The following is a 55,727-nucleotide window of genomic DNA, read 5'->3' on the forward strand; positions in this document are numbered from 1 at the left end:
ATCGTCGGCAGCGGCATCAATGCCCTGGTCTGCGCGGCGATGCTTGGCGGCAAGGGTGCGAAGGTGCTCGTGCTCGAACGCAACGACCGCATCGGCGGCTGCATGCGCACCGAGGAGATCACGGCGCCCGGCTTCATCCATGACGTGATGGCGACGACTTTCGTCCTGTTCATCACCTCGCCGGCCTTTGCCGCTCTGGGCAAGGATCTGGCGCGGCATGGGCTGGAGTTCTGCCATACCGCGACGCCCACCGGTGTGCTGCGGCCGGACGGCAACCATGCCGTGCTCAGCACCGACCGCGCCGCCAACATCGCCGCGATCAACGCGATTGCGGCAGGCGACGGCGATCGTCACGGCAGCGATGTCGGTGGCATCGAGCGCAATGCCGGCCTGTTGTTCGGCCTGCTTGGCGGCGCCCTGTGGTCCTATCCGACGGCCAAAATGCTGGCTGGCGACGCCTGGCGGCGCGGCCCGCGCGGTCTTGCCGCCTTTTTCGGCGAGGCGCTGGTGTCGGCGCGCGGCTGGCTGGAAAGCACCTATCAATCCGACACCATCCGCGCGCTCTGGGCGCCCTGGGTGCTGCACGCCGGCCTTGGTCCGGAGGATGCGTTTTCCGGCCAGATCGCCAAGGTCATCGCCTTCGCGCTGGAGGCGGCCGGCGCGCCGATCGTCAAGGGCGGGGCCAGGAACCTGCTTTCGGCCTTCGAGGCGCTGATCGCCGAGCAAGGCGGCGTGATCTCTACAGAATCCGACGTTGACTCGATCATCCTTGACAGAGGCCGCGCCACCGGCGTGCGGCTGGCTTCGGGAGAGACGGTCCACGCAAGGAAGAGCGTCATCTGCTCGGTCACGCCGACCCAGCTCTACGGGCGGCTGCTCGGCAAGGATGCGCCGGAGGCTGCCACTGAAGCCGTGCAGAACTATCGCTATGGCAAGGGCAACTTCCAGATCCACTATGCCCTGAACAAGCCGCCCGCCTGGCGCGGCGGCGGGCTGGACAAAGTCGCGCTGTTGCACCTGACGCCGGGGCTCGATGGCGTCTCCAAAGCCTGCAACGAGGCGGTGCGCGGCCTTTTGCCGGAGGTGCCGACCATCTGCGTCGGCCAGCCGCACGCGCTCGATTCTTCGCGCTGTCCGGACGGCAAGGCGATCCTGTGGCTGCAACTGCCCGAGGCGCCGCGCCACATCAAGGGCGATGCCGCTGGCAAGCTACAGGTCCGGGCCGACGGGCAATGGACCGAAGCGCTGCGCGAGGCCTATGCCGATCGCGCCGAGGCGATCCTTGCCAACCATATCGACGGGTTCAGGGAGAGCGTCATCGCGCGGCGCGCCTATTCGCCGGCCGACCTCGAAGGGATGAACATCAACCTGGTCGGCGGCGATCCCTATGGCGGCTCCTCGACCATCGACCAGTCGTTCCTGTGGCGGCCGTTCAAGGCCAGCCGCAACCACCACACCGGCATCAAAAACCTCTACCACATCGGCGCCTCGACCCATCCCGGTGCCGGCCTCAGCGGCGGGTCCGGCTACCTGCTGGCAGGGAGGCTGTGATGGAACAGAGCGTCTCCGAAAAACGCCAGCGCATCTCGACCCTCGGCGAGATCGGCCTGCAGCAATTCGCGCCCTATCTGATGAACCGCATCATGGGTCGCTATAACGCCACCTTGCGTGAGGATTTCCGCAAGCAGGGCCTGACCATTCCGCAGGTGCGCACGCTGGCCGTGCTGTCTGTCGCCGACGGCGTCACGGTCAACGACCTCTCGGTCTACACGGTGATCGAGCAGTCGACGCTCAGCCGCACGCTCGACACGCTGGAAGGGCAGGGCCTGGTGCGGCGCGAGCAGGGCGTCACCGACAGCCGCTTCCGCCATGTGTTCCTGACCGAAGATGGCCGCGCCCTGTTCGCGCGCGCCTGGCCGGCCATGCATGACGCCTTCGAAGCCATGTTCGACGGCGTCGACGATGCCGAATATGCCGCGCTCATCGCCACGCTTTTGAAGATGCTGAAGAACATCCGCAAGCACGACATCTAGACCTACGCGCCGCCAGCGCCGGGCGGCAACGGAAGGAGTAGAAAAAATGGCCGAACGGTCTTTTGCCAAGGAAGTCGAAAAGCTGAGGCTCGGCGATGGCGAGGAGTTTGCCGGCGAGGGCATCCTCGCCATCACCAAGGCGCTGCTGCAATGCGGCGTCGGCTATGTCGGCGGCTATCAGGGCGCGCCGATCAGCCATCTGATGGACGTGCTGGCCGATGCGCAGGACATTCTGGGTGAACTCGGCGTACATTTCGAGGCGAGCGCCTCGGAAGCCACCGCCACCGCCATGCTGGCGGCCTCGGTGCATTATCCGATCCGCGGTGCCGCCACTTTCAAGTCGACCGTCGGCACCAATGTCGCCTCGGATGCACTGGCCAACCTCGCGTCGGGCGGGGTCACCGGCGGCGCGCTAATCATCGTCGGCGAAGACTATGGCGAGGGCTCCTCGATCATGCAGGAGCGCAGCCACGCCTTCGCCATGAAGAGCCAGGTCTGGCTGCTCGATCCGCGCCCCGATTTGCCGTCGATCGTCAAGGCGGTGGAAGACGGCTTCGAACTGTCGGAGGCCTCCAACACGCCGGTCATGCTGCAGGTCCGTATCCGCTGCTGCCATGTGCATGGTCATTTCATCGCCAAGGACAACAAGCGGCCGCCAATGTCGGTGGCCGATGCGCTCGACGCGCCGCGCCGCGACACAGGCCGCATCGTGCTGCCGCCCGCCTCCTTCCTGCATGAGAAGGAGAAGGTGCAAAAACGCTGGCCGGCGGCGGTCGCTTTCATCCGCAAGAACAGGATCAACGAGATCTTTGGATCGGACCATGGCTCGGTCGGCATCGTCATGCAGGGTGGCATGTACAATGCGGTCATCCGTGCGCTGCAGCGCCTCAACCTCGCCGACACCTATGGCGATACCGACGTGCCGCTCTATGTGCTCAACGCCGTCTATCCGCTGATCGACGACGAATTCCTGTCCTTCTGCGAGGGCAAGCAGGCCGTGCTGGTCGTCGAGGAAGGCCAGCCCAACTACATCGAGCAGGCTTTTGCCGCCATGCTGCACAAGGCCGGGCGCGGCACCAGGCTGGTCGGCAAGGAACATCTGCCGATGGCCGGCGAATATACCGGCCAGGTCATGCTCGACGGCATCGGCTCGTTCCTGCGCGCCGAGGCGCCGCATCTGCTGCCTGGCGAAGTGCGCGCGCCGAACAAATCAGGCGAAGGCGTCGACACCGCCGATTTGATCAATGTCGTTCCAGGACGACCGCCCGGTTTCTGCATCGGCTGCCCGGAGCGGCCGATCTTTGCCGCGACAAAGCTGGTCGAGCAGGAACTCGGCAAGCACCACATCGCCTCCGACATCGGCTGCCATCTGTTCTCGATCATGCCGCCCTTCGAGCTCGGCGCCACCACCATGGGCTACGGGCTGGGGCCGGCCTCGGCTTCGGCCTTCAATTCGCCCGATGCCAAGCGCCGCTCGATCTCCTTCGTCGGCGACGGCGGCTTCTGGCACAACGGCCTGACCTCGTCGATCGGCAATGCGGTGTTCAACAAGAACGACGGCGTCATCGTCATCGTCGACAATTTCTACTCGGCCGCCACCGGAGGCCAGGACATTCTTTCGTCCCGCGCCGGCAACAAGACCAAATCGACCAAGCATCCGATCACCGAAGCAGTGAAGGGCATGGGCGTCAAATGGCTGCGCCACATCGACCGCACCTATGATGTCGGCAAGATGCAGGCCACGTTGCGCGAGGCGCTAACCACCGAGGAAAAGGGGCCGAAGGTCATCGTCGCCTCGTCGGAATGCATGCTCAACCGCCAGCGCCGCGAGAAGCCGTTGGTCGACAAGGCGATCAAGGGCGGCGAGCGGGTGGTGAAGCCGAAATTCGGCGTCGACGAGGACATCTGCACCGGCGACCATGCCTGCATGCGGCTTTCCGGCTGCCCGTCACTGTCGGTGAAGTCGCTCGACGATCCGCTGCGCGACGATCCGGTCGCGCATATCGACCAGAACTGCGTCGGCTGCGGCAATTGCGGCGAGGTGGCGGATGCGGCGGTGCTCTGCCCATCCTTTTACCGCGCCGATGTCGTGCACAACCCAAACCGCTGGGATCGCTTCCTCGAAAGCACGCGCCGCGCGGTGATCGGCCTCCTCCAGCGGCGCCGCGAAAGCCGCCGTTTGATGTTCGCCGATGCTTGACCACAATGCCCCATTGCGCCCGAAGGCGGGCGCCCATGACGACGATCGCGTCATCAAGCTCGCGGTGCTGGCGGTCGGCGGCCAGGGCGGCGGCGTGCTGGCCGACTGGATCACCGACGTCGCCGAGCGCAATGGCTACGTCGCGCAGTCGACCTCGGTCGCCGGCGTTGCCCAGCGCACCGGCGCGACGATCTACTATGTCGAGATGGCCCGCGACACCGGCCGCCTGCCGGTCTTTGCGCTGTCGCCGTCGCAGGGCGACGTCGACATACTGATCGCCGCCGAGCTGATGGAGGCAGGCCGGGCTATCATCAGGGGCTTCGTCACGCCCGAGCGCACGACGCTGATCACCTCGTCGCACCGCATCGCCGCTGTGTCGGAAAAGATCGAGCCCGGCGACGGCCGCGCCTCGTCTGAGAAGGTGCACGCGACGGCAGAGGCCGCCGCCAAACGCTTCATCGCCTTCGACATGGAAAAGATCGCCGCTGACAACGGCACGATGATCTCGGCCAGCCTGCTCGGCGCGCTGGCTGGCTCTGGCGCGCTGCCGTTCACCCGCGAAAGCTACGAGCAGGCGATCGGCGCCGGCGGCCGTGGCGCGAAAGCCAGCCTCGCCGCCTTCGCCGCCGCCTATGATCGCGCGCGCGGCATTACCGGCGCTGCGCCCTCGGGCGAAATGGCCGAGATGCCGGCCGCTCCAGAAGCCGGTTCCGGCTTGGCGGCGAAGGTGAGCGGGCCGGAAAGTCTCTTGCAGGGCTGGCAGCAGCTGGCTGCTCGCATCGATGCTTTGCCGACGCCTGTGCGCGACATGGCGCTGCGCGGCCTGAAGAAAATCGTCGACTTTCAGGACATCGCCTATGGCGGCGAATATCTCGACCGTCTGGACAGGGCCGTCGCGCTGGATGATGCCGGGCATGGCTATGCGCTGTCGATCGCTGCGGCAAAGCATCTCGCCAACGCGATGTGCTACGACGACATGATCCGCGTCGCCGATCTCAAGACCCGTTCGACCCGCGACAGCCGTGTGCGCCGTGAGATCGGCGTCAAGGACGGAACTGTCCTGCAGGTGACCGAATATTTCCATCCGCGCATCGAGGAGTTCTGCGGCACGCTGCCGGCGGGGCTGGGCAGCTACATCGAAAGCCGGCCAAGACTCGCCGCCTTCCTCGACCGCCGCATCAACCGCGGCCGCCACATCCGCACCGACAGCTTTGCCGGCTTTACAGCGCTCTGGTTCATCGGCGGCCTGCGCCGCTGGCGGCGCCGCCTGCTGCGCCACAAGGTGGAGGCCGAGCATCTGGAGCGCTGGTATGACCTGGCACTCGGCAATGTGTCCGCTGACTACGCGCTCGCCGTCGAGATCCTGAACTGCCGCCGGCTGATCAAGGGTTATAGCGACACCCACACCCGCGCCCAGTCGAAATTCGATCGCGTGCTGTCAGCACTCGATTTGGTTCGGGGCCGGCCAGATGCCGCCGACTGGATAAGACGGCTGCGCGAAGCGGCTCTGAAGGACGAGAAGGGCGACATGCTCGACGGCGCTCTGAAGACCGTGGCGTCCTTGTAGCAACGGATCCTGCTGCCTCAAACTGATCGGCGAAATAGCTGGTGCCGCAGCCGCACCTCCCTTGCCGCCTGTGGTTCGCCCGCCCGGCTCGTGCTATCGTATTTCTGGGAGACGGCGGACGCGCCGTGAGCGCCCGAACGATCCCCATTGTGGGAGGAACCAATGGCTTACTACGTATTGCTGTCGAATTTCACAGATCAAGGTATCAAGAGCATCAAGGACACCCAGAAGCGTGCCGAGGCTTTCAAGGCGATGGCCAGCAAGAGCGGCGTCAAGGTTCACACGCTGTTGTGGACGCTTGGTCAGTATGACGTCGTGACGATTGCAGAAGCCGACGACGAGATTGCTGCCACCGCACTCGCCTTATCAATCGCATCGGTGGGCAACATCAGAACACAGACATTGAGGGCTTTCGACGCGGCAGATATGGCCAAGATCCTGGCAAAGATGGCCTGACCGCCACTGAGCTACCTGCGCAGGCGATTGAAGCCGGCCGCCGAGCCGAACGGCGGCAGGCCTGTCTGTTTTCCCTCAAGCGAAAACCCCGGCGCGTGGCCGGGGTTTTGGCGACCTCGCGAAGGCGCAGGCATTGTAGCTAGTTGTGGAGCCTCAACAGGTTGTCCTCGGTAAGACCGAGTCGGCTGATGGGTGGTTTTGAGCCGATACTGCCATGCGGTCTATGCCAATTGTAGCGGTGAAGCCATCGTGGCAGTTCGGCGGTGCGTTCGTCTGAGGTGTTGTAGGCGCGCGCATAGGCCCATTCGCGCAAGTTTGTCTGAATGAAGCGCTCGGCTTTCCCGTTGGTTCTGGGAGTATAAGGCTTGGTGAAGATCTGGCGCAGGCCGAGACGTTTGCAGGCTGCCCGGAAAGTCTTTGACCGGTAGCAGGAACCGTTGTCGGTCATTACCCGCTGCACTCGGAAACCGAGGCTGGCGTAATAAGCAACGGCGGCCCGAGGAAGGCGACAGCGCTCTGCTTGCGTTGGTCGGGCATGACCTGGACGAAAGCGACACGCGAAGCATCGTCGATGCAGACATGGACGAACTCCCAGCCGATGCCAAGGTGACGATTAACCATGCCAGTTTGTCGTCCGGTGATGCGATGTCCGACAGAGCCGATCCGGCCGAGCTTCTTGATATCAAGATGGATGAGCTCGCCGGGATGCTCCCGCTCATAGCGGCGCACGGGTTCTGGCTCCAAGGTGCTCAGCTTGTTCAAGCCCAGTCGGCGCAGAACACGGCTGACAGTCGCTGGCGAGACGCCGGCCTCAGCGGCGATCTGTTTGCCCGTCCAGCGCTGGCGGCGCCGTCGTTCGATGGTCTCGATAATCGCTGCAGGCGTCGGCTGGCGCAGCCGATGCGGCCGGGATGAGCGATCCTGCAACCCTGTCAAGCCTTCGCGGCGATATCGGTCGACCCACTTCCGAACCGTCCGCGGGCAGACGCCTGCGGCTTCGGCGACGGCCTGCGGCGTCTGCCCGCTCTCGACCTGCCTTACAATTCGCTCTCGACCGCGTGGCGTCAGCCGGGCATTCTTATGGACGTTCATCCGGTCCTCCGAGAATCACTGAAGCTTCGACAACCTCAGCTTTCCCGGTCTGGATCGGATGGACAACCTACTGAAAGCTCACAGCTAGTCCTGTCTTCGCCTGCGAGAGCAGCGGCCCAAATGACGAATATGTGATGGTCTCGTTCACCCGGCATTCAGCCCGTCCGATGGTATTTTCGTCGCGGGGGTGAACCATGGAGACCACAGTCATGCTCACCAAACACATCCTGCCTCTCGCATTGGCGGCTGGCACTTTGATGCTATCCGCCGCCGGCTCGCAGGCCATGCCGATGGCCAAGCCCACCGCCGCCTCGCTCCCCATAGAATCTGTCGGCTGGAGATGCGGTCCCCGCTGGCACGTCAACAGGTGGGGCAATTGCGTGCCGAACCGGTATGTAAGGATCCGGCCCATCCGCCATTGGCATCCCGGTTTCCGGTACCACCACCGCTGGCATGCAGGCTATTGGGCCTGGTAGGCGCTGAGCGGATTTCCGGAGGACGCCCGCGTCGGAAACGGCGCGAGCGCTGCGCAGGCTGTTCTCGAAAATGGCCGGAAATCAAGCTCGGAAAGTGCCGACACTAAGGGAGCGCCCCCAAAGTCCGCCATCTCTGTGCTATAGTGCAATTTCAACACGCACAGGAAGTATGTGCCGAACACGGGCTGGAGCCCTAAGTACCGCCGCGTTTCCATTACTGGATGACCCGCGAGGAGGATCAAGGATGTCCGACCGCACCCACGTAGGCCCTCTACAACTGGGCGAAACGGCGCCCAATTTCGTGCTCGACGCGATTACCCGCGAGGGCACAATCGCTATCGACGATTTCCGTGGCGAGAAACCAGTGCTGGTTGGGCTGTATCGAGGTCTCCATTGTCCTTTTTGCAGGCGTCATATCGCGACGATTTCGCTGCTCACCCCAGCCCTCAACGAGAAGGGCATCGAAAGCCTGACAGTGGTCAACACGCCCATCGAGCGGGCGCGCCTCTATCTCCGGTACCATCCGATGCTCGGCCTGCTCGCGGCATCCGATCCGAAGCGGACTTCACACCGCGCCTTTGGATTGCCGAATATGCAGATCACCGAAGACGAGAGCGCATGGCCGCAAAAGGTCTCAATGAGCGATGTGAAGGCGATGCGGGTCAACGTGCCGGGCGAAATGCCTGAGCCGATGGATCCGTTTGCCACGCTCGAATATCTGAACAAAAAAGACAATTACGGTATCACTGAAGCGGACCAGCAAATGATGGCGACCGGCGTGGGCCAGCTCATGGGCCAGTTCCTGCTCGACCGCAACGGCGTCGTTCGCTGGACGTTCTCCGAGGTTTTCGATGGCGGCTTGGGCGCCCACCCGAACTCTGAGGCGATGATGTCGGTCGCGTCGCATATTGGTCAGTAGCGGCGCAGTGCGCTGAGCGGGTGCACGGATAGCAGGTGTTATGCAAACCGTTAGTTCGAGCCGGGGTCGACGCGCTTCGGCGCGAACTTGGCTTGCCACTCCTCGAGGCTCATCCGCGTGTCGGTCGTAGGCGACCGGGCCGGTTTTCTGATGACCGTGGCAACCTCGGTCTTGTCTACGACGAGGCCGAGAAGCCGCGCCTTGCCCATTATGGCCGCAACACCGGCAGCGGGCAGCTTTTCCATGCGCTGACTGTCGCAGCTTCGATGGATTGCCTTTCGCGTCCGAGAAGCGTGAGCGACGACGCCGGATGTAATGGCACCAGACCAAGCTCAGAACGGCGAGCATTCAGATCGCGAAAGCTCGCCGCCGTTGATCGATGAATGATGTGGCGCGGCTGGCCATCGTCGGGATCGAGGACGGATAGGCCGTGCGGCGCGCTCATGGTGCGACCTCCTGAAGAGGCCGGGCAGCTTGACGACGCATAAGGGCGGACATATTTTTCCGGGCCATCCAAAGCCCCGAATTGAAATCCCCGAACCCCGCTGTGGCGCCAAGCCCCGGCGGGTTTCGTTTTATGCGGCGGTGCGGTCAGCCAGCTCTGACGTCGAGCGCAGCGGTCGCGACAGCTTCTGCTCGACCCAGCGGTCCAGCCCTTCGGGCGTGTAAAAAACCTCGCCGCCGAACTTGTGAAACTCAGGGCCGCCGCCCTTCAGGCGCAGGTTGCGCAACGTGACCGGGGCGCGATCCACACCGTGCTTGTCCTTCAGGTGCTTGGAAGCCGCAGTGGGCTTCGGGTACAGTTCAGCGCGCTACGGCGCTAACGGCAGCGTGACACTCCTGAAGCAGGACACGCTCTTCTTCGCGCTGCCTGCTCCTTCGCCTACCCATCCGTTCATTGAGACGGTGGACGGCAAGATGCTTGCCAAAGCGCCAAGAGAGCTCGCTGAACTGTTCGTCACCGTGCAGCACGATCATGACGATGGCCATACAGAACATCTCGTGTTGCCGCGCTGGCAGTTCGCCCTGCTCGTTAAGCGTGATCGCGAGGGCAAGCCGCCCCTCGACTTCGATGCCATTGAACAGCGCATCGCCCGCCCGGAGGAAATCTGATGGTGCAAGTCGGCGACATCGTCCTGCTTGGGTCAGGACTGCGCTATTGCGTGCTGGATTTTGTCGGCAATGCCAGCGGCACGCGCGACGCGAAGCTGATCCGCAAAAACAGCAATGGCACATTCACTCACTCCAGAAGGGCGCGGAATTTCTAGTCGCGGCAGAGACCCCTGTCTTCGAGACAGGCGAGGAAGTGCGGGTCGATGGCTTGAAGGGCACGTACATGAGCCGCGAAGCTGACGGCGATATCGCTCGTGTCATGCTGGAGCCGCGCAGACGGCAATTGTCGGGCGGCGGGTTCATTCAAATCGAGGCCGGTGTTGCTCGCGCCAGCTTCGCCCTGCTCGTCCTCGAAAATCGCAAACTTTTTTGAAGGAGAACCCCATGGTAAAAGTTCCTCTCGACCTGAATGAAGCTTTCGTTGATCGGCACGCTGAGACCGACCCGCTGACCGGTGCGCCTATCGCTGACCCTGTGCTTTCCGGCATGTCGAACGCCGTGAAGCTCGCTCGCGAGCAAGCGACGGTACTCGCCAACTTCGAAGCGGCCGCGCTCGCCGACAGGACCCAGACGCCAGAAGCGAATCTGCTGCGAATTGCCAATGCGGCGGGCAAGACAGGCAAGCGCGTCGCAGTGCAGCTTGACGCCGCTCGGACGAGGGCCAAGACGGAGATCGCCAATATCCAAAAGCGCACCGGCTCCCCGCCACCGCCGAAGGATAGCTTGGCGCTTGCCATGGAGGCCGAAATCAGGGCGCGCCTCGCCAACATGCTGCCCAAGGACCGCGCCGCCGCCATTGCCAAGGCAAAGGCTGAGAACAACGAAACCATCATCGCTGCTGTGTTGCGCGGGCCAGCTATGCTCGTCGGGATGGGTGAGGCGGAGCAAAATGCGATTAAGCACCACTATCGGATGCGCTTCCACGCGGCGGACTACGCTCGACTTGAGCGTTTGAACAAGGCCGTGGATGCCATGGAAAGGCCGGGCCGCCTGTTTGTCAGCCTTGTGCGCTCGGCGGAGGACTCGCCATCAGCAAGACTGGCCGCAATCAACACACGCGCGGTTGAAGAAGCCGCCGCTGCCCATGCGAGGGAGGCATGATCATGGACAAGCGCGCCCTGTTCCATGAAGACGGCAGCTTTGCCGCTCCCCGAACCGTCAAGCGCATCGAGAGCGTGCCGGAAAGTAACCGCGACTGGTATCTGCCGGAAGCCGGCAAAACGGATGGCCGCCACATCCTCAATCATCAGATTTGGAAAGAGGTCCGCGAGCCATACGAACGCGAAGTCGAGCGGCTTGAAAAAGCAATGGCTGATCTAAAGGCCAAGCACGAAACGGATGTTGAGCGCGAGAGGCAGGCGCGGAAGCGGGAGAAGATCGACTCAGCCCTGCATAGCACCTGCAAGGACGCTGGCATCCCCGATGGACTGATGGAGGGCGCTATCGCGCTGCTTTCGGAAGAAGCTACGTTCGAGGTTGACGAGAGCTATGAGTTCGGCGGCGGCGTGGTTGTCGCAACTCGCAACGGCACGCGGAGCACGGTGGAGGCTCTGGTTGAGAACTTCCTCGACAGCGACGAGGGCGCAGCGTTCCGCGGGAAACGCCGCGCCGCTCCGTCTGACAACTACTTCAGCAGTATGATTGCGGGCATGAAGCAGCCCCGGTAACGACAGTAAAATTCTGTCGAACATTTAACCCTTGAAATAACCTTCGACTCAGTGAAACATTCGCACTCCTTTTTTGGGGGTGCGAATCCATGTCCGATAACGATCTCGATCTTTTGCTCGACAAGATGGAAGACATTGCGAAGGCAGTGAACTCATTCAATTCCGAGTCTGTTCAACAAGCAGCCTTCGACTCACTGATTTCGGCGTTCATTGGTACGCTTGGGTCGCGCGCCGCAAAGTATCCAATCGATGAAGAGCCAGTAGTTGAGAATGGCCAAGTCACCGAGCAGGGTGGCAAGAAGGCGAAGCGGCCACAGCGCAAGCCAAGAACATCAGGAGCCAAGACTGATCGCAGCGGCGGTTTTGATGAAGCCACCCTGTTGAACGCGATCAAAAACGATGTTCGCTTCCAGACCTTTAGGAACAAAATCGTCGTCGGTTCCGCCAACAGGATTTAGCAGGTAAAGTTTGTCTCGTGGTACGCCGGGGAAGTTCCTATGACTTCGGGCAACATGATGCGCATTTTGAATGGACTGGGCGTGAGAATGAGTCCGCCTCAGGCGTCTGACGCGGTCACAGCAGCGAAGTCGGATTTCATTGCAACTACACCAGCGACAAAGCCTCAAACGTTTCGCTTGTCTGCCCCTGCACACGCTGCATTTGAGAAGTGGTTACTGAATGACACAGCAGCTGGCTGATTTCGCGGCGTTTCTCTCTGAGCAGAAATTGACGGAGCTTGATGAGGCAATCGCAATTATATGGTTTCTGACGCGAGACCCTGAGCAAGCAGGGGGCGTTAGCGTTCCTCAAATCGTAGAGGTGCTGGGAGCCTATCGGCTCCGATCAAACATCAACGCTTCTCGGCTCAGCATGAAATTGAGGGGCAATACGAACGTTGTTGCCGGGTCGAAAGGCCGTGGGACTTTCCGGATAAGGGCGTCCAGCGACCGTGTCTATGCTGAAAAGTTCGCCGACTTCCTTGATCCACGAACTGCTAAAGTCAGCGACAATCTCATATCAAACGAAATCTCGTTAGGCGCGCGCCGTCACTTGGAGCAAATCCGACGCGAAGCGAATGGCTCCTATGATCGAGGCTTTTACAATGGCTCAGCGGTGATGTGTCGGCGCTTAGTTGAGCTTCTTCTCGTGGAAGCCATAGTCAAAGCAGGGCATCTTGCCCAAATCATCGACTCAAAAAACGAGATAAAGGGCTTTGGCGATATCATAGGAGTCGCAAAGTCCAATCAGTACATTCGTCTCTCGCGGACCACGCCAGCCACAATCGAGAAAGTGAAAACCATTGGAGATGCGGCTGCTCATCATCGGTACTATACGACCACGAAGAAAGACCTCGATGAATTGAATCCAGGTCTGCGGCACGTGATCACGGAACTAGCCGCCCTGCAGGCTTGTAGCGCGCCGCCCGCACACTTGGGGCGACGCGCAAGGCTCTGCCGCTACAGGCGGCGGCTTTGGCCGCCTTTGCATGAAGATCAGTGAACTGAAACGTTTAAGTTCACGTCTTCAACACCATGTCGGCGCTTCCATGCTCTGAACTCACGGTTCATACGCCGGAGACGACGCTCATGGTGTGATGGCTTCTCATCTTCATAAAGGTCTAATCCGGGGGCGAAAAGCACTACACCGTTGTCGAGATCAACCCGGGCGACACGACCCCCGCACCCTGGAAGTTGGTCCACCACTCTCATCTGGTGCTCTCTGCGCCAACCGGCGTCAGAATCGCTTGTTTCGATGATGGTGATCGACTCCTCGTTTAGTGCATCGGCCGGAATAACCAGTTCGAGTGTCTGTTCTTTCATGATGCCAGTTCTCCATATGGTGCGTCGGAAGGACGGGGACCACAGCACGACGCACTGCAGCGGACCTGCAGGCCTTTTGGCACCTGCGCTTCCGCCCCAGTGTGTCCGAGAACTGAAGAACTGGAGAACGAGCTGGAATGCTCACCGACCATAGAACCAATAGTAGGTCACCGAGTCAAGCGACTGGCGACTTTCCTTATTTGTGGGGTAAGCGCAAATAAGGTTCTGCGAACGAACACGACGCAAGCTATTCTATTTGTTGGGAATTTTTGGTGCCGCTTAGGTGACTCGAACACCTGACCCCATCATTACGAATGATGTGCTCTACCAACTGAGCTAAAGCGGCCCGGGAAGCCGAGGCCTCCAAGATGGGCTGCGTGATAGACTCAACCCGTCAGGAATTCAAGATGGACGGCCGCGAATTCAAGTCAGGACAGGCATTTCGTTTTCGCGCTCCAAGCCAAACCCAAACTCCAGCCGTACGGATCTGCCACCTGCTCGGACGGCGGCGCGCGGGCAAGTTGTGCTCGAAGGCGCCGGGCGATCAGGCGAAATCTGTTGATTCTCTTGCTGAAAACCACCGAAATCGGCCCTGGATGCCTGCCCAGGGCAGAATGCGGGCGCTCGCTTGTTGATTGATTGGTCGCCTGCGGCTAACGATCATGGCAATGTGAGCGAACGTGCAGAGGGAATTCGCTTGGACCCGATCGAAAAAGCGATCCGGAACGCCTTCGACAAGGGCAATGCCGAGGACCGTGCGTTTCGCGAGCGGGTCTACCGCTCGGCCTTTGCCGCGCTGGACCGCGTGCTCCAGGCCAATCCGAACGTGACGGTGGAAGTCGCCATCAAGCGCCGCAAGGCGGTGCAGGCCAAGATCGCCGAGATCGAATCGGAATTCCTGCCGGCGGTTCCCGATATTGCCCTGCAGACGGAAACCGACGCAGCAGCGCCCGCCGTGGAGGCGCCGACGGTGGCTGCGGCAGAAGCCACGCCGTCGCCTGCTGTCGTCGTTGACGGGCCGGTCCAGCCGCCTGCATCCGACGCGCCAAGATCGCGCGTCCTGCCTGTCGTTCCCGACATCATGCCGGATGAGGTTCTTCCCAGTGCGCCGGCGCTCGATTCCCCCGCCACCCTCTCGACGGAGAGCGGCGAGGCCGAGGTCGCGCCGGACCGCGATGAGCGGCGCATCAGAGGGCGGCGCCTGCCGCTGACCGCGATCTTCCTTGGCGTGACGCTGCTCGCAGCAGCCGGCATCGGCCTCTATTTCGCCCAGCAAACCGGCGTGTTCAAGACGCCGGCCCAACTCGATACGGCCCCGCCCGAGGCGCCGCCGACGGTCGAGGACGACGATTTCACGCCGCCTGCCGGCTCGCCGGAAAAGGCCGACGAGGCCGAACAGGAGCGTGACTGGATCAACGTGTTTTCGCCTGCCGACCCGACTCATGTCGCGGCACCCTCCGATGCCAAGGCCGAGGTGATGGAGGACGACACCGGCTCGTTCCTGCGCATCCGTTCCGGCGCCTCGGGCTCGGCCATCGCCTTCGATGTCGGTCAGGGCGTGCTGGAAAAGCTTGCCGGCAAGCACGCGGTGTTCGACATCGTCGCCCGTTCCGAAGAGGGCAAGGAGACGCAGATCTCGGTCGATTGCAATTTCGGCGAACTCGGCGATTGCGGCCGCAAGCGCTATGCCGTCGGCAACGAGCGCAACGAGTATCTGTTCGACGTGCAATTCCCGAACAAGGCCCCCGGCGCCGCCGGCACGATCGCTATCAATTCCGATTTCGACAAGCAGGGCAAGTCGGTCGACATCTACGAGATCCGCGTCTCGATTGCGCAGTAAATCTCACGCATCGAGCAGCGCCTGCAGCGTTTCGATACGGTCGGCTTCCGCCGCCGGCTTGTCCCAGCGCAGCCGCGAAATGCGCGGAAAGCGCATGGCGACGCCCGATTTGTGCCGTGTCGAGCGGTTGAGCCCTTCGAACGCGACTTCCAGCACCAGCCCGTTCTTGCGGTCGGCGCGCACCGAACGCACCGGACCGAAGCGCTCGACGGTGTTGTCTCGGACATATTTGTCGATCTGCTTCAATTCCTCGTCGGTGAAGCCGAAATAGGCCTTGCCGACCGGCACCAGCTCTTCCGCGCCTTCCGGACCCGACCAGACGCCGAACGTATAGTCGGAATAGAAGCTCGAACGCTTGCCGTGGCCGCGCTGGGCGTACATCAGCACCGCGTCGACCGTGTGCGGATCGCGCTTCCACTTGAACCAAGGCCCCTTCGGCCGGCCGGCGAGATAGAGCGAATCCCAGCGCTTCAGCATCACCCCTTCGATAATCGGATGCGGCGGCGCCTGGCGCAGCTGTTCCAGGGCCTGCCAGTCCTCGAATGCGACCAGCGGTGAAAGATCGAAACGGCTGGGGTCGAGCGCGCCGACGAAGGTCTCGAGCCGGAGCCGTCGCTCGCGGAAGGGCAGCGCGCGCAAATCCTCGCCGCCGATTTGCAGCGCGTCGTAGCAGCGCATGAAGGCCGGGTATTGCTGCTGCATTTTCGGGGTGACGGTCTTGCGGTTCAGCCGCTGCTGCAGGTCGGAAAACGTGCCCGTCGCCGAGGGCTCGCCGACCAGCAACTCGCCATCGAGCGCGGCCGAAAAATGCATGGCCTCGGCGAGGTCGGGAAAGGCGCCGGAGACGTCGTCGCCGGTGCGCGAATAGAGCCGGCGCACACCGTCTTCGCAGACCGCCTGGACGCGGATGCCGTCCCATTTCCACTCCGCGGCATAGTCGGCCGGATCGAGTTTCTCGAGATCGCCGTCACCGATCGGGTTGGACAGCATCACCGGCCGGAACAGGGCCGACGCAGTCCTTTGCGGCTTTTCCGCCTTGCCCTCCAGCCAGGCGAACAGCGTGGTGTAGGGCGGTGTCAGCCCGTGCCACAGCTCCTCGATCTCGGCGACGTCGACCTTGCCGAACTCTGCCAGCGCCTGCTTCGCCAGCCGCGCCGAGACGCCGATGCGCAGGCCGCCGGTGACCAGCTTGATGATGGCGAAGCGGGCCGAGATGCCGGCGCTGTCGAGCAATCTGGCCAGCACCTTCGGTCCGTCGGAGCGACTCGCCGCCTGCAGTTTCGCCACCACCTCGCCGAGCGTCGGCTCCCGGTTCGGGATATGTCCGGGCGATTGCGGCCATACCAGCGAGACCGTCTCGGCGAGGTCGCCGACATAGTCGTAGGAATAACCGAACAGCACCGGGTCCATGCGCTCGACGACAAGCGCGCGCAGCATCGCCGGCTTGACCGCGGCGATGGAGAGATCGCCGGTGATCGCCGCCAGCGCCAGCCCGCGATCCGGATCCTCGACGCTGCGGAAATAGTCGATCAGCAACGTCAGCTTGCCGTTGCGCGACGGCGTCAGCACGAGACGGTCAAGAAGTTCGGCGAAGCGGTTCATGGCTCGGCCAATAGGGGAAGCTTGCGATCCTTCGCGCCCCCCTCTGTCCTGCCGGACATCTCCCCCACGAGGGGGGAGATTGGCAGGTTCGTTCTTGCCGAGAGCGCGGCGTCAGCGAATGTTTGACCCATCAATCGCCCTCGTCCTCATAGCCGACCAAATGCAGCGGCCGGGCCGCGATGCCCTCCAGCTCGCACCAGCGCACCAACGCCTCCTCGCGGCCATGCGTCACCCAGATTTCCGCCGCACCCGTCTCCTTGATGGTGGCAGTCAACTCGTCCCAGTCGGCATGGTCGGAGATGATCAGCGGCAGCTCGACGCCGCCTTGCTTGGCGCGCTGGCGGATGCGCATCCAGCCTGAGGCGAAGCAGGAGATCGGATCGGGAAAGCGCCGCGCCCAGCGGTCGGCGAAGGCCGAGGGCGGGCCGACGACGATGGCGCCGGCGAAATCCTCCTTGCCGCCGCTGTCGACCGTGGCCGGATCGAGCTGCCCGAGGTCGATGCCCTGGCTCTGGTAGTATTCGCTGAGCTTGGCCAGCGCGCCGTGGATATAGATCGGCTTTTCGTAGCCGGCGTCGCGCAGCAGCCGCATGACGCGCTGCGCCTTGCCGAGCGCATAGGCGCCGACCAGATGCGAGCGTTCGGGAAACTGCGCCGCCGATTTGAGCAGCCGGGCGATCTCGTCGGTATCCGGCGGGTGGCGAAACACCGGCAGGCCGAATGTCGCCTCGGTGATGAACACGTCGCAGCGGACCGGTTCGAACGCCGCGCAGGTGGCGTCCTTCTGGCGCTTGTAGTCGCCGGAGGCAACGACGCGCATTCCGAGATGCTCGACCGCGATCTGCGCCGAACCCAGAACATGGCCGGACGGATGAAAGGTGATCGAGACGCCGTTGAGCGCCATCGTCTCGCCAAGCGTTGCCGCCTGCACGGTCTCGGCAAAGCCCTCGCCGTAGCGCAGCTCCATGATGTCGAGCGTCTGCCTTGTGGCGAGCACGGAGCGATGGCCAGAGCGGGCATGGTCGGAATGGCCATGCGTGATCAGCGCACGGTTGACCGGCCGCACCGGGTCGATGAAGAAATCGCCGGGCGGGCAGTAAAGGCCTTCTGGCCGGGGATGGAGCAGGTCACTGGCGCGCATCCCGCCAAGATAGGGACTAATTCCGGCACGGGAAGCCTGTTGCAAGAGACTGCTGACTCGTCCTACAGCCATCCGCCGGTTGCTTCCACCGGCAGGATCCTTTCGCCATGAAACCGTTCCAGGCCTCGTCCGGCGACTTGACCGCCGACCGTCGCGCAGACTTCGCCGAGATGCTTTACGCCTCCGGCGAGCCGGCAGCCGCGGCCGAACTGTTGCTTGGCGCGCTGGAACTGGCGCCGCAATGGTCGGCCGGGTGGTTCCGCCTCGGCGAGATGCAGGAGACGGCGACCGCCCTCGACGACGCGGCGCGCGCCTGGACCATGGCGCTGACGCTGGAGCCGGCGGATCGGCTGGGCGCCGCACTGAAGCTGCAGCTGATCGGCAAGGCGCCGGCCGCCACCGCACCGCCCAGCGCCTTCGTCGAGATGCTGTTCGACCACTATGCCGAGAGCTTCGAGGATTCGCTGGTCGACAAGCTCGGCTACCGGCTGCCTGACTTTCTCGACCAGGCCATCCGGAGCGCAAGGCCGGGGCGTTTCCGGCTGGTCCTCGATCTCGGTTGCGGCACCGGCCTGATGGGGCAGAGGCTGCGGGCGATCGCCGACCGTCTGGAGGGTTACGACATCTCCGCCGCAATGCTGAAGCAGGCACGCGCCAAGGGCGTCTACGACCTGCTGGCCAAGGCGGATTTGCAGGATTTTGTCCATACCGGCCCGAAAGCCGATCTGGTGGTGGCGGCCGACGTGTTCATCTATGTCGGCGCGCTCGAGCGCGTGGTGCGTTCGATCGCCGGCCTGCTTGCCGGTGACGGGCTGTTTGCCTTCTCCGTCGAGACGCTGATGGACGAAGGCGGTTTCGCGCTGCAGCCGTCACGCCGCTACGCGCATTCGCGCGCCTATGTCAGCCACATTCTGGCCGCCAACGGCTTTTCGGTCCTGTCGATGGACCCGACCGTGATCCGGCTGGATCGCAGCCAGCCTGTCGAAGGGCTCGCCGTGGTGGCGGCGCTGCCGGCCAACACCTGACGTCTTTTCCTGTTTGAAAATGTGATTATGTTTTTTCGGTCCGCGCCTGCATCACTCGTGCCGGCTAGAGCAATTCCAGGAAAAGCGCGTAGCGGTTTTCCGTCCGGAATTGCGTCAAAATATGCGTGAAAATAGAAGGATAGAGCGGTTCTGCGTTTCCGTGAAACGGTGAACCGCTCTGGCGAAACGGCCTGATTTGTGGGCGAAGGCCATACTCGATACGGAGCAGATCCCATGCGCTGGAACTTGGTGGTTTTGGCATCTTGCCTGGCTATGGCCGGTTGCGTCGGCGGCAATTCGATGGCGGAACGCCAGGACGAAAATGTCCAGTCCGCGCTGCAATATGACAACGTGCCTTGCGATCAGTTGCTGGCGCAACGCAACGGGCTTGCGCAGCAACACAACCTTCCGACGACTGCAAAGCCGACCTTCTCCAATCCGGCGATGGGCTTCGGCCCGTTCACGCCCGACATGCGCTCCAAGGCCAAGCGCGATAGCGACCAGGCCAGCGGCAAGATCGACGCCATGAACCGGTCGATCGAGCGCCGCGACTGCGGCAAGCCGAAGAAGAAGGAAACCTTCGCCTTGCCTGGCGCCAAGACCGGTTGAAGGCGAAGCCTCAGTAACCCGCCTTGCGATCCACCAGGTTCTCGAGCTTTTCGCCGCGCTCGTAAGCCGCCATCTGCCGCAGCATGATCGGCACCAGGTGAACGGGGTCGGACGTCGCCGCCGCATGCGGCGTCACGAACACTTTCGAATGCGCCCATAGCGGGCTGGTCTTGGGCAGCGGCTCGACCTCGAACACGTCGAGGCTGGCTTCCTTCAGCGTGCCGTCCTCCAGCGCGCGCAAGATGTCGGCGTCCTTCTGCAGCCGTCCGCGCCCGGCATTGATCAACACCGCGCCGCCGAGGCCGTTGCGCTTCCTGAGCTCCTTCAGGAGATTGTAGTTGACGATGCCCTGTGTCTGGGCGGTCAGCGGCAAAAGCACCACCAGCATGTCCGTGGCGTTCAGGAACGGGATCAGCCCGGCATCTCCCGAATAGGTGGAAACGCCCTTCATAGCGTGCTCGCTGCGCGACCAGCCATTGACGGCAAAGCCGAGCGACAGCAGCACCGACGCCGCCGCGCGGCCGAGATTGCCGAGCCCCATGATGCCGACGGAAATGTCGCCGGCCGGCCGCTGCGGCGGCTCATGCCAGGTCTTCTTCTGCTGCTGCGCGCGGTAGAGCATGCCCTGGCGGTGATGGTCGAGCACCCGCCAGACAACGTACTCGGTCATGTATTGGGTCAGGTTGTCGGCGACGACCTTGACGATCGGCACGTCGGGCAGACCTGGATCGGCGAAGATGTGGTCGACACCGGCGCCGATCGAGAAGATGGCGCGCAGATTGGGCAGTTTCGACAGAAGGTTCGGCTTCTGCTTCCATACCACGGCATAAGTGATCGAGGGATCACTGGCCCCGTCCGGCTCGAGCACCACCTCGCGCTCGGCCGACAAAAGCTCGCGCCAGCGCTGCGGATGAAAGCCGGTGACGGCAAGCAGGATACGGCCTTTTTCCATTCGCGGATCTATCTTCCCTGTTACTCGCTGACGATGCCGGCCGGCGCTGTCTCGATCTTGAACGCGGCCGATATCAGCGCCCGAGTATAGTCGGTTTGCGGGTTTCCAAAAATCTGTTCGGAAGGCCCGGCTTCGACGATTTGGCCATTGCGCATGACGATGACGTCGTTGGCAAGCGCGCGGATGACTTTCAGATCGTGGCTGATGAACAGATAGGCAAGATCATGCTTGGCCTGCAGGCTGCGCAGGAGGTCGACGACCTGCGCCTGAACGCTCATGTCGAGCGCCGAGGTCGGTTCGTCCAGCATGACGAAGCGCGGGTTGAGCACCATGGCGCGCGCGATGGCGACGCGCTGGCGCTGGCCGCCTGAAAACTCGTGCGGGTAGCGGTTGCGGGTGGCCGGATCGAGGCCGACCTCCTTCAGCACATCGATGACGCGTTCGTCACGCTGGTCCGGCGACAGTTTCGGCTCGTGGATCTTCAAGCCTTCCTCGATGATCTCCGACACCGACATGCGCGGGCTGAGCGAGCCGAACGGATCCTGGAAAACGATCTGCAGCTCGCGCCTGAGCGGCCGCATGGCATTGAAGGACAATTGGTTGATGTCGCGGCCGTTGAACTGGATGGTTCCGGTCGACGAGATCATCCTGGCCAGCGCCAGGCCGAGCGTCGTCTTGCCCGAGCCGGATTCGCCGACGACGCCGAGCGTCTGGCCGGCGCGCACGGTGACGTCGATGCCGTCGACCGCCTTCACATTGTCGACGGTGCGGCGGAAGAAGCCCTTCTTGATCGGAAACCAGACTTTTATGTCGCTGCCCGTCATCACCGGCTTGGCGGCCGCGTTGGCGGCGGGCGGCTTGCCCTTCGGCTCGGCCGCCAGCAGATGCCTGGTATAGGCATGCTGCGGGTTGGCGAAGATCTCTTTGGTCGGCCCGGTCTCAACGATCTTGCCCTTGGTCATGACGCAGACCCGGTCGGCGATCTTCCTGACGATACCGAGATCGTGGGTGATGAACAGCATCGACATGCCCTTGCGACTCTTCAGCCCCGCCAGCAGTTCGAGAATCTGCGCCTGCACGGTGACGTCGAGCGCCGTCGTCGGCTCGTCGGCTATCAAAAGCTCGGGCTCGTTGGCCAAAGCCATGGCGATCATGACGCGCTGGCGCTGGCCGCCGGACAACTGATGCGGATAGGCGTCGAGCCGCTTCTGCGGCTCGCGGATGCCGACCTCGTTGAGCAGTTCCAGCGTGCGGGCGCGGGCCTGCCGGTCGCCGAGGCCCTGGTGCAGTTTCAGTACTTCGACGATCTGTTGCTCGATCGTGTGCAGCGGATTGAGCGAGGTCATCGGCTCCTGGAAGATCATGGTGATCTTGTTGCCGCGCACCTGGCGAAGCTGCTTCTCGCTCATGGCAAGCAGGTCGGCACCATGGAACAGGATCCTTCCCGACGGATGGCTGGCGCTCGGATAGGGCAGCAGCTTCAGCACCGACAGCGCCGAGACCGACTTGCCGGAACCGGACTCGCCGACCAGCGCCACCGTCTCGCCCTTGGCGATGTCGAAGGAGATGTGGTCGACGGCCATCGACTGGCTGCCGCCTTGCGCGAAGGCGACGCTGAGGTCGCGGACGGAAAGCAGGGCGTCGCTCATTTGAACGTCTTGCGCGGGTCGAAAGCGTCGCGCGTCGCCTCACCGACGAAGACCAGCAGCGACAGCATCAGCGAAATGACGACGAAGCCGGAAATGCCGAGCCACGGTGCGTTGAGGTTGCGCTGCGCCTGCTTCAGCAATTCACCGAGCGAGGCGGAGCCGGGCGGCAGGCCGAAGCCGAGATAGTCGAGCGAGGTCAGGGTCGAGATCGAACCGCTGAGCAGGAACGGCAGGAAGGTCAGCGTCGCCACCATGGCGTTGGGCAAGAGGTGGCGGAACATGATGGTGAGGTTGCGCACGCCGAGCGCGCGCGCCGCGTTGACATATTCGAAGTTGCGGGCGCGCAGGAACTCGGCCCTGACCACGCCGACCAGCGCCACCCAGGAGAACAAGAGCATCAGTCCGAGCAGGATGAAGAAGCCGGGCGGCAGGATGGCGGCGACGATGAGCAGCAGATAGAGGACCGGGATCGCCGACCAGATTTCGATGAAGCGCTGGAACAGAAGGTCGGTCCAGCCGCCGAAATAGCCTTGCACCGCGCCGGCTGCGACGCCGATCAGCGCCGAACCGAAGGTCAGGATCAGGCCGAACAGCACCGAGACCCTGAAACCGTAGATCACGCGCGCCAGCACGTCGCGCGCCTGATCGTCGGTGCCCAGCCAGTTCCAGTTGCCGACGATGCAATTGGGGTCGGCGGCTCCTTGCGGGTACTGGCTGCAACGCGTCTTGACGTCATATTGCCAGGAAGGCTTGGCGGGTGCCGCCTCCGGGATGGCGTTGTTGACGGTCTGGTAGGAGTAGCGCACCGGCGGCCAGATCATCCAGCCATTGGCGTTGATCTCGTCCTGGATGACCGGATCGCGATAATCGGTGACCGCATAGAAGCCGCCGAACTTTTCTTCCGGATAGGCGACCAGAACCGGAAACAGGATCTCGCCCTTGTAGGAAGCGATGATCGGTCTGTCGTTGGCGATCAATTCGGAAAACAGCGACAGCACGAACAGGAACAGGAAAATCCACAGCGACCAGTAGCCCCGCCGGTTGGCCCTGAAATTCTGCAGGCGCCGCTTGTTGAGCGGCGATAACCAGGGCCGGGCAATCCGTTCCGGCGCCGTGCCGGCAGCGGCCTCTGCCATCAGACGTCTCTCCGCTCGAAATCGATGCGCGGATCGACCCAGGTGTAGATCAGGTCCGACAACAGGCCGACGAACAGGCCAAGCAGCGAGAAGATGTAGAGGTTGGCGAACACCACAGGATAGTCACGCTCGACCACCGACCTGAAACCGAGCAGGCCGAGGCCGTCGAGGGAGAAGATGTTCTCGATCAGCAGCGAGCCGGTGAAGAAGGCCGAGATGAAGGCGCCCGGGAAACCGGCGATGACGATCAGCATGGCGTTGCGGAAGACATGGCCGTAGAGCACTTTCCGCTCCGACAACCCTTTGGCCCGCGCCGTCACCACATACTGCTTGCGGATCTCCTCGAGGAAGGAGTTCTTGGTCAAAAGCGTCGTCGTCGCGAAGGCCGACAGCACCAGCGCCGTCAGAGGCAAGGTCATGTGCCAGAAATAGTCGACGATCTTGCCTGACCAGGACAGCTGATCCCAATTGTCGGAGGTGAGGCCGCGCAAGGGAAACCAGTCCCAGAAGGATCCGCCGGCAAACAGCACCATCAGCATGATGCCGAACAGGAAGCCGGGAATGGCATAGCCGACGATCACCACCCCGCTGGTCCAGACGTCAAAAGTCGAGCCGTCCTTGACTGCCTTGCGGATGCCGAGCGGGATCGAGATCAGATAGGACAAAAGCGTGATCCATAGCCCGATCGAGATCGACACCGGCATCTTTTCCAGGATCAGGTCGAGCACCGAGATGTCGCGGAAATAGCTGTCGCCGAAATCGAAGCGGGCATAGTTCCACAGCATCATGCCGAAACGTTCGAGCGGCGGCTTGTCGAAGCCGAACTGCTTTTCCAGCTTCTTGATGAATTCGGGGTCGAGCCCCTGCGCGCCTCGGTACTTCGAGCTGACGTCGCTGGCCACATCGACATTGCTGCCGCCGGCATCGCCACCGCCACCGCCGAGCCGGTCGCTGCCACCCTGATTGGTCAGCCTGGCGATGACCTGTTCGACCGGCCCGCCGGGCGCGAACTGGATGACGGCGAAGGATATCGCCATGATGCCGAACAGCGTCGGGATCATCAGAAGGATGCGGCGTAGAATATAGGCGCCCATCAGGCTGCCGGCCCTGCGCGAACTGGAATGTCAGGCTTTGCCAATTTTTGCCGCCTTGCCCTTGTCGAACCACCACAGCGCTTCGACCGGAAAGCCGAAATCGGGTTTCTGCTCGGGAAAGCCGAACATGTCCCAATAGGCGCTTCGGTGATTCGCCAGGAACCAACTAGGAATCCAATCGCGCCGCGCACGCAAGGCCCGATCGAGCGCCCGCATTGCAACGGTCAGGCTTTCGCGGTCCTTGGCGGCGCCGACCGCGTCGATCAGCGCGTCGACGGCCGGGCTCGATATGCCGGGAAGGTTGCGCGACCCGGACACTGTCGCCGTGCTGGAATGGAAGAAGATCTCGAGATCATCTCGGGTCGGTGTCGCCGAGAACGAGAAGGCGACCGAGATCAGGTCGAAATCGAAGGTCGACTGCCTGCGCTGGTATTGCGCTGGATCGACCAACCTTATCGTGGCGTCGATGCCGACTGCCCTCATATTGGCGATCCAGGGCGAATAGACCTTCACGAAGGTGTCGTCGTCGACGAGGAATTCAGCTGACAGCCGCCCGCCCTTGTCGTTGACGGCGAAATCGCCGGAACGTTTCCAGCCTGCCTCGGCGAGAAGTTTCGCAGCCTTCCCCAGCATCTTGCGGTCCCGCCCTGAACCGTCCGAGGCAGGCTGTGTCACCGCCTCGCCGAAGATCTCCGGCGGCAGCTTGTCACGCAGCGGCTCCAGCAGAGCGAGTTCTTGAGGCGAAGGCATGCCTTCGGCGCGATAATCCGACTTCTCGAAGCAGGATTGCGAGCGCTCGTAGGAACCGTAGAAGAAGTTGCGCCGCGTCCATTCGAAGTCGAAGCAGAGCGCGATCGCCTGCCGCACACGTGGGTCTCGAAACTGCTCGCGCCGCTGGTTGACGGCGGTGGCCTGCATGGAAGGGACTGTTTCAGCGGGAAATTCGTGCTTGACCACCTTGCCGGCGGTGAAGGCCGGAAAGTCATAGGCCGTCGCCCACACCCGCGAAGTGAACTCCTCCCGGTAGAGGATCTCACCCTTCTTGAAGGCCTCGAAACCGGCGGTGCGGTCCTGGTAGAACTCGATGCGAATGCGCTCGAAATTGTTCTGGCCGCGATTGACCGGGAGATCCTTGCCCCAATAGTCGGCGACGCGCTCATATTCGATCCACGACCCCGCCGACCACCGCCCGACCTTGTAGGCACCGCAGCCGAGCGGCGGGTTCAGTTGCGAGGAATCGAAGGGATTAGCGCTGTAGAAGGCCTTCGACAGGATCGGGAATTCGGCGACGTTCAGGATGGTGCGGGAGGAGTGCTTGCCGGAAAAGCTCAGCCTGAGCGTGCGCGGATCGACAGCGACCGCATCCTCGAGATGCGTAAGCGACAATGACAGGTCGGGATGACCCTTGTCCTTGAACAGCTTGAAGGTAAAGGCCGCGTCCTCGGCGGTCAGTGGCGTGCCATCATGGAAGCGCGCTTCGGGCCTAAACGAGAATTCGAAGCTCTTGCGGTCGTCCGAGATGGTCACGCCGTCGGCAATCAGGCCGTAGACGGCATCCGGTTCGTCCAGCGCCCTTGCCATCAGCGAATCGAAGCACATTCCCATGCGCGGTGGCGCGTCACCCTTCGGCGTAAAGGAATTCAGCGTGTTGAAGGTCTCCGTGTTCTGGTTGTAGCCCCAGTTGGGGGGCGAGAAGTTGAAGATGCCGCCTTGCGGCGCGTCGATGTTGACATAGTCGAAATGGGCGAAATCCGGTTTGTATTTGAGATCGCCGAAGGCCGACAGTCCGTGCACCTTGACGCCGGTCGGAATGGCGGCGAAGGAACGGCCGGGCAGCAATGCTGCCGCGCTGGCCGCGGCGCCGAGCGCCAGGACGTCGCGGCGGGAAAGCGTCGACATCAGTTGCTGCCCTTGTATTTCGCGGCCAGCGCCTTTTCCTTCTCAGGATCGATCCACCAAGAGTCGGTGTCCGCACCCCTGTAGCTCGGCTGCTTTGCCGGGATGCCGAACTTGTTCCAATAGGCGAGCCACACCACGGCCCGATAGTATTGCGGCACCACGTAGTAGTTCCACAACAGCACCCGATCGAGCGCGTGGGTGGCGGCGACGAGATCGTCGCGGTCGGTGGCGAAGATGATGCGGTCGACCAAGGCATCGACGACCGGATTCTTGATGCCGGAATAGTTGCGCGATCCCGGCGTATCGGCGGCTTTCGAGCTCCAGAAGTCGCGCTGCTCGTTCCCAGGTGATTCCGACTGCCCAAGCTGTCCGATGATGACGTCGTAATCGAAATTGTTGACGCGGTTGATGTACTGGGTCTGGTCGATCAGGCGCAGCGTGGCGTCGACGCCGATCTTGCGCAGATTGGCGATGTACGGGCTGGAGATGACTTGGTCCGTGTCGTTCGTGCCGAGGATCTCGAACTTGAACGGCTCGCCGGTCTTGGCGTTCATCATCTTGCCGCCCTTGATCACCCAACCGGCCTGCGCGAAAAGGTCGACCGCCTGCTTCAGATACTTCCGCTCGGCTTGCGGTGAATCATAGACCGGCAGCTTGAATTCCTGCGTGAAAAGTTCCGGCGGCAGCTTGTCGCGATACTTTTCCAGGATTTCCAGTTCCTTACCTTGCGGCAGGCCGCTCGAGGCCAACTCCGTACCCTGGAAATAGCTGCTGGTGCGGGTGTTGAAACCGTAGAACAGTGTGCGGTTCATCGTCTCGAAGTCGAAGGGGAAGGTCAGCGCGGCGCGCACCAGGCGATCCTGGAATAGCGGACGCCTCTGGTTGAGCATGAAAGCCTGCATCGGCTCGGGCGATGTGGTTTTGAATTCTTGTTTGATGACGTCGCCGGCCTTGACCGCCGGAAAATCATAGAATGTCTTCCAGCGCTTCGAACTGTTTTCCGGCTTGATGTCGTCGAATCCGCCCTTGGTGAAAGCCTGCCAGGCGGCGTTGTCGTCGAGGATATAGGTGAAGCGCTGGGTGTCGAAATTCTCGCGGCCGATCTTCACCGGCAGCTTGGCGCCCCAATAGTCGGGCACACGCTGCCAGACGATTTCCGAACCCGGCTTGAAGCTGGCGATCTTGTAGGCGGCGGAGCCGAGTGGCACTTCCAGCGTCGGTTTGGTGACGTCGCGCTTCTTGCCGTTGGCGTCGGTGCCTTCCCACCAGTGTTTGGGCAGCACGGCAAGATCGCCGAGGATTTTCGGCAGCTCGCGGTTGCCTTTCTGGTTGAAATGGAATTCGACCTCGCGGTCCGAGATCGCGACCGCATCGGTGACGTTCTCGAAATAGCGGCTGTATTGCGGGCTATTGGCCTTCAGCACCTGGAACGACCAGATCACGTCGTCGACGGTGATCGGCTGGCCGTCATGCCATTTTGCCCGCGGATCCAGCCGGTAGGTCGCCGAGGAATAATCGGCCGGGTATTTGTAGGCGTCGGCAATCAGCGGGTGGCTGACGCTGCCCTCGTCGGTCGCCTGATCCATCAGCGTGTCGTAGAGCAGGCCGCCTCCGAAGGGTACGAGGCCGGCGGCCGGCGACCCCTGCACGATATAGGGGTTGAAGCTGTCGAATGTGCCAAGCTGCACCGAATTGTAGGTGCCGCCCTTGGGCGCGTCGGGATTGACGTAGTCGTAGTGCTGGAAATTGTCGCCGTATTTGGACGGGCCGATCAGCGAGGAGGTGGTGCGCCATTCATCCGCATCGGCCGCCAGCATTCCGGCGGTCAGAACCATCGCCGCCAGCAACGACCTGAGAAGCGTTCGGCCAACCGTCATGCGTTCTCCTCTTCGCTATGCACGTCCACAGGCAATCTAGATCATTTGACGCCCGTGAAAACCGCAATGGGCGGCTTTGTCGCCGCATATGCGGTTTTCCTAACAGAAAAGCCGGGCTGAACCCGGCTTTTCTGTGAATGCCTGCATGACAAATTCGTTATTTGGCGGGCGCAGTACCTTCGGCCGGCTTGGCTGGCGCGGCCGGTGCCGCGCCTTCGGCTGGCTTAGCCGGCGCGGTCGCATCGGCGGCGCCTGGCGCCGGCAGCGGCTTCGGATTGTCGGACAGCGTGCGCAGATAGGCGATGACGTTGGCGCGGTCTTCATCCTTCGCCAGGCCGGCGAAACCCATTGCCGTGCCCTTCACGAACTTCTTCGGCGAAAGGAGGAAGTGGTTGAGGTTGTCGTAGGTCCACTTCTCGGCACCGCCCTTGGAGAAATCCTTCATGCCGGCCGAATAGGCAAAGCCCTCATGCTCGGCCACCGGGCGGTCGACAAGATCCCAAAGATCGGGGCCAACCTTGTTCGGACCGCCCTTTTCGCCGGTATGGCAAGCCTGGCATTTCTTGAACACGGCAGCGCCCGCTTCGGCATTGGCGGTGGCTAAAAGATCGGCGATCGGCTTGGCTTCCGCCGCCGGGCCAGCCGCTCCGCCTTCGGCGGACTCGGTCGCCTCGATCGCGAAGCCGGGCTTTTCGGGCGCGGGCGAAGCAAACAGCGCGTCGGAGACGATGCCGACGGAAAAGACGATGAAACAGGTGCCAAGGAATCCGGCGAGCAGCTTGTTGACTTCGTTGGAATCCATACGCCCCTTGCTCCCTTTTCCGGCGGACCGACCGTCCACTCCGTCCGTCGGTATCGTGGCCCGCCCTGCGGGGCGGTCAAATCGGGCGGAAACTAGGTCTTTTGCTCCGGCGTTGCAACACCTATAAGGGCGCTTCCAGTGAGACCTTTTGCCACTTTCCCATCCGCTTTTCCAACGCCCGCAACCTCGATGTCCACGCTCATCCTCATCCCGGCCCGCATGGCCTCGACCCGCCTGCCGGGCAAGCCGCTGGCCGACATTGCCGGCGCGCCGATGATCGTGCAGGTCGCCCGCCGCGCCGCCGAGGCCGGGCTTGGGCGGGTTGTGGTGGCGACGGATAGCGAAGCCGTGGCGGAAGCGGTGCATTCGCACGGTTTCGAGGCGGTGATGACCCGAGACGATCACCAATCCGGCTCCGACCGCATCTTCGAGGCGCTGACCGTCCTCGATCCCGACCGCAAGGTCGAAACCATCGTCAATGTCCAGGGCGATCTGCCGACGATCGAGCCTGAGATCATAGGCGCGGCGCTAAGGCCCTTCGAGGACCGATCGGTCGACATCGCCACGCTCGGCGTCGAGATCGTCCGCGACGAGGAAAAGACCAATCCGAACGTCGTCAAGATCGTCGGGTCGCCGCTGTCGGCGACGCGGCTCAGGGCGCTCTATTTCACCCGCGCTACCGCGCCCTGGGGCGAGGGGCCTCTGTATCATCACATCGGCCTTTACGCCTATCGGCGCTCGGCGCTTGAGCGCTTCGTTGCCCTGAAGCCGTCGCCGCTGGAGCGGCGCGAGCGGCTGGAGCAGTTGCGGGCGCTGGAGGACGGCATGCGCATCGACGCCGAGATCGTCCAGTCGCTGCCGCTCGGCGTCGACACGCCGGACGATCTCGAACGCGCCAGAGAAATCCTTTCAAACTGAGATTTGGGCATGCCTGAAAAGACCAACAGAATTTCCTTCCAGGGTGAACCGGGCGCCAATTCCGACACCGCCTCCCGCAACATGTTCCCGGCGATGGAGCCGTTGCCGTGCCCGACGTTCGAGGATGCCTTCAACGCGGTCGAGACCGGCAAGGCCGAACTCGCCATGATCCCGATCGAGAACACAATCGCCGGACGCGTCGCCGACATCCATCATCTCCTGCCGGAATCGAAGCTGCACATCGTCGGCGAATATTTCCTGCCGATCCACTTTCAGCTGATGGTGCTGCCGGGTGTGAAGCGCGAAGAGATCAAGACCGTGCACAGCCATATCCATGCGCTCGGTCAGTGCCGCAAATACATCCGCAAGAATGGCTGGAAGCCGGTGGTCGCCGGCGACACGGCGGGTTCGGCGAAGCTGATTTCCGAGGTCAAGAACCGCACCATGGCGTCGCTCGCCCCGGCACTGGCCGCGGAGCTCTACGGGCTCGACATCATCGAGAAGAATGTCGAGGACACCGACTCGAACGTGACCCGCTTCGTCGTGCTGACGAAGAACAAGCACTGGGCTGAGCGCCCGGCGCCGGACGTCAAGATGATGACGACCTTCATCTTCCGCGTCCGCAACGTGCCGGCCGCGCTCTACAAGGCCATGGGCGGCTTCGCCACCAACGGCATCAACATGACGAAGCTCGAGAGCTACCAGCTTGGCGCCTTCACCGCGACCCTGTTCTACGCCGATATCGAGGGCCATCCCGACGATCCGCTGGTCAAGCTGGCGCTCGACGAACTGCGCTTCTTCTCGCGCGAAATGCGCATCCTCGGCGTCTATCCGGCGAGCCAGTCGCGCGAGCAATGGAAGGTGGCCGACTAACTAACTCCTTCTTGAACGGGATCGCCCGCGGCCGGTGGATTGCGGACTCTCAACCCTTGCTGTCGAAGGCTCGATCCGAACCAATGAGCCGTGCGATCCTGTCGATCGTCGCACGCACCTCCGGTAATTTGCGATCATCGCCGTGCACCACCAGCCATTGTTCATGTGACAGTTGCTCGATCACATCATCGGTGCGAACCAGATCGTTGTGGGCGTCGCCAACAAAGCAGGGCAACACCACATGGCCGGCGCCGGCAAGCGCGAGGTCGAGGAGCGACCGCGGCTGAGTGACTTCGAAGCGTATTTGATCCCGTTTGTTGGCGCGCACCCAGATTGCCGATGGCGTGTTCACCGTCGCCGCGATCCAGTCAGCTTTTCGAACTGCAGTTGGATGCGCGTAGGGAGCAAATGCTACGGTCTTTGTCCTGCGAGCCGCGACTCCCGGCTCGGACGGCCTCCGGTTCCGAATCCCGATCAATGCCTCGCGCCTGCCTATGTTCTGCACCTCTTCAACGGCGCTGAAGACAATATTCCGGTCGCTCAACCCTAGTTTTTCAATGTTGCGTGCCAGGTACCAGGTCATCCAGGTGCCGGCGGACACACGGATGGGCGCCGACACGTTTCGTCGCGAGAACTCCCTGGCGATATCCAGGAACCGCTGCTCGATGGTCTCCGCCTGAGATGTCAGCGCCCGCCCTGCCGCCGTCAACGCATAGCCGGATGGCAGCCGGGAGAACAACTCGGCGCCCAGTGCTCGTTCAAGATCGACGATATGCCGGCTCAGCGTCGCCGCACTCTGATCAACGGTCTTCGCCGCGGACGAAAGGCTCCCATCGCGCGCGACCGCCAGAAAAATTCTCAAATCCGACCAGTCGATTTCCATTTCATTCATGCACTGCCCTCTCCATTTCTGCCGACTCCCATCTGAGGTCGATCTGGCGCCATATCAATACCGGGTGGCCTGCGGAGAACATGAATATGGCAACGAAAATTCACCTGGGATCGCGGATCGGCATGGGTTGCTGGGCAATCGGCGGCCACTTTTGGTCAGGAGAGACACCGGTCGGATATTCCGGCGCCGACGACAGCCAATCCGTGAAAACCATTCATGCGGCATGGGATGGTGGAATACGGCTCTTCGATACGTCGGCGGTGTATGGAGCCGGGCACTCGGAGGCGCTTTTGGGTGAGGCGCTCTCTGGCCGTTCGGAAGCAATCGTCGTGTCGAAATTCGGCCATTCCTTCGATCCGGTTTCCCGCCAGATGACGGGCGCAAGGTTCGACCCCGACTATGTGCGCTGGTCGGTTGCCGAGAGCCTCCGCCGACTGGGCCGAGATTGCATCGACGTGATGCTGCTTCACCTGAACGATCTTGCGATCGAAGATGCGGCACCCGCGTTCGAGGTCCTGGAGCAACTTGTCCAGGCTGGCGATATTCGAAGCTATGGCTGGAGCACCGACTTTCCGCCAAGCGTCGAGGTATTCGCCGATCGGAGCGGCTTTTCAACGGTCCAGCATGCGATGAATGTCTTCTTCGATGCACCGTCCATGTGCAAAACCGCATGTGACAACGGCTTGGCGCAGCTGATCCGCTCGCCGCTCGCCATGGGCGTGTTGACGGGGAAATTCTCAGACGGACGGACGGTTCCAGCAGACGATGTCAGGTCGGTTCCTGCGGATTGGCAGGTATATTTTGAAGCATCACGCGCCCGTTCCGACCTGACCAGGCAGATCGATGCGATCCGCGATCTGCTCACCGCTGGTGGGCGGACGCTCGGTCAGGGGGCCTTGTGCTGGCTGCTGTCGAAAGGTGGCGACATTCACCCCATCCCTGGCGCAAAGACACCCAGGCAGGCTGTCGAGAACGCCGCGGCCATGGAGTTTGGGCCGTTGCCGGAGAGCGTGATGGCCGAAATCGAAACCATTCTCCAAAGACCACCGGAAGGTGAGTTCCGCGCTCGATAGCTGCCGCCTCGTTGGGCTTTGCGATGACCGCTTTTGGGTCGAGCGCGGCCGTTCGCAGTGACTGGATCCTAGCTCCAGCCGAGCGGCACGTAGTCGATCTCCATGAAGGCTTCGACCTCCGGCACCCAACGGTCGCGGACGAAGGCGACATGATCAGGATGGTCGTTGTAGCGCGTATAGGCGGCCTGATCGGCGAACTCCATCGAAAAGCCGAAGCGGTGGTCGTTCTTGGGACTGACCTGCCGCAACTGCTCGAAATGGGTGACGCCCTTGATCGCGGTGAGGATCCTCTTGGCGTCGGCGAGGAACCTTTTTTCCTCCAGCGAATGCGGCGCATGCTTCAGCGTGAACACGACGGTATGACGGATCATTTTTCTGCTCCTACTGGCTATCGACCCAGGCGCGGATGAGGTGGTGGGCGATTGCCCCTTTCGGCGGCGTAACCAGGCCGCCCGCATGCTCGCGGGTCAGCATCAGACGCACCTCGTCACGATAGAACCAGCGGCAGTCTTCGAGCTCGTTGAGGTCGGCCTGGATATCGTCGTTGAGCGGTTCGCCGAAGCAGCCGATCATAAGCGAGTAGGGGAACGGCCAGGGCTGGCTGGCGTGGTAAACGACACGGCCAAGCCGGATGCCGGCCTCCTCCAGCGTTTCGCGGCGCACCGCCGCCTCGATCGTTTCGCCCGGCTCGATAAAGCCGGCGAGCGCCGAATACATGCCCGGCCCAAAATGCCGGCCGCGGCCGAGCAGGCATTTTTCCGGCGTCACCGTCAACATGATCGCCACCGGGTCGGTGCGCGGAAAATGCTCGGTCCCGCAGGCCGGGCAGTGCCGCTTGTAGCCGCCCGCCCGCATTTCGGATTCATGGCCGCATTTGCTGCAGAAGCGATGGCTGGCATGCCAGGCCAGCAAGGCCGCCCCTTGCGCCAGCGCGCCCGCCGCCGCCTCGTCGATCAGCCCCTGCATGTAGACCGAGCGGTAGTCGATGGCCTTGATCGTTTCGGGAAGCTGCTCGGGTTCGATCCCGACCGGAACGGCAAGCACCGGTCCGCTTTCGGAAAAACCGAGCAGGACACCTTGTGCAAGTAACGGCTGCAGCGGCCCGCTTTCGGCCACGTTGAACCATGGGTCGAAGGTACCGTCGTTCAGCTTCAGGTAAAGCCGGCCGCCATGCATCGGCAAAAGCCTTGCCGAAGGGTCGGCGAGCGCCTTTTCGACGGAATCGTCGGCGCGGTTCTCGGACTGCCGGTCGATCGTGTTGCCGGCAAAGCCGACGAACTGGCTCGGCTCGCGCAAGGGCGCGTCAAACAGGCGGAAGCTCATGCAGACTCAGAATTGCTCAGAATGGACTCGGGGGTCCGCTTTATAACGCCGCCTTGATCGTTTGGGCAAACCGGCGGATGTCGGACTTTTGGTAGGGCTCGCGCATGCCGTGCCCCCAGACCGGCCCCGGCCAGCCGGGATCGCCCTCCGAGCGCGCGATGACATGGACGTGCAGCTGACGCACGATATTGCCGAGCGCGCCGGTGTTGATCTTGGTGCAGCCAGTGGTTCTTTTCAGCGCCTGCGCCACCATGTTGGTTTCGAAAGTCAGCATCGCCTGGTCGAGCGGCGTCATGTCGTGGATTTCCTCCACGCCCGGCCGCTGCGGCACCAGGATCAGCCATGGCCAGCGCCGGTCGTTCATGACCCTGAGTTCGCACAGGCCAAGCCACATCAACTGCTCGCTGTCCGCCTCCAGCCTGGCGTCGAGCGTGAATCCGGCCTTGAGGCCCGGCAGCATTGGCGTTTTCCTCACTTTTTTTGGGCTTTGCAGCTTTTTTGACTGATGGACGCTAGAGCGGCTGCAAAGGGGCTGCAAGCGATTCATTGGCCGGTATTGCGGATTTGAAGGCTTGTCGGGCGAAGAACCTTCCGGGCCTCGTGGCGCCGATTCTCATGCGCCCTTGCATTTCATCGCCGAATTGCCGATATGGAACGCGGGAGGTTGGTGGTGGACGATCCACTCGCCAACCGGGTCAGGTCCGGAAGGAAGCAGCCCTAACGAGCCCGGAACGGGTCATTGTTCCAGCCTCCCGCCTCTTCGCCTTTTTTGTCGCACATTGACGGCGCCAAGCCGTGCGGGCGAAACTATGCGCAGGAATCGGCCGCCTTCCGTCGCGGTCCTGGGAGCTTTGACGGCAAATGAGCGAAGCCGGAAATTTGGGGACGGACAAGGCCGGCGCCTATCGCGTTTTGGCGCGCAAATACCGGCCTTCGAATTTCTCCGAGCTGATCGGCCAGGAGCCGATGGTCCGCACACTGACCAATGCCTTTGCCTGCGGCCGCATTGCCCAGGCCTGGATGCTGACCGGCGTGCGCGGTGTCGGCAAGACGACGACGGCGCGCATCCTGGCGCGTGCGCTCAACTACAAGACCGCCACCATTGACCAGCCATCGGTCGACCTTGCCGTTTTGGGCGAACATTGCCAGGCGATCATGGAAGGCCGCCATGTCGACGTCATCGAAATGGACGCCGCCTCGCACACGGGCATCGACGATATCAGGGACATCATCGAACGCGTCCGCTATGCGCCGGTCTCAGCCCGCTACAAGGTCTACATCATCGACGAAGTGCACATGCTCTCCACCCAGGCCTTCAACGGCCTGTTGAAGACGCTGGAAGAGCCGCCGCCGCACGTCAAATTCATCTTCGCCACCACCGAAATCCGCAAGGTGCCGATCACGGTGCTGTCGCGCTGTCAGCGCTTCGACCTCAGGCGCATCGACGCCGGTGCGCTGGTCGCGCATCTCTCGTCCATCGCCGGCAAGGAAGGCATTGCGGTCGACGACGACGCGCTGGCGATGATCGCTCGCGCCGCCGAAGGCTCGGCCCGCGATTCGCTTTCCATTCTCGACCAGGCGATCGCCCATGGCAGCGGCGCGGTCAGCGCCGAAGCGGTGCGGGCGATGCTTGGGCTGGCCGACCGCGCCCGCATCGTCGATTTGTTCGAGCTTGTCATGAAGGGCGACGTCGCGGCGGCACTGGCCGAATTCCGCAACCAATACGACACCGGCGCCGATCCGGCCGCGGTGCTGACCGATCTGGCTGAGTTCAACCATTTGGTCACCCGGCTGCGCTTCGTGCCGACCGCCCTCGATGACGCCTCGCTGTCCGAAGACGAGCGCCGGCGCGGCGCCGATTTCGCCGGGACGCTTTCGGTCCGGGTGCTGTCCAGGACATGGCAGATGCTGTTGAAAGGCATCCCCGAGGTGCAGTCGTCCAACCGGCCGGTGAGTGCCGCCGAGATGGTGCTGATCCGTCTCGCGCATGCCGCCGACCTGCCGACGCTGGACGAAGCGCTGAAGTCGCTGGAGGGTGCGGCACCGATTGCCAATGGGGCGCCGCGTTCGAATGGTGCCCCCGCAAATCCCGGCAGTGGCGGCGGTGCCAGCGCGGTGGCGCAGACACGCATGCCGACGACCGGCGGCGGTGCGCAGACCATGCGCCTGGTCGAGGCCGAGCCGATGCCCGCCGCTTTCGTGCCGGCGCCGGAACCGGTCGCCGAAGTGCCCGTGGTTCCGGTGAAATCGCTGGCCGATATCGCCGGCCTGGCCGACACGCATCGCGACATCGCCTTCAAGGTGCTGATCAAGCGTTGCGTGCGCCCGGTGCGCATCGAGCCCGGCCGCATCGACGTCAGCCTGACCGACGACGCGCCGAAGATGCTGCTCAACGACCTGACAACCAAGCTGCGCGCCTGGACCGGCCGCAACTGGCTGGTGTCGCTGTCGAAGGAAGCCGGCGGGCAGACAATGGCTGAAATGGAATCGACGAAGCGCGAAAACGCCTTTCTCGATGCCAAAAGCGATCCGTCCGTCGCCGCCATCCTGGCGCGCTTTCCCGGCGCCAAGATCATCGATGTGCGTATTCCCGACGCGCCGGAAGCCGACGACGCCGAGGCCGATCTGCCAGTCGATCCGGCGGCGGACGACGAAGAAAACTGAAAACAGAGGACCAAGCGATGAAAGATCTTCTCGGCCTGATGGGCAAGGCGAAGGAAATGCAGGCCAAGTTCCAGGCCATGCAGGACGAGATCGCCACGCTGGAAGCCACCGGCCAGGCCGGCGGCGGCCTTGTCGTCGTGACGCTGACCGGCAAGTTCGAGATGAAGTCGCTGAAAATCGATCCGTCGCTGTTCAAGGAGGACGAAGTCGAGATCCTCGAGGACCTGCTTCTCGCCGCCCACAATGACGCCAAAAATAAGGTCGAGCAGGTCATGCAGGAGAAGACCAAGGCGCTGACGGCAGGCTTGCCGATCCCGCCCGGAATGAAATTGCCGTTCTAAGCCGGCTCCGACCAGTTAATTGATTATGAACGGAAATTGGACGCCGGGGCTGTTGTTAGGACTTTCCCCGGCTTTGTTCACGCGGTCATTTCCGGCCATTCATAAAGTTTTACCTAAGCTGCACGAATGCTAATCCTTTAGCCATCTTTTTGCCGTTAAGAGTCTCATTCTTGCCACATCTCGGGGCGGGCTGGCAGCTGGAAATGAGGCATTTTTGTTGATCGCGACGCGATGGAAGACGCCGCTGCTGCTCAGCATCGTCACTTCTCCCCTGTTTCTGGCCGGTTGCAGCCAGACCACCACGCACGGCATGTCGGTCGCCAGCTTGACCAATGCCATCACGCCAAGCTTCCTCAGCACACGCGCCTACGGCCACACGCCGAAGGAGAAGGAGTGCCTGGAGCGGGCGATGTTCTTCGAGTCCAACCGGTCGAGCCGCGACGGCATGATCGCCGTCGGCACGGTGGTGATGAACCGGCTGCGCTCGGGCCAGCATGGCAACACCATCTGCGAAGTCGTCGGTGAAAAAGGCCAGTTCGCACCCGGCGTGATGACGCGGCCGATGAACTCCAAGGCGATGCCCGATGTCGAGCAAGCCGCCGAAGCCGTGCTCAAGGGCGAACGCAAGGCCAAGCTGAAGAACACGATGTTCTTCCACACCGCCGGCCTGCGCTTCCCCTACAAGAACATGCACTACACGATGGTCGCTGGCGGCAACGCCTTCTATGAGAAGCGCGGCCGCAACTGGAAGCCGCTGCCGGACGAGCCCCAGACGATGGTTGCCTCTGCGACGCCTCGGTCATCGGAGCCCGCCGCGCCGGTGCTTGTGGCTTCCGCGGAACCTTTGCCCGGTGTCAAAGCGACCACCGTCAAGCCGACGACTGCCAGGGCGACGGCCGACAAGACAGTTCCCGCCCAGGCAACTTATGTCACTGCAGCAGCGGTGGCGCAGCCGGCGAAATCCTCGCGCGTCGCTGCGGCGGCGAAATCCGCGCAGCCCAAGCAGACCGTTGTGGCGATGCAGGAGCCCATGCAGGAACCGGACGCTTCCCGTTTCGGCGGACCGGCACCCCAGCAGGTCATCACCTCGTTCCCGGCGCCGCAAGAGGCGGCGATGGGGTTCCAGTCGACGCCTGAGAACACCGATGCCGTCGGCGCGTTGATCGTCAGCCAGAGCCGACCACTCGAAGCCTACTGAGGACGGTCGGCGCTCAGGTCCTGGCTTGACCGCTTATGGCAGGATAGCCTGCGGGCGCGCGGCGCTGCGCTGTTCCAAAGCACGCGAAAAAACCCTAGATCAGTGCGATGTCCAAGCGAATCGCCGGTCCCGAGATCGAACGCCTGATCCAGCTCCTGGCCAAGGTGCCGGGGCTCGGCCCCCGTTCGGCAAGGCGCGCTGCCCTTCATCTCATCAAGAAGAAGGAGCAGCTTTTGTCGCCGCTCGCCGCCGCTATGGGCGAGGCCGCCGACAAGGTGCGCATCTGCACCACCTGCGGCAATGTCGACACCTCCGATCCCTGTATGATCTGCACCGATCCGCGCCGCGATGCTGCCACGCTGATCGTCGTCGAGGACGTCTCCGATCTCTGGGCGCTGGAGCGGGCAGCCGCCATGAACGTGCGCTACCACGTGCTCGGCGGCACGCTGTCGCCGCTCGACGGCATCGGCCCCGAACAGCTTAACATCCGCTCGCTGGTCGACCGCATCGCCGGCGGCGAGGTGAAGGAGGTCATCCTCGCCGTCAACGCCACCGTCGAGGGCCAGACGACAGCGCATTACCTGACCGACCAGCTGTCCGGCTTCGAGATCAAGGTGACGAGGCTGGCGCATGGCGTGCCGGTCGGCGGCGAGCTCGACTATCTCGACGAAGGCACGCTCGCGGCAGCACTACGCTCGCGGACGGCGTTTTGACGCAATTGGCGGGGAGGATCTGTGATGAGTGGTTTTCCTGAAACGATTGCACTCCGTCCCACTCCCCTCGGCAGGACAGAGCGGGGTGTGAAGCAACGCCAATCTCTAAAATTGGCACTGCTTTACGTCTTCGCAGCGCTGCTCGCGCTCCTCGCCACCTTCCCCGCCTCTGCCGCAAAAATCGACGACCAGTTCTATGCATGGCTGCAAAACGACCTCTGGCCCGAAGCCAAAGCCAAAGGCATCTCCAAGAAAACCTTCGACGAGGCCTTCATCGGCGTGAAACCGAACCTCAAGCTGCCCGACCTTGTCATGCCCGGCGAGAAGCCGACGACGCCGCAGAAGCAGCATCAGGCCGAGTTCGGTTCGCCCGGCGCCTATTTCGCCGAGAAGACCGTTCGCGCCGTCAGCGCAGGCGGGCGGACGCGCGAGGGCGCCAACGCAAGGGTGCTCGGATTGCTCGAGAAGCGCTACGGCGTGCCGGGCGAGGTGCTGCTGGCGATCTGGGGCCGCGAGAGCGGCTTCGGCGCGGCCAAGATGCCTTACGACGCCTTCGAGGTGCTCGGCACCAAGGCGTTCATGTCGACCAGGAAGGATTTCTTCCGCACCGAAGTGCTGGCGGCGCTTGAGATCGTCGAGCGTGGGCTCGCCCCCGTCAATGCCATGAAATCGTCCTGGGCGGGCGCGCTCGGCCAACCGCAATTCATGCCGACATCCTTCCTGAAACACGCCGTCGACTTCGACGGCGACGGCCGGCCCGACATCTGGAACTCGGCGCCTGACGTGCTGGCCTCGATCGCCAACTACCTCGTCCACTATGGCTGGGTGAGGAACCGCGGCTGGGGGTTCGAGGTGACGGTGCCGCAAAAAGTCTCCTGCTCGCTCGAAGGACCCGACCAGGGCAAGAAGATCTCAGAATGGGTGGCGATGGGCATCAGGCGCGTCGGCACGAAAGCCTTCCCGGCAAGCGAATTGAAGGCCGAGGGCTTTCTCCTTATGCCGGCCGGGCGCAGCGGCCCGGCCTTCATCGTCACGCCCAATTTCTACGTGCTGAAGGAATACAACACCAGCGACCTCTACGCCCTGTTCATCGGCCATGGCGCCGACCGCATCGCCCATGGCGACTCGAATTTTACCGGCAGTTGGGGGCCGGTCGGCGGCCTGCACAGATCCGACATCGCAGCCCTGCAGCGGGCACTTGAGGCCGAGGGCTACGATGTCGGCAGCGCCGACGGCCTGCCCGGCTTCAAGACACGCCGCTCGATCGGCAGCTGGCAGGCAAAGAACAACCGTGCCGCCACCTGCTTTCCGGACGCCGATCTGGTCGCCGTGCTGAAGTAGCCGAGACATTAGCAGTTTTTTCCTGATTGACGGCGTCAATTAGCCGGCTTTTACCTCGGCTCGCCGCAGCCCCGTCGTGGTCCAATACGTGTCTTGCAAATGCTCGTTGCCGGCTTGGGAGCCGCCGGATATGGTGTTGACCAATTGGACAAAAGCCACGACGCTAAAGGGTCATGGGGCTGTCGCTCGACCCCGAAAGAATTCTGCAATCCTGAGCCGGGAACTCAGGTCAACAAACCAACAAAACAGGGAACGACCACCATGATGATGGAAAAGTTTGCTCTCCGCTCACGCGCATTGCTTGCAGGTGCCGCACTGTCCGCGCTGCTCGTAGCGCCCGCTTTCGCCGTGACGCCTGCCGACACGCTGGTCGAAGGCTTCGCCATCGACGACATCATCTCCATGGATCCGGGCGAGGCGTTCGAACTGTCGACCGCGGAGGTCACCGGCAACACCTACGATCTCCTGGTCCGCCTCGACCTCAGCGACACCTCTAAGGTCAAAGGCGATCTCGCCGAAAGCTGGACCGTCTCCGACGACGGCCTGACCTACACCTTCAAGCTCAAGCCCGGCCTGAAATTCGCCTCCGGCAATCCGATCACGGCGGCCGATGTCGCCTATTCCTTCGAGCGTGCCGTCAAGCTGGACAAGAGCCCGGCCTTCATCATCAGCCAGTTCGGCATCAGCGGCGACAATGTCGCCGAGAAGGCCAAGGCCGTCGACGACACGACCTTCCAGTTCACCGTCGACAAGGCCTATGCGCCGAGCTTCGTGCTGAATTGCCTGTCGGCCACCGTTGCCTCGGTTGTCGATGCCAAGCTGGTCAAGGAACATGTCGCGGCGGTCACGCCGAGCGCCGATTACAAATGGGACAATGATTTCGGCAATGCCTGGCTGAAGACCGGCTACGCCGGGTCCGGCCAGTTCAAGCTGCGCGAATGGCGTGCCAACGAAGCCGTCGTCATGGAGCGCAATGACAATTACTTCGGCGAAAAGGCCAAGCTCGCCCGCGTCATCTATCGCAACATGAAGGAGAGCTCGGCGCAGCGCCTGGCGCTTGAGGCAGGCGACATCGACGTTGCCCGCAACCTCGAGCCCAACGATCTCGACGCCATCGCCAAGAATGCCGATCTGACCACCACCAGCGCGCCCAAGGGCACGGTCTATTACATCAGCCTCAACCAGAAAAACCCCAACCTCGCCAAGCCTGAGGTTCGCCAGGCGTTCAAATATCTGGTCGACTACGATGCTCTCGGCTCCACCATCCTCAAGGGCATTGGCGAGATCCACCAATCCTTCCTGCCCAAGGGCGTGCTCGGCGAACTGGACGAGAATCCGTTCAAGCTCGACGTCGCCAAGGCCAAGGAACTTCTGGCCAAGGCCGGCTTGCCCGACGGCTTCAGCGTAACGATGGACGTGCGCAGCAAACAGCCGGAGACAGGCATGGCCGAATCGATCCAGCAGACGCTGGGTCAGGTCGGCATCAAGCTGGAGATCATCCCCGGCGACGGCAAGCAGACGCTGACCAAATACCGCGCCCGCAACCACGACATCTATATCGGCCAGTGGGGCCAGGATTACTTCGATCCGAACTCCAACGCCCAGACCTTCGCCTCGAACCCCGACAACTCGGATGCAGGCAAGACCAAGACGCTCGCGTGGCGCAATGCCTGGGACATTCCGGACCTGACAAAGCAAACCGAAGCCGCCCTGCTCGAGAAGGATTCGGCCAAGCGCGCCGCGATGTACCAGGATCTGCAGAAGAAGATCCTCGACACCAGCCCCTTCGTTATCATCCACCAGCAGCTGGAAGTGGCTGGCCTGCGCAAGAACCTCAAGGGCTTTGCGCTCGGTCCGAGCTTCGACTCGAATTTCGTCGGACCGGTCTCCAAGGAGTGATCGCGGGCGGACGCGCTCAATGAGCGCAGCTGAAAACCAGGCGGCGGCAGGGCGCGGCAGCGCCCGTGCTGCCGCTGTCGCGTCATCGATCGGCCGCTTCCTGGTGATCGCGATAACGACCTATCTCGGTCTTCTCGCGGTGACCTTCTTCATCGGCCGCGTCATCCCGATCGATCCGGTGCTGGCGGTGCTCGGCGATCGGGCGCCGGCCAATGTGATCGAGCGCACGCGCCGCGAGATGGGGCTCGACCTGCCGCTGATCGAGCAGTTCTATATCTACGTGAAAAATGCCCTGAACGGCGATTTCGGCACCTCGGTGCTGACCACCAACCCGGTGATGACCGACATCCGTCGCGCCTTCCCGGCGACGATCGAACTGGCGACGCTCGGCACGCTGATCGGTTCCGTCATCGGCGTGCCATTAGGCGTTCTGGCGGCAGTACGGCGCGGCAGCCTCATCGACCAGATCGTGCGCATCATCGGCCTGATCGGTTATTCCGTGCCGATCTTCTGGCTGGGCCTGCTTTGCCTTGTCCTGTTTTACGCCAAGCTGCAGTGGGTGGCTTTCCCGGCACGGCTCGACGTCGTCTACGAATACACCTTCACACCGATCACCGGCTTCTATCTCCTCGACGCGGCGATGCAGGGGCAGTGGGATGTCTTTTACGACGCCTTTCGCCACATCATCCTGCCGGCCTCGCTGCTTGGCTATTTCTCGCTTGCCTATATCAGCCGCATGACGCGCTCCTTCATGCTGAACGAGCTTTCGCAGGAATACATCGTCGCCGCGCGCGCCAAGGGCCTGTCGGAACAGCGCATCATCTGGGCCCACGCACTGCGCAATGCCGCGGTGCCGATGGTCACGGTGATCGCGCTCTCCTATGCCGGGTTGCTCGAAGGCTCGGTGCTGACCGAGACGGTGTTCTCGTGGCCGGGCATCGGCCTCTACATCACCAATTCGCTGCAAAACGCCGACATGAATGCCGTGCTCGGCGGCACGATCGTCATCGGCTCGGTCTTCATCGCCATCAATCTTTTCTCCGACCTGCTCTACCGGGTGCTCGATCCAAGGACCAAGGCAGGATGAGCGCGGAAGCAATCCAGAGCCGGCGTGACTGGCTGCTCAGCGATCGGCCGGCCTCACGCATGCAGGCAAGGCTCGGCCGCGCCTATGTGGCCTGGCGGCGCTTTTCCGCCAACCGGCTGGCATTTGTCGGGCTGCTCATCATCATCGGGCTGCTGGTGGTCGCGGCTTTCGCCGACGTGCTGGCCCCCTATTCGCCGACCATTGGCGACCTCAAGGGCTCGCGGCTCTTGGCGCCAAGTGCCGCGCACTGGTTCGGCACCGACGATCTCGGCCGCGATATCTATTCGCGCATAATCTATGGCTCGCGCTGGACGCTCTACGTCGTCATTCTCGTCGCCATCATCGCGGCGCCCATCGGCCTCTTGGTCGGCACGGTCGCAGGCTATGCCGGCGGCTGGACCGATGCGATCCTGATGCGCATCACCGACATCTTCCTGGCATTCCCCAAGCTGATCCTGGCGCTTGCCTTCGTCGCCGCCCTTGGCCCCGGCATCGAGAACGCGGTGCTGGCCATCGCCATCACCTCGTGGCCACCCTATGCGCGCATAGCGCGCGCCGAAACGCTGACGGTGCGCAATTCCGATTACATCAAGGCAGTGCAATTGATGGGCGCCTCGCCGTTCCGCATCGTGCTGCGCCACATCATGCCGCTTTGCATCTCCTCGCTGATCATCCGGGTGACGCTCGACATGGCCGGCATCATCCTTACCGCCGCCGGCCTCGGCTTCCTCGGCCTCGGCGCGCAGCCGCCGCTGCCCGAGTGGGGCACGATGATCGCGTCCGGCCGCCGCTTCGTGCTCGACCAGTGGTGGGTAGCCGGTGCACCGGGCTTCGCCATCCTCATCGTCAGCCTCGGCTTCAACCTGCTCGGCGACGGCCTGCGCGATGCGCTCGATCCCCGGAGTGGTGAACAATGAGTGGTGACCAATGAGCACGCTTCTCGAGGTCGACGACCTGCGCGTCAACTTCCCGACCCGGACCGGCCTGGTCCAGGCGGTGCGCGGCGTTTCCTTCTCGCTTGGCCGCGAGCGGCTCGGCATCGTCGGCGAGAGCGGCTCCGGCAAGTCGCAGACCGGCCGTGCCATCATGGGCTTGACCCCACCGCAGGCCGAGGTGAAGGCGAAAAAGCTCGCCTTCGACGGCATCGATCTGCTGGCGGCGCCGGCCCGCCAGCGCCGGGCGCTGCGCGGCAAACGCATCGCCATGATCCTGCAAGATCCGAAATATTCGCTCGACCCGGTGATGAGCATCGGCCGCCAGATCGTCGAGACGCTGCGCACGCATGAGAAGGTCGGCAAGGCCGAGGCGCGTGACCGCGCGCTCGCCATGCTGGAGGCGGTGCAGATCCGCGACCCCGCCCGCGTCTTCGACCTGCATCCGCACGAGGTCTCGGGCGGCATGGGCCAGCGCGCCATGATCGCCATGATGCTGATCGCCGGACCCGAGATGATGATCGCCGACGAGCCGACCTCGGCGCTCGACGTCACCGTGCAGCTCGACGTGCTCGGCATCCTCGACAAGCTGGTCAGCGAACGCGGCATGGGACTGATCTTCATCTCGCATGATCTGCGCCTGGTCTCCTCCTTCTGCGACCGTGTCATCGTCATGTATGCCGGCAAGGTGGTCGAGCAGCTCAAGGCGTCGGAGCTCCGCGACGCCCAGCATCCCTATACGCGCGGCCTGCTCAATTGCATGCCCAGGATCGGCTTCGAACGCCACCCGCTGCCGGTTCTCGACCGCAAGCCGGAGTGGGCGGCATGAATGCCGCACTTTCCATCGACGGACTGGAGGTGGTGTTCGACCGCTTTCGCGCGCTGAAGGGCGTCAGCCTCGAAGTCAAATCAGGCGACTCCTTCGGACTGGTCGGCGAGAGCGGTTCCGGCAAGTCGACGCTGCTGAAAGCCATCGCTGGTCTGGTGCCGGCCGCTTCGGGCAGCATCGCCGTCAACGGCAAGACGCTCGGCACGCGCCGTGACAAGGCCTTCTATCGCGAGGTCCAGATGGTCTTTCAGGATCCCTATGGCTCGCTGCATCCGCGCCAGACGGTCGACCGCCTGCTGCAGGAGCCGCTCGCCATCCACGGCTTTGCCGACGGCGAGAAGCGCATTCAGCGCGCGCTGGACGAGGTGGGCCTCGGAACCGGTTTCCGCTTCCGCTATGCGCATCAACTCTCCGGCGGCCAGCGCCAGCGCGTGGCGATCGCGCGGGCGCTCATCCTCGAACCCTCGATCCTGCTGCTCGACGAACCGACCTCGGCACTCGATGCCTCGGTGCAGGCGGAAGTGCTCAACCTGCTGGAGGAGATCCGGCGGCGGCGCAAGCTGACCTTCCTGATGGTCAGCCACGACCTCGCCATTGTCACCCATATGTGCGAGCGGCTGATGGTGATGCAGAACGGCGAAGCGGTGGAGAACCTCACGGCGAGCCAACTTATAGGGCATCGCGTGACCAAGGACTACACGCGCAACCTGCTCAGGGCGAGCGAAGGGTTCGTGAGAACGGCTTGAATTCGTTCTTCCTGCGCATCACCAACGGTATTCGGGGAGGTCCTATGGAGGAATGGAAGTTCGAAGACCCACCTAACGTCGCCGTGTTTTTGGATTAAGAGAATAGTTACCCGCGGCGACTGGATCGCATATGTGTCGCATGACGATGACGACGGCAGTTGGCAATTCCACAACGACGAAACTGGAACCGTCGATGAACGCGACATAATGATCGTCGGCTTGCAAAATGTGGTGCAGCGGGATGAAAGCATCCTGGCATTGGCCGACTTGCCAGAAGGCTGGCATGCCTGGCGCAGCTCAAAATCATCGCCTTGCCAGCGTGCCAAGTCGCGCCCTTCCTCTGCGACGGGAACGAATGACCCAGCAGAGCCTTAAGCGGGATCTTGCACCAATTCTCCGCTCTCCGAGACGGGAGGTTCTTCCCTGCCTTTCGGCTCCTTGATCCTGAACCACGTCACATAAAGCGCGGGCAGGAACAGAAGTGTGATTGCCGTGCCGGCGATGTGCGCGCCGCGATCACCCCGGTGAGCGAGGTTCTCGGCGCATAATCGGCCATCGCTACGGTCTCGGTGCGCACCATGACCGGCAGTTTCTTCTCGGCCGCCTCCTGCTTCTGGTAGCCGGCCAGCGGCATCGTTGCAAAGGCGAAAATGGCGCGACAGGTCGGGAATGACAAGGGCGAGGGAAAGGCGGCTGCGGGGCGGACGGTGTCGCGTTCCTGCACATGGGTCCCTCACCAGCCCGGACGCTCTTAAGACGAGCCGTCAAAGGCGATTGCGAAGATAGTCGATCCCTCGAAAATGGGAACCTTTTCGTACGCGTATCGGCGGATTGGTTATGAGCTGGCTGGCGCAGCCTTCGGGCACGCGGCGGCAGGCCCAATCGCCTGGCAATGCTGCCGACTTGAGGAAAACGTGAAATAAGGTCAGAAGAGGTCTGGAACAGCCAGCAACGAGAACGGGCGCCGGCCCGATGAGGGATGAAATGAAGAATTCAGCCATTTCCGAGCGCAAGAACCAGTCGATTTCGCGCGGCGTCGGCATGACCACGCAGATCTACGCCGACCGCGCCGAGAATTCGGAGATCTGGGACGTCGAGGGCCGCCGCTACATCGACTTCTCGTCGGGCATCGCCGTCGTCAACACTGGCCACCGCCACCCCAAGGTCATCGAGGCGGTCAAGGCGCAACTCGACCGCTTCACCCACACCTGCCACCAGGTTGTGCCCTATGAGAGTTATGTGCGCCTGGCCGAGCGGCTGAACGGCCTGCTGCCCGGCAAGTTCGACAAGAAGACGATTTTCGTCACCACCGGTGCCGAGGCGGTCGAGAACGCCATCAAGATCGCCCGCAACGCCACCGGGCGTCCGGCGGTCATCGCCTTTTCCGGCGGCTTCCATGGCCGCACCTTCATGGGCATGGCGCTGACCGGCAAGGTCGTGCCCTACAAGGTCGGCTTCGGCGCCATGCCGGCTGACGTCTTCCACGCGCCGTTCCCGGTGCCGCTACATGGCGTGTCCGTCGCCGATTCGCTGGCAGCGCTCGACCGGCTGTTCAAGGCCGATGTCGACCCGGCCCGCGTCGCCGCGATCATCCTCGAGCCCGTGCAGGGCGAGGGCGGTTTCTACGAAGCGCCACGCGATTTCATGGCGGCGCTGCGCAAGATCTGCGACCAGCACGGCATGCTGCTGATCGCCGACGAGGTGCAGACCGGCTTTGCCCGCACCGGCAAAATGTTCGCCATGGACCATCACGAGGTCGCCGCCGACATCACCACCATGGCCAAAAGCCTGGCCGGCGGCTTCCCGCTGGCGGCGGTCACTGGCCGCGCCGAACTCATGGATGCGCCGGGCCCCGGCGGTCTCGGCGGCACCTATGGCGGCAGCCCGATCGGCGTCGCCGCCGCGCTTGCCGTGCTCGACGTGATCGAGGAGGAAAAGCTCTGCGACCGCGCCAATGCGCTCGGCGCCCGGCTGAAGCAGCGGCTGCAGTCGTTCCGAGACGATGTGCCGGAGATCGTCGATATCAGAGGTCCGGGCTTCATGAACGCGGTCGAGTTCAACGATGTGAAGAAGGGCCTGCCGTCGGCCGAGATCGCCAATGCGGTCAGGCTGAAGGCACTGGACAAGGGCCTGATCCTGCTCACCTGCGGCGTCTACGGCAATGTCATCCGCTTCCTGTCGCCGATCACCATCCAGGACGGCGTCATGAACGAAGCGCTCGACATTCTGGAAAGCTCGATCCGCGAAGCGCGCGCCGCCTAACCAGCCGCTCGTGCAGGCTCATCCTGCTGGAAGGCGGCGAGCGCCGCCTTCAGTCCCTCGGGACCTGCCGCGACCGTCTGCGGCGTCGGCGAGAAGCCGGCGCCGAGCATCTTGCGGCCGAGCATGTGGTCGCCCGGTCGGTTGACCGATTCGATGCCGAGCAGCCGGTTGGCCGCATAATGGTAGATCGAGAACTTGTTCTCGTTGATATCACCCAGCACGACATGGCTGTCGCCGCCCGATGTCAGGCCGACCATCTGCAGCTTCATGTCGCCGATGTCCGACCAGAACCAGGGCACGGCGGAATAGGCGTCCGCATGGCCAAGCACGGTGCGCGCGGCAAGCCGCGCCTGGTCGGTGGCGTTCTGCACCGATTCCAGCCGCAAATCGGCGCCGGTGAACCAGTGCCGATAGGACGCAGCGTCGCCGATGGCGAGAATCTCGGGCATCGAGCTGCGCATCTGCTGGTCGACGCGGATGCCATTGGCGGTCGCGATGCCGGCCGCCTCGGCCAGTTCGACATTGGGCACCACGCCGATGCCGATGATGACCATCTGCGCCGGCAGTTGCTCGCCGCTGGAGGTCACGGCGCCCGACACATGGCCGTCTTCACCTTCGAGCCGATCTATGGTGGTGCTGGTGAGGATGCGCACGCCCATCGCTTCCAGCCGCTGCCGGACATGGCTGGCGATGACCGGCGCCACCGCCCGGCCAAGCAGCCGGTCGACGGCTTCGACCACCGTCACATTGCGGCCGGCAGCCCTCAGCGTCGCCGCGATCTCCAGCCCGATGAAGCCGCCGCCGAGGATGACGACATCCTCGCTTTGAGCACTGAGCGCGCGGATCAGCCGGGCGTCGGCGATCGAGCGCAGCGACAGCACGCCGGACAGATCCGAACCGGGCAGCTTGAGAATGCGCGGTCGCGAGCCGGTCGCCAGGATCAGCCGGTCGAAGCCGAGCGCGCCGCCGCCCGATATCTCCAGCCTGCGGGCACCGGCATCGATAGCGTCGATCCGGATGCCCGGCCGGTAGTCGATGGCGCTGCCCGAATAGAAGGCCTCGCCGCGCAACGGCTGCGGCTTTGCCTCCTGGTCCTTGATGAAGGTCTTCGACAGTGGCGGCTTGTGGTAGGGCAGCTCGTTTTCGTCGCCGATCAGGATAACCGGTCCATCAAAGCCCTCTTCGCGCAGGCTTGCGGCCGCCTGCACGCCCGCATGCCCCGCACCGACAATGACCACACCGTTCTTCATCGCAATCCTGCTTTTTCACTTCAATTCTAGGCTGTTACGCCAGGTGGCGATTGTCCGCCGCCGCCGCAAGAGCCGCGATCCGGGTCGCACCCGGAATGGTCGCCTGTCAATCGCTGTGTTTCTACCGGCATAAGAGCTTAAAGTTGACAGTGGTAGTTTAGAATAATTCTAAACTGTTGTTTCAATTGAATTTTCTTGGACCCGCCAGTTGACTTCCGACCCCTTCGCCGCTTTATGGAGGCTCGCGCGTCAGCGCATCCCTTTGATGTTTGGGCCTTGAACCCTTTCGATTGGAGGCATTTCGGTGTCTTTCTTCCGCGAACCGCGCAGTGGCGCGGCGTCTCTTGTGTCCTGCGGCATAGCTATGCCCTGGCACCGGTTGGCACGCACGCCTTTTCCTGAATTCCCAATGAACTGGAGAACGATGATGACAGCACGATATGGCGGCAGGCTGGCTGCGATCGGCGCTACGGCTCTATTGACGGCGGCGGTGTTCGTGCTGCCGGCCAAGGCGGAAACCGATGCCAAGGCGGTCATCAAGACCTATGCCGACATCGCGCTCGCCAAATATGAGGATTCGCTGACCACCGCGCAGGCCCTCGACAAGGCTGTCGACGCACTGCTCGCCAAGCCGTCCACCGATACGCTGAACGCCGCCCGCGAAGCCTGGAAGGCATCGCGCGTTCCCTACCAGCAGACCGAGGTCTACCGCTTCGGCAACAAGCTCGTCGACGACTGGGAGGGCAAGGTGAATTCCTGGCCGCTGGACGAAGGCCTGATCGACTATGTCGCCAAGAGCTACGGCACCGAGTCCGACACCAATTCGCTCTACACCGCCAATGTGATCGCCAACAAGGAGATCGAAATCAACGGCAAGAAGGTCGACGCTTCGAAGCTGTCGCCGGAATTCCTCTCCGGCACGCTGCAGGAGGCCGGCGGGGTCGAGGCCAATGTCGCGACCGGCTATCACGCCATTGAATTCCTGCTCTGGGGCCAGGACCTGCACGGCACCGGTCCGGGTGCCGGCGAGCGGCCTTACACCGACTATGACCTCGCCAACTGCACCGGCGGCAATTGCGACCGCCGCGCCGAATACCTGAAGTCGGCGAGCGACCTTCTGGTTTCCGACCTGCAGGATATGGTCAACGACTGGAAGGAAGACGGCGCCGCCCGCAAGAGCCTCGTCGACGGCGAGCCGAACACCGCAATCACAACGATCTTCACCGGCATGGGCTCGCTGTCCTATGGCGAACTGGCCGGCGAGCGCATGAAGCTCGGCCTGCTGCTGCACGATCCGGAAGAGGAGCACGACTGCTTCTCCGACAACACCTATAACTCGCATCTCTACGACGCCATCGGCATCCGCGCCGCCTATCTCGCCAGCTACACGCGCCTCGACGGCACCGTCGTTCAGGGGCCTTCGGTGCACGACATGGTCAAGGCGGCCGATCCGGCGATCGACAAGGAACTGTCGGACAAGCTCGACGTCTCCGTCGCCAAGATGGAGGCCATCAAGGCGCGTGCGCTGGCCGGCGAGGCGTATGACCAGCAGATCGCCGAAGGCAACACCGAAGGCAACGCCACGGTGCAGGCGGCGATCGACGCGCTGATCGACCAGACCAAGTCGATCGAACGCGCCGTCGGCTCGCTGAAGCTAAACACCATCGCCTTCGAGGGTTCCGACAGCCTCGACGCGCCGGACAAGGTGTTCAAGTAGGATCTAAAAAGTACCAGCCAAACGGCGCGGAAGCGCCGTCAGCCAGAGCAAACTATGCTGATCTGCCATTGCAACATTATCACTGAGAGGGAGATCGAGCAGTCGATCGTCGAGCTGCTGGACCAGGATCCCTGGCAGCTTATCGTGCCGGCAAAAGTCTATCATGCCATGCACAAGCGCGGCCGCTGTTGCGGCTGCTTCCCAAATGTGGTGGAAACGATCATTCGGGTAACCGAGAACTACCACGCCCGCTCGGAGGCGAGCGGCGTGGACATCGTTTCACACCTGGATCGCGTCAGAGGCCTGCGCGTCCAATACGGGAGCAGAACCCATGAAAGGCGAAAAGCAGATCATCGAGCGGCTTAACGAGGCTCTGTTTCTGGAGCTTGGGGCCGTCAATCAATATTGGGTGCATTTCCGGCTGCTCGAAGACTGGGGATACGCCAAGCTGGCAAAGAAGGAACGCGCCGAATCGATCGAGGAGATGCACCATGCCGACAAGCTCGTGGCCCGCATCATCTTCCTGGAAGGGCATCCGAACCTGCAGTCGGTGGCGCCGCTGCGCATCGGGCAGAACGTCAAGGAAGTGCTCGAATCCGATCTGGCCGGCGAATATGACGCGCGCACCGCCTACAAGCGCTCGCGCGAGATTTGCGAAGAAGCAGGCGACTACGTGTCGATGAAACTGTTCGAGGAATTGCTGTCCGACGAGGAAGGTCACATCGACTTCCTCGAGACGCAGCTCGACCTGCTTGCCTCGATCGGCGAGGAAAAATACGGCCAGCTCAACGCCGCATCGGCCGACGCGGCGGACTAAGGACATGCGGGAATGCGGCGCCCCGTAGAACTCTTGCGCCGCTTGCGGCGGGCCCAAGATCATGGCCCGCCGCCCCAGAAGCCCCCGCGATACCAGGTGTTTCGCGGGGCTTCGCTTGCAGTCGTGCTGACACTTTCGGCTTCGGCGCTGGCCGGCGCGCCGGAACCGGCCGGCCTCGCCACCAGCCGCACCGATCTGACGCCAAAGGATCAGGCCCGCGTCCTTGCCGTCACCCGGCCAACCACGGATTTTTCCAAGCCCGAGCCGTTCGAGCTGATGCAGGGCGGCGCCGGTACGTCGCGCAAGGACGCCAACCGCGACGCCTTCTCGCAATTTTCCGCCAATATCACCTTCGAGGAAGAAGGCACCTTCAAGCTCGGCAATGCCCTTTTCCGCAAGAACTGGGTGTCGTCGCCATCCTCGACCCAGGCTTCGGACGGGCTTGGACCGCTGTTCAATGAGCGCGCCTGCCAGAATTGCCATCTGAAGGACGGCCGCGGCCGTCCGCCGGAAGGCGACGTCGGCTCCACCTCGATGTTCCTGCGGCTGGCGCGCGATGCCAGCACCGCGGAAGAAAAGGCGGAGATCGCCGACCACAAGGTGCTCAATTTTCCTGACCCGGTCTACGGTGCGCAACTGCAGGACCTCGCCGTTCCCGGTCTGCGCGGCGAAGGCAGGATGCATGTCGCCTATCAGGAACAGACGGTGACGCTCGGCGACGGCAGCGTCGTTTTGCTGCGCAAGCCCAGCTATTCGGTCGATGGCCTGGCTTACGGGCCGCTCGACCCGCACACCACACTGTCGCCGCGCCTGACGCCGCCGATGATAGGCCTTGGCCTGATCGAGCAGATCGCGCCGGCCGATATCCTCGCCCATGCCGATCCGGACGACCGCGATGGCGACGGCATTTCCGGCAAGCCCAACATCGTGCGCGACGGCCTGAGCGGCCGACTAACGCTCGGTCGCTTCGGCTGGAAGGCGCAGACGCCGTCGATCCGCGAGCAGGCCGCGGACGCCTTCTCCGGCGACATCGGCATCTCGACGCCTGAGATGCCGAAGAGCGAAGGCGAATGCACCGCTGCCGAAGAAGCATGTCTTGTCATGCCGAACGGCGTGCAGCAGCGCCTCGGCCCGGTCGAGGCGCCCCCGCCAGTCATGGAGCTCGTCACCTTCTATTCGCAAAACCTTGCCGTGCCGGCGCGACGCGACCTCGACAAGCCTGGTGTGCTCGCCGGCAAGAAGCAGTTCTACGAGATGGGCTGCATTTCCTGCCACACGCCGAAATTCGTCACCCTTCGCGGCACGCCTAACAAGGCGCAGGCCTTCCAGTTGATCTGGCCGTATTCCGATTTTCTGCTGCACGACATGGGGCCTGATCTGGCCGACGGGCAGGCCGTGGGCGAGGCGACGGGCAGCGAATGGCGCACCCCGCCACTGTGGGGCATCGGCCTGACCCAGACGGTCAACGGCAACTCTTTCTTCCTTCATGACGGGCGCGCGCGCACGCTCGCCGAGGCTATCCTTTGGCATGGCGGCGAGGGCCGGAAGGCGCGCGACCGCTTTGCCGCCGCCAATGCGACCGACCGCGATGCGCTGGTCAAATTCCTGGGGTCACTCTGATGCTGAAGCGCTTCTTGCTTGCTCTCGTTCTTCCGCTGGCGATGTCCGGTGTTTCCCCGGCGTCGGCTGAGGTGAAGGCTACCGACGTAATAGGGCGCGCGATAGACGGCTTTGTCCGTCCCGCCTATGCCAGCCTGCATCGGCACACTGAAACCATGACCAAATCGATGCGCAATCTGTGCGATGCACCTTCGCAAAGTGCTCTCGATGCGGCGCGTGCCGAATATTCGGCAACGGTCGAGGCATGGTCGGAGGCCGAGATCATCGGCTTCGGGCCGATCAAGGAGAACAACCGGCTGGAACGCATGCACTACTGGCCGGACCGCAAGAGCATCGGCCTGAAGCAGGTGCAGGCGGCATTGGCCGGCAAGGACCCGATCGCCACCGATCCGGTACAATTGGCCGGCAAGAGCGTCGCCATGCAGGGGCTCGGCGCGCTTGAGTTCGTGCTCTATGGCGACGGCGCCGAAGCCCTCGCCGGCAACGATGAGCCCTATCGCTGTGCCTATGGCGCCGCTGTCGCCGGCAACATCGAAACCATGGCCGCCGACGTCGATGAGGCCTGGAACAAGCCCGATGGCTTTGCCGCACTCTGGGCCAATCCGGGACCGCAAAACCCGCTCTACCGCGACGGCACCGAGGCGGTGACCGAATTGGTGGGTGTCTTCATCAACGAGTTGGAAATGGTCCGCGACGTGCGGCTCAAAGGCTTCCTGGGTGGCAAGCCGGGCGGCGACAAGCCGAAACAGGCGATCTATTGGCGCTCGCAAAACACCGCCACGTCGCTGGCTGGAAATCTCACCGGCATGGATACGCTGTTTGAGGCCTCGCAACTTGGCGACGCGCTGCCGGAGGACGCACGCTGGATGGCCGAGTCGATCCATATCCAGCTGGTCAACGGCGTCGCCACCGCGAAGTCCGTGCAGGGCCCGATCGACAAGGCGCTCGTCGATCCGGCGCTGCGCGAAAAACTCGACCATTTCGCGTTGATCACCTCTAGCCTGACAACCCTGATCGGCACCAGGCTGACCGCCGAATTCGGCCTGACCGCCGGCTTTTCCTCGCTGGATGGGGATTGAGCATGAGGACGCCGCTGATCGACCGCCGTGATTTCCTCAAGGCCGCTGGCGCAGGCTTCATCGCTACGATGGCGCCTCAGGCCTGGGCAAACATGCTTGGCACGGATGCTGTCTTTGCCACCGCCTTCGTCAAGCGCGACGGCAGCTATGGCGCCGCCGTATTGTCCGAGGCCGGCAAGGTGTTGCACGCCATCGACCTGCCCGACCGTGGCCACGACGTCACCTTCGATCCGGTGTCGAAGCGCTCGGTGGTCTTCGCCAGGCAGCCCGGCACATTCGCCGTGGTCTTCGACCATAAAGGCCGCGACAAGCCGCTGACCATCGCCAGCATCACCGGCCGCCACTTCTTCGGCCATGGCGTATTCTCGACCGATGGGGCGCTGCTTTACGCCACCGAAAATGATTTCGACAACGCCGCCGGCGTCGTCGGCGTCTATGACGCGCGCGCAAAATTCAGCCGCGTCGGCGAGTTCCCGACCTACGGCATGGGACCGCACGAGCTCCTGCTGCTGGGCGACGGCAGGACGATCGCCGTCGCCAATGGCGGCATCGAGACGCATCCGGACTACGGCCGCGCCGAGCTCAACATCGCGACGATGAAGCCGTCCTATGTGCTGGTCGATCGCATCACCGGCGACCTCATCGAAAAGCACGAATTGCCGGCAGCACTACACCAGCTGTCGATCCGCCACATGGATGCCGATCCGTCCGGCACGGTCTGGTTCGGCTGCCAGTACCGGGGGCCGGGCACCGATCGTCCGCTGCTGGTCGGGCGAGCCGCGCGCGGCAAGGATCTGCAACTGCTCGACATGCCGCAGCACGTGCTGTCAGGCTTCAGGAACTATATCGGCTCGGTCGCCGCCAACCCCGCCGCCGGAACGGTCGCCGTCTCCTCGCCGGAAGGAAATTCGCTTGCCGTCATCGACGCCGCCAGCGGCCGTATCGTCGCCACCAGGGCGCTGGTCGAGGTCTGCGGCCTGGCGCCGGATGGCTCGGGCTTCATGGCGACGACGGGTGCCGGCGAGATCGTCGAAGGCAATGGCGCGACGCGCTCAGAGCCTGACTATGTCTGGGACAATCACATGCTGCGCATCAATCAGGTGGCATAGTGAGCGCCGCCCAAAGGTTGACGGATTAGGACCCTGGCCGAAGTGAAGCCGCTTAACAATTGTGCACCATCCCCC

Annotated in this window: 57 protein-coding genes, 1 tRNA gene, 1 other RNA gene and 1 pseudogene; 39 read left to right on the forward strand and 21 right to left on the reverse strand. The window is 63.0% G+C overall.

Features of this window, described 5'->3' with window-relative positions:
* The 5 genes from D3227_RS15535 to D3227_RS15555 form a co-directional block, all read left to right on the forward strand.
* The coding region (locus D3227_RS15535) for a phytoene desaturase family protein (protein ID WP_245451767.1) at window positions 1-1,551 on the forward strand (1,551 nt) is incomplete at its 5' end.
* Window positions 1,551-2,033: a MarR family winged helix-turn-helix transcriptional regulator gene (locus D3227_RS15540; protein ID WP_120014994.1), complete on the forward strand. Its 483-nt coding sequence runs from the start codon at window positions 1,551-1,553 to the stop codon at window positions 2,031-2,033. The genes D3227_RS15535 and D3227_RS15540, both read left to right, overlap by 1 nt.
* Window positions 2,034-2,079: 46 nt before the next feature.
* Complete coding sequence (locus D3227_RS15545; protein ID WP_120014995.1) at window positions 2,080-4,233, forward strand: thiamine pyrophosphate-dependent enzyme; 2,154 nt, start codon at window positions 2,080-2,082, stop codon at window positions 4,231-4,233.
* Entirely contained in the window at window positions 4,226-5,800 is a 1,575-nt protein-coding gene (locus D3227_RS15550; protein ID WP_120014996.1) for an indolepyruvate oxidoreductase subunit beta family protein, read from the forward strand. The genes D3227_RS15545 and D3227_RS15550 overlap by 8 nt, the downstream gene beginning before the upstream one ends.
* A gap of 162 nt (window positions 5,801-5,962) precedes the next feature.
* Window positions 5,963-6,256 (forward strand): GYD domain-containing protein, encoded by a 294-nt coding sequence (locus D3227_RS15555; protein WP_120014997.1) that lies wholly within the window; start codon window positions 5,963-5,965, stop codon window positions 6,254-6,256.
* Between the two features lie 139 nt (window positions 6,257-6,395).
* On the opposite strand, the pseudogene D3227_RS15560 reads toward D3227_RS15555, so the two are convergent.
* Window positions 6,396-7,348: pseudogene (locus tag D3227_RS15560) on the reverse strand (IS481 family transposase).
* A gap of 209 nt (window positions 7,349-7,557) precedes the next feature.
* Here D3227_RS15560 and D3227_RS44295 point away from each other — a divergent pair.
* Complete coding sequence (locus D3227_RS44295; protein WP_120015146.1) at window positions 7,558-7,824, forward strand: GCG_CRPN prefix-to-repeats domain-containing protein; 267 nt, start codon at window positions 7,558-7,560, stop codon at window positions 7,822-7,824.
* Window positions 7,825-8,068: 244 nt separating this feature from the next.
* The gene (locus D3227_RS15570; protein WP_120014998.1) at window positions 8,069-8,743 is read left to right on the forward strand and encodes a peroxiredoxin-like family protein; all 675 of its coding nucleotides are present in this window, start codon (window positions 8,069-8,071) and stop codon (window positions 8,741-8,743) included.
* Window positions 8,744-8,793: 50 nt separating this feature from the next.
* Here the strand turns inward: D3227_RS15570 and D3227_RS15575 are convergent, their stop codons facing one another.
* The 3 genes from D3227_RS15575 to D3227_RS15580 all read right to left on the reverse strand — a co-directional run bounded on the left by D3227_RS15575 (window position 8,794) and on the right by D3227_RS15580 (window position 9,495).
* Complete coding sequence (locus tag D3227_RS15575; RefSeq protein WP_120014999.1) at window positions 8,794-8,988, reverse strand: hypothetical protein; 195 nt, start codon at window positions 8,986-8,988, stop codon at window positions 8,794-8,796.
* The gene (locus D3227_RS41105; RefSeq protein ID WP_147377604.1) at window positions 8,952-9,188 is read right to left on the reverse strand and encodes a hypothetical protein; all 237 of its coding nucleotides are present in this window, start codon (window positions 9,186-9,188) and stop codon (window positions 8,952-8,954) included. Before D3227_RS41105 ends, D3227_RS15575 begins: the two co-directional genes overlap by 37 nt.
* Before the next feature lie 130 nt (window positions 9,189-9,318).
* Entirely contained in the window at window positions 9,319-9,495 is a 177-nt protein-coding gene (locus D3227_RS15580) for a hypothetical protein (protein ID WP_245451768.1), read from the reverse strand.
* Between the two features lie 34 nt (window positions 9,496-9,529).
* Between D3227_RS15580 and D3227_RS15585 the strand changes: the two genes are divergently transcribed.
* From D3227_RS15585 to D3227_RS15605, 7 genes are all read left to right on the forward strand, one after another.
* Window positions 9,530-9,856, forward strand: a complete 327-nt coding sequence (locus tag D3227_RS15585) for a hypothetical protein (protein WP_120015001.1) — start codon at window positions 9,530-9,532, stop codon at window positions 9,854-9,856.
* On the forward strand, window positions 9,856-10,011 hold the full coding sequence (locus D3227_RS41590) for a hypothetical protein (RefSeq protein ID WP_167480712.1): 156 nt from the start codon (window positions 9,856-9,858) through the stop codon (window positions 10,009-10,011). Before D3227_RS15585 ends, D3227_RS41590 begins: the two co-directional genes overlap by 1 nt.
* 68 nt (window positions 10,012-10,079) lie before the next feature.
* Window positions 10,080-10,229 carry a hypothetical protein gene (locus D3227_RS41595; protein ID WP_167480713.1) on the forward strand — a complete coding sequence of 50 codons (150 nt, stop codon included), beginning with the start codon at window positions 10,080-10,082 and terminating at the stop codon, window positions 10,227-10,229.
* The gene (locus tag D3227_RS15590) at window positions 10,226-10,957 is read left to right on the forward strand and encodes a hypothetical protein (protein WP_147377605.1); all 732 of its coding nucleotides are present in this window, start codon (window positions 10,226-10,228) and stop codon (window positions 10,955-10,957) included. The genes D3227_RS41595 and D3227_RS15590 overlap by 4 nt, the downstream gene beginning before the upstream one ends.
* A gap of 2 nt (window positions 10,958-10,959) precedes the next feature.
* Window positions 10,960-11,523, forward strand: coding sequence for a hypothetical protein (locus tag D3227_RS15595; RefSeq protein ID WP_147377606.1), 564 nt, complete (start codon window positions 10,960-10,962; stop codon window positions 11,521-11,523).
* Between the two features lie 89 nt (window positions 11,524-11,612).
* Entirely contained in the window at window positions 11,613-11,981 is a 369-nt protein-coding gene (locus D3227_RS15600) for a hypothetical protein (RefSeq protein WP_120015004.1), read from the forward strand.
* A 220-nt stretch (window positions 11,982-12,201) separates the two neighbouring features.
* The gene (locus tag D3227_RS15605) at window positions 12,202-13,023 is read left to right on the forward strand and encodes a DUF4145 domain-containing protein (protein ID WP_120015005.1); all 822 of its coding nucleotides are present in this window, start codon (window positions 12,202-12,204) and stop codon (window positions 13,021-13,023) included.
* Here D3227_RS15605 and D3227_RS41110 read toward each other — a convergent pair.
* Window positions 13,017-13,343, reverse strand: coding sequence for a GNAT family protein (locus tag D3227_RS41110; RefSeq protein WP_147377607.1), 327 nt, complete (start codon window positions 13,341-13,343; stop codon window positions 13,017-13,019). The genes D3227_RS15605 and D3227_RS41110 overlap by 7 nt on opposite strands.
* Before the next feature lie 270 nt (window positions 13,344-13,613).
* Window positions 13,614-13,689, reverse strand: a tRNA-Thr gene (locus D3227_RS15610).
* 351 nt (window positions 13,690-14,040) lie between these two features.
* Between D3227_RS15610 and D3227_RS15615 the strand changes: the two genes are divergently transcribed.
* On the forward strand, window positions 14,041-15,183 hold the full coding sequence (locus D3227_RS15615; protein ID WP_167480714.1) for a hypothetical protein: 1,143 nt from the start codon (window positions 14,041-14,043) through the stop codon (window positions 15,181-15,183).
* A gap of 3 nt (window positions 15,184-15,186) precedes the next feature.
* On the opposite strand, the gene D3227_RS15620 is transcribed toward D3227_RS15615, so the two are convergent.
* Together D3227_RS15620 and D3227_RS15625 are read right to left on the reverse strand one after the other, a co-directional pair.
* Window positions 15,187-16,785 (reverse strand): cisplatin damage response ATP-dependent DNA ligase, encoded by a 1,599-nt coding sequence (locus D3227_RS15620; protein ID WP_120015007.1) that lies wholly within the window; start codon window positions 16,783-16,785, stop codon window positions 15,187-15,189.
* A 130-nt stretch (window positions 16,786-16,915) separates the two neighbouring features.
* The gene (locus tag D3227_RS15625; RefSeq protein WP_120015008.1) at window positions 16,916-17,926 is read right to left on the reverse strand and encodes a ligase-associated DNA damage response exonuclease; all 1,011 of its coding nucleotides are present in this window, start codon (window positions 17,924-17,926) and stop codon (window positions 16,916-16,918) included.
* A gap of 107 nt (window positions 17,927-18,033) precedes the next feature.
* On the opposite strand from D3227_RS15625, the gene D3227_RS15630 reads away from it, so the two are divergent.
* Both D3227_RS15630 and D3227_RS15635 read left to right on the forward strand, forming a co-directional pair.
* The gene (locus tag D3227_RS15630; protein ID WP_120015009.1) at window positions 18,034-18,951 is read left to right on the forward strand and encodes a class I SAM-dependent DNA methyltransferase; all 918 of its coding nucleotides are present in this window, start codon (window positions 18,034-18,036) and stop codon (window positions 18,949-18,951) included.
* 234 nt (window positions 18,952-19,185) lie between these two features.
* Window positions 19,186-19,560, forward strand: a complete 375-nt coding sequence (locus tag D3227_RS15635; protein ID WP_120015010.1) for a hypothetical protein — start codon at window positions 19,186-19,188, stop codon at window positions 19,558-19,560.
* Between the two features lie 10 nt (window positions 19,561-19,570).
* Here the strand turns inward: D3227_RS15635 and D3227_RS15640 are convergent, their stop codons facing one another.
* The 7 genes from D3227_RS15640 to D3227_RS15670 all read right to left on the reverse strand — a co-directional run bounded on the left by D3227_RS15640 (window position 19,571) and on the right by D3227_RS15670 (window position 28,969).
* On the reverse strand, window positions 19,571-20,512 hold the full coding sequence (locus tag D3227_RS15640; protein WP_120015011.1) for a 2-hydroxyacid dehydrogenase: 942 nt from the start codon (window positions 20,510-20,512) through the stop codon (window positions 19,571-19,573).
* Window positions 20,513-20,532: 20 nt separating this feature from the next.
* Window positions 20,533-22,161 carry an ABC transporter ATP-binding protein gene (locus tag D3227_RS15645; protein ID WP_120015012.1) on the reverse strand — a complete coding sequence of 543 codons (1,629 nt, stop codon included), beginning with the start codon at window positions 22,159-22,161 and terminating at the stop codon, window positions 20,533-20,535.
* Window positions 22,158-23,297: an ABC transporter permease gene (locus D3227_RS15650; protein WP_120015013.1), complete on the reverse strand. Its 1,140-nt coding sequence runs from the start codon at window positions 23,295-23,297 to the stop codon at window positions 22,158-22,160. Before D3227_RS15650 ends, D3227_RS15645 begins: the two co-directional genes overlap by 4 nt.
* Window positions 23,297-24,391 (reverse strand): microcin C ABC transporter permease YejB, encoded by a 1,095-nt coding sequence (locus D3227_RS15655; protein WP_120015014.1) that lies wholly within the window; start codon window positions 24,389-24,391, stop codon window positions 23,297-23,299. The genes D3227_RS15650 and D3227_RS15655 overlap by 1 nt, the downstream gene beginning before the upstream one ends.
* Window positions 24,392-24,421: 30 nt before the next feature.
* Entirely contained in the window at window positions 24,422-26,290 is a 1,869-nt protein-coding gene (locus tag D3227_RS15660) for an extracellular solute-binding protein (RefSeq protein WP_120015015.1), read from the reverse strand.
* The gene (locus D3227_RS15665; RefSeq protein WP_120015016.1) at window positions 26,290-28,167 is read right to left on the reverse strand and encodes an extracellular solute-binding protein; all 1,878 of its coding nucleotides are present in this window, start codon (window positions 28,165-28,167) and stop codon (window positions 26,290-26,292) included. The genes D3227_RS15660 and D3227_RS15665 overlap by 1 nt, the downstream gene beginning before the upstream one ends.
* Before the next feature lie 157 nt (window positions 28,168-28,324).
* Window positions 28,325-28,969, reverse strand: a complete 645-nt coding sequence (locus tag D3227_RS15670) for a c-type cytochrome (RefSeq protein WP_120015017.1) — start codon at window positions 28,967-28,969, stop codon at window positions 28,325-28,327.
* 189 nt (window positions 28,970-29,158) lie between these two features.
* Between D3227_RS15670 and D3227_RS15675 the strand changes: the two genes are divergently transcribed.
* On the forward strand, window positions 29,159-29,887 hold the full coding sequence (locus D3227_RS15675) for a 3-deoxy-manno-octulosonate cytidylyltransferase (protein ID WP_120015018.1): 729 nt from the start codon (window positions 29,159-29,161) through the stop codon (window positions 29,885-29,887).
* A gap of 9 nt (window positions 29,888-29,896) precedes the next feature.
* Entirely contained in the window at window positions 29,897-30,760 is an 864-nt protein-coding gene (locus D3227_RS15680) for a prephenate dehydratase (RefSeq protein ID WP_120015019.1), read from the forward strand.
* A gap of 49 nt (window positions 30,761-30,809) precedes the next feature.
* Here the strand turns inward: D3227_RS15680 and D3227_RS15685 are convergent, their stop codons facing one another.
* A complete protein-coding gene (locus D3227_RS15685; RefSeq protein WP_120015020.1) occupies window positions 30,810-31,652 on the reverse strand; it encodes a LysR family transcriptional regulator in 843 nt (280 codons plus the stop codon).
* A gap of 86 nt (window positions 31,653-31,738) precedes the next feature.
* On the opposite strand from D3227_RS15685, the gene D3227_RS15690 reads away from it, so the two are divergent.
* Window positions 31,739-32,725, forward strand: coding sequence for an aldo/keto reductase (locus D3227_RS15690; RefSeq protein ID WP_208646378.1), 987 nt, complete (start codon window positions 31,739-31,741; stop codon window positions 32,723-32,725).
* Window positions 32,726-32,793: 68 nt separating this feature from the next.
* On the opposite strand, the gene D3227_RS15695 is transcribed toward D3227_RS15690, so the two are convergent.
* The 3 genes from D3227_RS15695 to D3227_RS15705 are packed head-to-tail and all read right to left on the reverse strand — an operon-like array spanning window position 32,794 to window position 34,508.
* A complete protein-coding gene (locus tag D3227_RS15695) occupies window positions 32,794-33,096 on the reverse strand; it encodes a Dabb family protein (protein WP_120015021.1) in 303 nt (100 codons plus the stop codon).
* Between the two features lie 10 nt (window positions 33,097-33,106).
* Window positions 33,107-34,048, reverse strand: coding sequence for an NAD(+) diphosphatase (gene nudC / locus D3227_RS15700; RefSeq protein WP_120015022.1), 942 nt, complete (start codon window positions 34,046-34,048; stop codon window positions 33,107-33,109).
* A 40-nt stretch (window positions 34,049-34,088) separates the two neighbouring features.
* Window positions 34,089-34,508: an HIT domain-containing protein gene (locus D3227_RS15705; protein ID WP_120015023.1), complete on the reverse strand. Its 420-nt coding sequence runs from the start codon at window positions 34,506-34,508 to the stop codon at window positions 34,089-34,091.
* Window positions 34,509-34,707: 199 nt separating this feature from the next.
* Between D3227_RS15705 and ffs the strand changes: the two genes are divergently transcribed.
* From ffs to D3227_RS15765, 12 genes are all read left to right on the forward strand, one after another.
* Window positions 34,708-34,804, forward strand: an RNA gene (gene ffs, locus D3227_RS15710) — signal recognition particle sRNA small type.
* A gap of 105 nt (window positions 34,805-34,909) precedes the next feature.
* Entirely contained in the window at window positions 34,910-36,712 is a 1,803-nt protein-coding gene (locus tag D3227_RS15715) for a DNA polymerase III subunit gamma/tau (RefSeq protein WP_120015024.1), read from the forward strand.
* Window positions 36,713-36,729: 17 nt separating this feature from the next.
* Window positions 36,730-37,053: a YbaB/EbfC family nucleoid-associated protein gene (locus tag D3227_RS15720; protein WP_120015025.1), complete on the forward strand. Its 324-nt coding sequence runs from the start codon at window positions 36,730-36,732 to the stop codon at window positions 37,051-37,053.
* A 217-nt stretch (window positions 37,054-37,270) separates the two neighbouring features.
* Window positions 37,271-38,251 (forward strand): cell wall hydrolase, encoded by a 981-nt coding sequence (locus D3227_RS15725; RefSeq protein ID WP_120015026.1) that lies wholly within the window; start codon window positions 37,271-37,273, stop codon window positions 38,249-38,251.
* Between the two features lie 107 nt (window positions 38,252-38,358).
* Window positions 38,359-38,964 carry a recombination mediator RecR gene (gene recR, locus D3227_RS15730; RefSeq protein WP_120015027.1) on the forward strand — a complete coding sequence of 202 codons (606 nt, stop codon included), beginning with the start codon at window positions 38,359-38,361 and terminating at the stop codon, window positions 38,962-38,964.
* A gap of 24 nt (window positions 38,965-38,988) precedes the next feature.
* Window positions 38,989-40,305, forward strand: a complete 1,317-nt coding sequence (locus D3227_RS15735; RefSeq protein ID WP_120015028.1) for a lytic murein transglycosylase — start codon at window positions 38,989-38,991, stop codon at window positions 40,303-40,305.
* 261 nt (window positions 40,306-40,566) lie between these two features.
* Complete coding sequence (locus D3227_RS15740; RefSeq protein WP_120015029.1) at window positions 40,567-42,204, forward strand: ABC transporter substrate-binding protein; 1,638 nt, start codon at window positions 40,567-40,569, stop codon at window positions 42,202-42,204.
* 19 nt (window positions 42,205-42,223) lie between these two features.
* Window positions 42,224-43,291: an ABC transporter permease gene (locus tag D3227_RS15745; protein ID WP_120015030.1), complete on the forward strand. Its 1,068-nt coding sequence runs from the start codon at window positions 42,224-42,226 to the stop codon at window positions 43,289-43,291.
* Window positions 43,288-44,208, forward strand: coding sequence for a nickel transporter permease (nikC, locus tag D3227_RS15750; RefSeq protein WP_120015031.1), 921 nt, complete (start codon window positions 43,288-43,290; stop codon window positions 44,206-44,208). The genes D3227_RS15745 and nikC overlap by 4 nt, the downstream gene beginning before the upstream one ends.
* A gap of 10 nt (window positions 44,209-44,218) precedes the next feature.
* A complete protein-coding gene (locus D3227_RS15755; protein WP_120015032.1) occupies window positions 44,219-45,052 on the forward strand; it encodes an ABC transporter ATP-binding protein in 834 nt (277 codons plus the stop codon).
* Window positions 45,049-45,798 carry an ABC transporter ATP-binding protein gene (locus D3227_RS15760; protein ID WP_120015148.1) on the forward strand — a complete coding sequence of 250 codons (750 nt, stop codon included), beginning with the start codon at window positions 45,049-45,051 and terminating at the stop codon, window positions 45,796-45,798. Before D3227_RS15755 ends, D3227_RS15760 begins: the two co-directional genes overlap by 4 nt.
* A 132-nt stretch (window positions 45,799-45,930) precedes the next feature.
* Window positions 45,931-46,173, forward strand: a complete 243-nt coding sequence (locus D3227_RS15765; RefSeq protein WP_208646379.1) for a hypothetical protein — start codon at window positions 45,931-45,933, stop codon at window positions 46,171-46,173.
* A 79-nt stretch (window positions 46,174-46,252) separates the two neighbouring features.
* Here the strand turns inward: D3227_RS15765 and D3227_RS15770 are convergent, their stop codons facing one another.
* Window positions 46,253-46,522 carry a hypothetical protein gene (locus D3227_RS15770; protein ID WP_245451769.1) on the reverse strand — a complete coding sequence of 90 codons (270 nt, stop codon included), beginning with the start codon at window positions 46,520-46,522 and terminating at the stop codon, window positions 46,253-46,255.
* Between the two features lie 260 nt (window positions 46,523-46,782).
* On the opposite strand from D3227_RS15770, the gene D3227_RS15775 reads away from it, so the two are divergent.
* Window positions 46,783-48,060, forward strand: coding sequence for a 4-aminobutyrate--2-oxoglutarate transaminase (locus D3227_RS15775; protein ID WP_120015033.1), 1,278 nt, complete (start codon window positions 46,783-46,785; stop codon window positions 48,058-48,060).
* Here the strand turns inward: D3227_RS15775 and D3227_RS15780 are convergent.
* Window positions 48,057-49,310: an NAD(P)/FAD-dependent oxidoreductase gene (locus tag D3227_RS15780; protein ID WP_120015034.1), complete on the reverse strand. Its 1,254-nt coding sequence runs from the start codon at window positions 49,308-49,310 to the stop codon at window positions 48,057-48,059. The two genes, D3227_RS15775 and D3227_RS15780, sit on opposite strands and share 4 nt — an antisense overlap.
* Window positions 49,311-49,737: 427 nt before the next feature.
* On the opposite strand from D3227_RS15780, the gene D3227_RS15785 reads away from it, so the two are divergent.
* Genes D3227_RS15785 through D3227_RS15810 form a run of 6 tightly spaced genes read left to right on the forward strand, consistent with a single transcriptional unit; the run spans window position 49,738 to window position 55,652 of the window.
* Window positions 49,738-51,027, forward strand: a complete 1,290-nt coding sequence (locus tag D3227_RS15785; RefSeq protein ID WP_120015149.1) for an imelysin family protein — start codon at window positions 49,738-49,740, stop codon at window positions 51,025-51,027.
* Between the two features lie 54 nt (window positions 51,028-51,081).
* Window positions 51,082-51,393: a hypothetical protein gene (locus D3227_RS15790; RefSeq protein ID WP_006201122.1), complete on the forward strand. Its 312-nt coding sequence runs from the start codon at window positions 51,082-51,084 to the stop codon at window positions 51,391-51,393.
* Window positions 51,359-51,844, forward strand: coding sequence for a bacterioferritin (bfr, locus tag D3227_RS15795; RefSeq protein WP_120015035.1), 486 nt, complete (start codon window positions 51,359-51,361; stop codon window positions 51,842-51,844). The genes D3227_RS15790 and bfr overlap by 35 nt, the downstream gene beginning before the upstream one ends.
* A 12-nt stretch (window positions 51,845-51,856) precedes the next feature.
* Window positions 51,857-53,464, forward strand: a complete 1,608-nt coding sequence (locus tag D3227_RS15800) for a di-heme oxidoreductase family protein (protein WP_120015036.1) — start codon at window positions 51,857-51,859, stop codon at window positions 53,462-53,464.
* The gene (locus D3227_RS15805) at window positions 53,464-54,543 is read left to right on the forward strand and encodes an imelysin family protein (protein ID WP_120015037.1); all 1,080 of its coding nucleotides are present in this window, start codon (window positions 53,464-53,466) and stop codon (window positions 54,541-54,543) included. The genes D3227_RS15800 and D3227_RS15805 overlap by 1 nt, the downstream gene beginning before the upstream one ends.
* Window positions 54,544-54,545: 2 nt before the next feature.
* Window positions 54,546-55,652 carry a DUF1513 domain-containing protein gene (locus tag D3227_RS15810; RefSeq protein ID WP_120015038.1) on the forward strand — a complete coding sequence of 369 codons (1,107 nt, stop codon included), beginning with the start codon at window positions 54,546-54,548 and terminating at the stop codon, window positions 55,650-55,652.
* The last annotated feature ends 75 nt before the right edge of the window (window positions 55,653-55,727 follow it).

Source organism: Mesorhizobium waimense (genome assembly GCF_003601975.1).
Classification (GTDB): Bacteria; Pseudomonadota; Alphaproteobacteria; order Rhizobiales; family Rhizobiaceae; genus Mesorhizobium; species Mesorhizobium waimense.

Bases quoted from the DNA above. Each gene is read 5' to 3' on its own strand.
- D3227_RS15540 (WP_120014994.1), top strand. From the start codon at position 1,551: ATGGAACAGAGCGTCTCCGAAAAACGCCAGCGCATCTCGACCCTCGGC.
- D3227_RS15545 (WP_120014995.1), top strand. From the start codon at position 2,080: ATGGCCGAACGGTCTTTTGCCAAGGAAGTCGAAAAGCTGAGGCTCGGC.
- D3227_RS15550 (WP_120014996.1), top strand. From the start codon at position 4,226: ATGCTTGACCACAATGCCCCATTGCGCCCGAAGGCGGGCGCCCATGAC.
- D3227_RS15555 (WP_120014997.1), top strand. From the start codon at position 5,963: ATGGCTTACTACGTATTGCTGTCGAATTTCACAGATCAAGGTATCAAG.
- D3227_RS44295 (WP_120015146.1), top strand. From the start codon at position 7,558: ATGCTCACCAAACACATCCTGCCTCTCGCATTGGCGGCTGGCACTTTG.
- D3227_RS15570 (WP_120014998.1), top strand. From the start codon at position 8,069: ATGTCCGACCGCACCCACGTAGGCCCTCTACAACTGGGCGAAACGGCG.
- D3227_RS15575 (WP_120014999.1), bottom strand. From the start codon at position 8,988: ATGGAAAAGCTGCCCGCTGCCGGTGTTGCGGCCATAATGGGCAAGGCG.
- D3227_RS41105 (WP_147377604.1), bottom strand. From the start codon at position 9,188: ATGAGCGCGCCGCACGGCCTATCCGTCCTCGATCCCGACGATGGCCAG.
- D3227_RS41590 (WP_167480712.1), top strand. From the start codon at position 9,856: ATGGTGCAAGTCGGCGACATCGTCCTGCTTGGGTCAGGACTGCGCTAT.
- D3227_RS41595 (WP_167480713.1), top strand. From the start codon at position 10,080: ATGAGCCGCGAAGCTGACGGCGATATCGCTCGTGTCATGCTGGAGCCG.
- D3227_RS15595 (WP_147377606.1), top strand. From the start codon at position 10,960: ATGGACAAGCGCGCCCTGTTCCATGAAGACGGCAGCTTTGCCGCTCCC.
- D3227_RS15600 (WP_120015004.1), top strand. From the start codon at position 11,613: ATGTCCGATAACGATCTCGATCTTTTGCTCGACAAGATGGAAGACATT.
- D3227_RS15605 (WP_120015005.1), top strand. From the start codon at position 12,202: ATGACACAGCAGCTGGCTGATTTCGCGGCGTTTCTCTCTGAGCAGAAA.
- D3227_RS41110 (WP_147377607.1), bottom strand. From the start codon at position 13,343: ATGAAAGAACAGACACTCGAACTGGTTATTCCGGCCGATGCACTAAAC.
- D3227_RS15620 (WP_120015007.1), bottom strand. From the start codon at position 16,785: ATGAACCGCTTCGCCGAACTTCTTGACCGTCTCGTGCTGACGCCGTCG.
- D3227_RS15625 (WP_120015008.1), bottom strand. From the start codon at position 17,926: ATGCGCGCCAGTGACCTGCTCCATCCCCGGCCAGAAGGCCTTTACTGC.
- D3227_RS15630 (WP_120015009.1), top strand. From the start codon at position 18,034: ATGAAACCGTTCCAGGCCTCGTCCGGCGACTTGACCGCCGACCGTCGC.
- D3227_RS15635 (WP_120015010.1), top strand. From the start codon at position 19,186: ATGCGCTGGAACTTGGTGGTTTTGGCATCTTGCCTGGCTATGGCCGGT.
- D3227_RS15640 (WP_120015011.1), bottom strand. From the start codon at position 20,512: ATGGAAAAAGGCCGTATCCTGCTTGCCGTCACCGGCTTTCATCCGCAG.
- D3227_RS15645 (WP_120015012.1), bottom strand. From the start codon at position 22,161: ATGAGCGACGCCCTGCTTTCCGTCCGCGACCTCAGCGTCGCCTTCGCG.
- D3227_RS15650 (WP_120015013.1), bottom strand. From the start codon at position 23,297: ATGGCAGAGGCCGCTGCCGGCACGGCGCCGGAACGGATTGCCCGGCCC.
- D3227_RS15655 (WP_120015014.1), bottom strand. From the start codon at position 24,391: ATGGGCGCCTATATTCTACGCCGCATCCTTCTGATGATCCCGACGCTG.
- D3227_RS15660 (WP_120015015.1), bottom strand. From the start codon at position 26,290: ATGTCGACGCTTTCCCGCCGCGACGTCCTGGCGCTCGGCGCCGCGGCC.
- D3227_RS15665 (WP_120015016.1), bottom strand. From the start codon at position 28,167: ATGACGGTTGGCCGAACGCTTCTCAGGTCGTTGCTGGCGGCGATGGTT.
- D3227_RS15670 (WP_120015017.1), bottom strand. From the start codon at position 28,969: ATGGATTCCAACGAAGTCAACAAGCTGCTCGCCGGATTCCTTGGCACC.
- D3227_RS15675 (WP_120015018.1), top strand. From the start codon at position 29,159: ATGTCCACGCTCATCCTCATCCCGGCCCGCATGGCCTCGACCCGCCTG.
- D3227_RS15680 (WP_120015019.1), top strand. From the start codon at position 29,897: ATGCCTGAAAAGACCAACAGAATTTCCTTCCAGGGTGAACCGGGCGCC.
- D3227_RS15685 (WP_120015020.1), bottom strand. From the start codon at position 31,652: ATGAATGAAATGGAAATCGACTGGTCGGATTTGAGAATTTTTCTGGCG.
- D3227_RS15690 (WP_208646378.1), top strand. From the start codon at position 31,739: ATGGCAACGAAAATTCACCTGGGATCGCGGATCGGCATGGGTTGCTGG.
- D3227_RS15695 (WP_120015021.1), bottom strand. From the start codon at position 33,096: ATGATCCGTCATACCGTCGTGTTCACGCTGAAGCATGCGCCGCATTCG.
- nudC (WP_120015022.1), bottom strand. From the start codon at position 34,048: ATGAGCTTCCGCCTGTTTGACGCGCCCTTGCGCGAGCCGAGCCAGTTC.
- D3227_RS15705 (WP_120015023.1), bottom strand. From the start codon at position 34,508: ATGCTGCCGGGCCTCAAGGCCGGATTCACGCTCGACGCCAGGCTGGAG.
- D3227_RS15715 (WP_120015024.1), top strand. From the start codon at position 34,910: ATGAGCGAAGCCGGAAATTTGGGGACGGACAAGGCCGGCGCCTATCGC.
- D3227_RS15720 (WP_120015025.1), top strand. From the start codon at position 36,730: ATGAAAGATCTTCTCGGCCTGATGGGCAAGGCGAAGGAAATGCAGGCC.
- recR (WP_120015027.1), top strand. From the start codon at position 38,359: ATGTCCAAGCGAATCGCCGGTCCCGAGATCGAACGCCTGATCCAGCTC.
- D3227_RS15735 (WP_120015028.1), top strand. From the start codon at position 38,989: ATGAGTGGTTTTCCTGAAACGATTGCACTCCGTCCCACTCCCCTCGGC.
- D3227_RS15740 (WP_120015029.1), top strand. From the start codon at position 40,567: ATGATGATGGAAAAGTTTGCTCTCCGCTCACGCGCATTGCTTGCAGGT.
- D3227_RS15745 (WP_120015030.1), top strand. From the start codon at position 42,224: ATGAGCGCAGCTGAAAACCAGGCGGCGGCAGGGCGCGGCAGCGCCCGT.
- nikC (WP_120015031.1), top strand. From the start codon at position 43,288: ATGAGCGCGGAAGCAATCCAGAGCCGGCGTGACTGGCTGCTCAGCGAT.
- D3227_RS15755 (WP_120015032.1), top strand. From the start codon at position 44,219: ATGAGCACGCTTCTCGAGGTCGACGACCTGCGCGTCAACTTCCCGACC.
- D3227_RS15760 (WP_120015148.1), top strand. From the start codon at position 45,049: ATGAATGCCGCACTTTCCATCGACGGACTGGAGGTGGTGTTCGACCGC.
- D3227_RS15775 (WP_120015033.1), top strand. From the start codon at position 46,783: ATGAAGAATTCAGCCATTTCCGAGCGCAAGAACCAGTCGATTTCGCGC.
- D3227_RS15780 (WP_120015034.1), bottom strand. From the start codon at position 49,310: ATGAAGAACGGTGTGGTCATTGTCGGTGCGGGGCATGCGGGCGTGCAG.
- D3227_RS15785 (WP_120015149.1), top strand. From the start codon at position 49,738: ATGACAGCACGATATGGCGGCAGGCTGGCTGCGATCGGCGCTACGGCT.
- D3227_RS15790 (WP_006201122.1), top strand. From the start codon at position 51,082: ATGCTGATCTGCCATTGCAACATTATCACTGAGAGGGAGATCGAGCAG.
- bfr (WP_120015035.1), top strand. From the start codon at position 51,359: ATGAAAGGCGAAAAGCAGATCATCGAGCGGCTTAACGAGGCTCTGTTT.
- D3227_RS15800 (WP_120015036.1), top strand. From the start codon at position 51,857: ATGCGGCGCCCCGTAGAACTCTTGCGCCGCTTGCGGCGGGCCCAAGAT.
- D3227_RS15805 (WP_120015037.1), top strand. From the start codon at position 53,464: ATGCTGAAGCGCTTCTTGCTTGCTCTCGTTCTTCCGCTGGCGATGTCC.
- D3227_RS15810 (WP_120015038.1), top strand. From the start codon at position 54,546: ATGAGGACGCCGCTGATCGACCGCCGTGATTTCCTCAAGGCCGCTGGC.